The organism is Methanofastidiosum sp. (assembly GCA_020854815.1).
Classification (GTDB): domain Archaea; phylum Methanobacteriota_B; class Thermococci; order Methanofastidiosales; family Methanofastidiosaceae; genus Methanofastidiosum.
Genome location: JAHKLW010000036.1, coordinates 1 through 55,458, shown reverse-complemented (window position 1 = coordinate 55,458; position 55,458 = coordinate 1). Strand labels below are relative to the sequence as shown.

General features: G+C 34.9%; 60 protein-coding genes, 2 tRNA genes and 1 rRNA gene. 15 read left to right on the top strand and 48 right to left on the bottom strand.

Translation table 11 applies throughout. From position 1 onward, the window contains the following. From KO464_05245 to KO464_05215, 7 genes are all read right to left on the bottom strand, one after another. Positions 1-359, bottom strand: a 359-nt coding sequence (locus KO464_05245; GenBank protein MCC7572775.1) for a shikimate kinase, incomplete at its 3' end; no start/stop codon positions are given. After that, positions 356-1,636, bottom strand: coding sequence for a 3-phosphoshikimate 1-carboxyvinyltransferase (gene aroA / locus KO464_05240; GenBank protein MCC7572774.1), 1,281 nt, complete (start codon positions 1,634-1,636; stop codon positions 356-358). The genes aroA and KO464_05245, both read right to left, overlap by 4 nt. Beyond that, a complete protein-coding gene (aroE, locus tag KO464_05235) occupies positions 1,626-3,131 on the bottom strand; it encodes a shikimate dehydrogenase (protein ID MCC7572773.1) in 1,506 nt (501 codons plus the stop codon). Before aroE ends, aroA begins: the two co-directional genes overlap by 11 nt. Then, complete coding sequence (gene aroB, locus KO464_05230) at positions 3,128-4,225, bottom strand: 3-dehydroquinate synthase (GenBank protein ID MCC7572772.1); 1,098 nt, start codon at positions 4,223-4,225, stop codon at positions 3,128-3,130. Before aroB ends, aroE begins: the two co-directional genes overlap by 4 nt. A gap of 1 nt (position 4,226) precedes the next feature. Further along, the gene (gene aroF, locus KO464_05225; protein MCC7572771.1) at positions 4,227-5,249 is read right to left on the bottom strand and encodes a 3-deoxy-7-phosphoheptulonate synthase; all 1,023 of its coding nucleotides are present in this window, start codon (positions 5,247-5,249) and stop codon (positions 4,227-4,229) included. Then, positions 5,249-6,271 (bottom strand): 3-deoxy-7-phosphoheptulonate synthase, encoded by a 1,023-nt coding sequence (aroF, locus tag KO464_05220; GenBank protein MCC7572770.1) that lies wholly within the window; start codon positions 6,269-6,271, stop codon positions 5,249-5,251. The genes aroF (KO464_05225) and aroF (KO464_05220) overlap by 1 nt, the downstream gene beginning before the upstream one ends. Beyond that, complete coding sequence (locus tag KO464_05215; GenBank protein ID MCC7572769.1) at positions 6,268-6,552, bottom strand: chorismate mutase; 285 nt, start codon at positions 6,550-6,552, stop codon at positions 6,268-6,270. Before KO464_05215 ends, aroF (KO464_05220) begins: the two co-directional genes overlap by 4 nt. Positions 6,553-6,800: 248 nt before the next feature. Between KO464_05215 and KO464_05210 the strand changes: the two genes are divergently transcribed. After that, a complete protein-coding gene (locus tag KO464_05210; GenBank protein MCC7572768.1) occupies positions 6,801-7,667 on the top strand; it encodes a PHP domain-containing protein in 867 nt (288 codons plus the stop codon). Here KO464_05210 and KO464_05205 read toward each other — a convergent pair. Continuing rightward, positions 7,662-9,341, bottom strand: a complete 1,680-nt coding sequence (locus tag KO464_05205; protein ID MCC7572767.1) for a methylmalonyl-CoA mutase family protein — start codon at positions 9,339-9,341, stop codon at positions 7,662-7,664. The two genes, KO464_05210 and KO464_05205, sit on opposite strands and share 6 nt — an antisense overlap. A 93-nt stretch (positions 9,342-9,434) precedes the next feature. Here KO464_05205 and KO464_05200 point away from each other — a divergent pair, with 93 nt between their 5' ends. The 7 genes from KO464_05200 to KO464_05170 all read left to right on the top strand — a co-directional run bounded on the left by KO464_05200 (position 9,435) and on the right by KO464_05170 (position 13,313). Further along, on the top strand, positions 9,435-9,797 hold the full coding sequence (locus KO464_05200; GenBank protein MCC7572766.1) for a hypothetical protein: 363 nt from the start codon (positions 9,435-9,437) through the stop codon (positions 9,795-9,797). A gap of 35 nt (positions 9,798-9,832) precedes the next feature. Then, positions 9,833-10,414, top strand: a complete 582-nt coding sequence (locus KO464_05195; protein MCC7572765.1) for a DUF99 family protein — start codon at positions 9,833-9,835, stop codon at positions 10,412-10,414. Continuing rightward, entirely contained in the window at positions 10,392-10,925 is a 534-nt protein-coding gene (locus tag KO464_05190; protein ID MCC7572764.1) for a DUF531 domain-containing protein, read from the top strand. The genes KO464_05195 and KO464_05190 overlap by 23 nt, the downstream gene beginning before the upstream one ends. A 27-nt stretch (positions 10,926-10,952) precedes the next feature. After that, positions 10,953-11,027: transfer RNA gene (locus tag KO464_05185), tRNA-Gly, on the top strand. 90 nt (positions 11,028-11,117) lie between these two features. Next, positions 11,118-12,095, top strand: a complete 978-nt coding sequence (locus KO464_05180) for a M48 family metalloprotease (protein ID MCC7572763.1) — start codon at positions 11,118-11,120, stop codon at positions 12,093-12,095. Between the two features lie 17 nt (positions 12,096-12,112). Then, positions 12,113-12,982, top strand: coding sequence for a DMT family transporter (locus KO464_05175; protein MCC7572762.1), 870 nt, complete (start codon positions 12,113-12,115; stop codon positions 12,980-12,982). Between the two features lie 49 nt (positions 12,983-13,031). Further along, the gene (locus KO464_05170; GenBank protein MCC7572761.1) at positions 13,032-13,313 is read left to right on the top strand and encodes a peptidyl-prolyl cis-trans isomerase; all 282 of its coding nucleotides are present in this window, start codon (positions 13,032-13,034) and stop codon (positions 13,311-13,313) included. A gap of 1 nt (position 13,314) precedes the next feature. Here the strand turns inward: KO464_05170 and KO464_05165 are convergent, their stop codons facing one another. Next, positions 13,315-13,557 carry a hypothetical protein gene (locus KO464_05165; protein MCC7572760.1) on the bottom strand — a complete coding sequence of 81 codons (243 nt, stop codon included), beginning with the start codon at positions 13,555-13,557 and terminating at the stop codon, positions 13,315-13,317. 117 nt (positions 13,558-13,674) lie between these two features. On the opposite strand from KO464_05165, the gene KO464_05160 reads away from it, so the two are divergent. Continuing rightward, the gene (locus KO464_05160) at positions 13,675-14,265 is read left to right on the top strand and encodes an HAD family hydrolase (protein ID MCC7572759.1); all 591 of its coding nucleotides are present in this window, start codon (positions 13,675-13,677) and stop codon (positions 14,263-14,265) included. On the opposite strand, the gene KO464_05155 is transcribed toward KO464_05160, so the two are convergent. Both KO464_05155 and KO464_05150 read right to left on the bottom strand, forming a co-directional pair. Further along, positions 14,254-14,397: a 50S ribosomal protein L40e gene (locus tag KO464_05155; protein MCC7572758.1), complete on the bottom strand. Its 144-nt coding sequence runs from the start codon at positions 14,395-14,397 to the stop codon at positions 14,254-14,256. The genes KO464_05160 and KO464_05155 overlap by 12 nt on opposite strands. Then, positions 14,397-14,945, bottom strand: coding sequence for a DUF367 family protein (locus KO464_05150; GenBank protein ID MCC7572757.1), 549 nt, complete (start codon positions 14,943-14,945; stop codon positions 14,397-14,399). Before KO464_05150 ends, KO464_05155 begins: the two co-directional genes overlap by 1 nt. A gap of 61 nt (positions 14,946-15,006) precedes the next feature. Here KO464_05150 and KO464_05145 point away from each other — a divergent pair, with 61 nt between their 5' ends. Both KO464_05145 and KO464_05140 read left to right on the top strand, forming a co-directional pair. Then, positions 15,007-15,657 carry an HAD-IB family phosphatase gene (locus KO464_05145; GenBank protein MCC7572756.1) on the top strand — a complete coding sequence of 217 codons (651 nt, stop codon included), beginning with the start codon at positions 15,007-15,009 and terminating at the stop codon, positions 15,655-15,657. Continuing rightward, positions 15,654-15,887 carry a CTAG/PCC1 family protein gene (locus KO464_05140; protein ID MCC7572755.1) on the top strand — a complete coding sequence of 78 codons (234 nt, stop codon included), beginning with the start codon at positions 15,654-15,656 and terminating at the stop codon, positions 15,885-15,887. The genes KO464_05145 and KO464_05140 overlap by 4 nt, the downstream gene beginning before the upstream one ends. A 12-nt stretch (positions 15,888-15,899) precedes the next feature. Here KO464_05140 and KO464_05135 read toward each other — a convergent pair whose 3' ends face one another. From KO464_05135 to rrf, 11 genes are all read right to left on the bottom strand, one after another. Then, positions 15,900-17,141: an argininosuccinate synthase gene (locus tag KO464_05135; GenBank protein ID MCC7572754.1), complete on the bottom strand. Its 1,242-nt coding sequence runs from the start codon at positions 17,139-17,141 to the stop codon at positions 15,900-15,902. Between the two features lie 78 nt (positions 17,142-17,219). Continuing rightward, complete coding sequence (locus KO464_05130) at positions 17,220-18,323, bottom strand: 60S ribosomal export protein NMD3 (GenBank protein MCC7572753.1); 1,104 nt, start codon at positions 18,321-18,323, stop codon at positions 17,220-17,222. A gap of 50 nt (positions 18,324-18,373) precedes the next feature. Next, positions 18,374-18,676, bottom strand: coding sequence for a DUF424 family protein (locus KO464_05125; protein ID MCC7572752.1), 303 nt, complete (start codon positions 18,674-18,676; stop codon positions 18,374-18,376). Positions 18,677-18,684: 8 nt separating this feature from the next. Beyond that, positions 18,685-20,610 (bottom strand): beta-CASP ribonuclease aCPSF1, encoded by a 1,926-nt coding sequence (locus tag KO464_05120; GenBank protein MCC7572751.1) that lies wholly within the window; start codon positions 20,608-20,610, stop codon positions 18,685-18,687. Positions 20,611-20,669: 59 nt separating this feature from the next. Continuing rightward, entirely contained in the window at positions 20,670-21,287 is a 618-nt protein-coding gene (gene psmB, locus KO464_05115; GenBank protein MCC7572750.1) for an archaeal proteasome endopeptidase complex subunit beta, read from the bottom strand. An 88-nt stretch (positions 21,288-21,375) separates the two neighbouring features. Beyond that, positions 21,376-23,139, bottom strand: a complete 1,764-nt coding sequence (infB, locus tag KO464_05110) for a translation initiation factor IF-2 (GenBank protein ID MCC7572749.1) — start codon at positions 23,137-23,139, stop codon at positions 21,376-21,378. A gap of 16 nt (positions 23,140-23,155) precedes the next feature. Next, positions 23,156-23,593, bottom strand: coding sequence for a nucleoside-diphosphate kinase (gene ndk / locus KO464_05105; protein ID MCC7572748.1), 438 nt, complete (start codon positions 23,591-23,593; stop codon positions 23,156-23,158). A 33-nt stretch (positions 23,594-23,626) separates the two neighbouring features. Next, positions 23,627-23,830 (bottom strand): 50S ribosomal protein L24e, encoded by a 204-nt coding sequence (locus tag KO464_05100; GenBank protein MCC7572747.1) that lies wholly within the window; start codon positions 23,828-23,830, stop codon positions 23,627-23,629. Positions 23,831-23,834: 4 nt separating this feature from the next. Next, a complete protein-coding gene (locus KO464_05095; GenBank protein MCC7572746.1) occupies positions 23,835-24,053 on the bottom strand; it encodes a 30S ribosomal protein S28e in 219 nt (72 codons plus the stop codon). Positions 24,054-24,057: 4 nt separating this feature from the next. After that, positions 24,058-24,423 (bottom strand): 50S ribosomal protein L7Ae, encoded by a 366-nt coding sequence (gene rpl7ae, locus KO464_05090; protein ID MCC7572745.1) that lies wholly within the window; start codon positions 24,421-24,423, stop codon positions 24,058-24,060. 73 nt (positions 24,424-24,496) lie between these two features. Continuing rightward, positions 24,497-24,610 (bottom strand): 5S ribosomal RNA (rrf, locus tag KO464_05085). A 129-nt stretch (positions 24,611-24,739) separates the two neighbouring features. On the opposite strand from rrf, the gene KO464_05080 reads away from it, so the two are divergent. Genes KO464_05080 through KO464_05070 form a run of 3 tightly spaced genes read left to right on the top strand, consistent with a single transcriptional unit; the run spans position 24,740 to position 27,671 of the window. Continuing rightward, positions 24,740-26,335, top strand: coding sequence for a tetratricopeptide repeat protein (locus KO464_05080; GenBank protein MCC7572744.1), 1,596 nt, complete (start codon positions 24,740-24,742; stop codon positions 26,333-26,335). Between the two features lie 41 nt (positions 26,336-26,376). Next, on the top strand, positions 26,377-27,027 hold the full coding sequence (locus KO464_05075) for a DUF116 domain-containing protein (GenBank protein ID MCC7572743.1): 651 nt from the start codon (positions 26,377-26,379) through the stop codon (positions 27,025-27,027). Next, complete coding sequence (locus KO464_05070; GenBank protein ID MCC7572742.1) at positions 27,027-27,671, top strand: DUF116 domain-containing protein; 645 nt, start codon at positions 27,027-27,029, stop codon at positions 27,669-27,671. The genes KO464_05075 and KO464_05070 overlap by 1 nt, the downstream gene beginning before the upstream one ends. Here KO464_05070 and KO464_05065 read toward each other — a convergent pair. The 14 genes from KO464_05065 to KO464_05000 form a co-directional block, all read right to left on the bottom strand. Then, the gene (locus KO464_05065) at positions 27,668-27,994 is read right to left on the bottom strand and encodes a zinc ribbon domain-containing protein (GenBank protein MCC7572741.1); all 327 of its coding nucleotides are present in this window, start codon (positions 27,992-27,994) and stop codon (positions 27,668-27,670) included. The two genes, KO464_05070 and KO464_05065, sit on opposite strands and share 4 nt — an antisense overlap. Before the next feature lie 29 nt (positions 27,995-28,023). Continuing rightward, positions 28,024-28,938, bottom strand: a complete 915-nt coding sequence (locus tag KO464_05060; GenBank protein MCC7572740.1) for a radical SAM protein — start codon at positions 28,936-28,938, stop codon at positions 28,024-28,026. Positions 28,939-29,099: 161 nt separating this feature from the next. After that, a complete protein-coding gene (locus KO464_05055; protein ID MCC7572739.1) occupies positions 29,100-29,444 on the bottom strand; it encodes a hypothetical protein in 345 nt (114 codons plus the stop codon). Between the two features lie 4 nt (positions 29,445-29,448). Continuing rightward, entirely contained in the window at positions 29,449-30,702 is a 1,254-nt protein-coding gene (locus KO464_05050; protein MCC7572738.1) for a tRNA (N(6)-L-threonylcarbamoyladenosine(37)-C(2))-methylthiotransferase, read from the bottom strand. Between the two features lie 11 nt (positions 30,703-30,713). Next, positions 30,714-30,971, bottom strand: coding sequence for a hypothetical protein (locus KO464_05045; GenBank protein MCC7572737.1), 258 nt, complete (start codon positions 30,969-30,971; stop codon positions 30,714-30,716). Positions 30,972-31,117: 146 nt separating this feature from the next. Further along, on the bottom strand, positions 31,118-31,774 hold the full coding sequence (locus KO464_05040) for a histidinol phosphate phosphatase domain-containing protein (GenBank protein ID MCC7572736.1): 657 nt from the start codon (positions 31,772-31,774) through the stop codon (positions 31,118-31,120). 4 nt (positions 31,775-31,778) lie between these two features. Beyond that, positions 31,779-32,402: a bifunctional phosphoribosyl-AMP cyclohydrolase/phosphoribosyl-ATP diphosphatase HisIE gene (locus KO464_05035; GenBank protein ID MCC7572735.1), complete on the bottom strand. Its 624-nt coding sequence runs from the start codon at positions 32,400-32,402 to the stop codon at positions 31,779-31,781. Then, the gene (gene hisF / locus KO464_05030) at positions 32,399-33,154 is read right to left on the bottom strand and encodes an imidazole glycerol phosphate synthase subunit HisF (protein ID MCC7572734.1); all 756 of its coding nucleotides are present in this window, start codon (positions 33,152-33,154) and stop codon (positions 32,399-32,401) included. Before hisF ends, KO464_05035 begins: the two co-directional genes overlap by 4 nt. Further along, entirely contained in the window at positions 33,154-33,726 is a 573-nt protein-coding gene (gene hisB, locus KO464_05025) for an imidazoleglycerol-phosphate dehydratase HisB (protein MCC7572733.1), read from the bottom strand. The genes hisF and hisB overlap by 1 nt, the downstream gene beginning before the upstream one ends. Positions 33,727-33,732: 6 nt before the next feature. Then, a complete protein-coding gene (hisA, locus tag KO464_05020; GenBank protein MCC7572732.1) occupies positions 33,733-34,443 on the bottom strand; it encodes a 1-(5-phosphoribosyl)-5-[(5-phosphoribosylamino)methylideneamino]imidazole-4-carboxamide isomerase in 711 nt (236 codons plus the stop codon). Then, a complete protein-coding gene (gene hisH / locus KO464_05015) occupies positions 34,440-35,048 on the bottom strand; it encodes an imidazole glycerol phosphate synthase subunit HisH (protein ID MCC7572731.1) in 609 nt (202 codons plus the stop codon). The genes hisA and hisH overlap by 4 nt, the downstream gene beginning before the upstream one ends. Further along, on the bottom strand, positions 35,038-36,087 hold the full coding sequence (gene hisC, locus KO464_05010; GenBank protein MCC7572730.1) for a histidinol-phosphate transaminase: 1,050 nt from the start codon (positions 36,085-36,087) through the stop codon (positions 35,038-35,040). Before hisC ends, hisH begins: the two co-directional genes overlap by 11 nt. Further along, positions 36,077-37,342 carry a histidinol dehydrogenase gene (gene hisD, locus KO464_05005; GenBank protein ID MCC7572729.1) on the bottom strand — a complete coding sequence of 422 codons (1,266 nt, stop codon included), beginning with the start codon at positions 37,340-37,342 and terminating at the stop codon, positions 36,077-36,079. Before hisD ends, hisC begins: the two co-directional genes overlap by 11 nt. Beyond that, positions 37,343-38,200 carry an ATP phosphoribosyltransferase gene (locus tag KO464_05000; protein MCC7572728.1) on the bottom strand — a complete coding sequence of 286 codons (858 nt, stop codon included), beginning with the start codon at positions 38,198-38,200 and terminating at the stop codon, positions 37,343-37,345. It lies immediately after the preceding gene. Between the two features lie 196 nt (positions 38,201-38,396). Here KO464_05000 and KO464_04995 point away from each other — a divergent pair. Beyond that, positions 38,397-38,471, top strand: a tRNA-Gly gene (locus tag KO464_04995). Between the two features lie 83 nt (positions 38,472-38,554). Here the strand turns inward: KO464_04995 and KO464_04990 are convergent. The 12 genes from KO464_04990 to KO464_04935 form a co-directional block, all read right to left on the bottom strand. After that, complete coding sequence (locus KO464_04990; GenBank protein ID MCC7572727.1) at positions 38,555-40,417, bottom strand: PAS domain S-box protein; 1,863 nt, start codon at positions 40,415-40,417, stop codon at positions 38,555-38,557. A 13-nt stretch (positions 40,418-40,430) separates the two neighbouring features. After that, positions 40,431-40,793: a response regulator gene (locus KO464_04985; protein MCC7572726.1), complete on the bottom strand. Its 363-nt coding sequence runs from the start codon at positions 40,791-40,793 to the stop codon at positions 40,431-40,433. Positions 40,794-40,795: 2 nt separating this feature from the next. After that, complete coding sequence (locus KO464_04980; protein ID MCC7572725.1) at positions 40,796-43,306, bottom strand: PAS domain S-box protein; 2,511 nt, start codon at positions 43,304-43,306, stop codon at positions 40,796-40,798. Positions 43,307-43,922: 616 nt separating this feature from the next. Further along, on the bottom strand, positions 43,923-46,691 hold the full coding sequence (locus tag KO464_04975) for a cation-transporting P-type ATPase (GenBank protein ID MCC7572724.1): 2,769 nt from the start codon (positions 46,689-46,691) through the stop codon (positions 43,923-43,925). Between the two features lie 74 nt (positions 46,692-46,765). Next, positions 46,766-48,205: a TrkH family potassium uptake protein gene (locus KO464_04970; GenBank protein ID MCC7572723.1), complete on the bottom strand. Its 1,440-nt coding sequence runs from the start codon at positions 48,203-48,205 to the stop codon at positions 46,766-46,768. A 242-nt stretch (positions 48,206-48,447) separates the two neighbouring features. Further along, positions 48,448-49,302 carry a prenyltransferase gene (locus KO464_04965; GenBank protein MCC7572722.1) on the bottom strand — a complete coding sequence of 285 codons (855 nt, stop codon included), beginning with the start codon at positions 49,300-49,302 and terminating at the stop codon, positions 48,448-48,450. Between the two features lie 101 nt (positions 49,303-49,403). Continuing rightward, the gene (locus KO464_04960; GenBank protein ID MCC7572721.1) at positions 49,404-50,300 is read right to left on the bottom strand and encodes a UbiA family prenyltransferase; all 897 of its coding nucleotides are present in this window, start codon (positions 50,298-50,300) and stop codon (positions 49,404-49,406) included. Between the two features lie 75 nt (positions 50,301-50,375). Further along, on the bottom strand, positions 50,376-53,120 hold the full coding sequence (locus KO464_04955) for a cation-transporting P-type ATPase (protein ID MCC7572720.1): 2,745 nt from the start codon (positions 53,118-53,120) through the stop codon (positions 50,376-50,378). A gap of 7 nt (positions 53,121-53,127) precedes the next feature. Further along, positions 53,128-53,934 carry a universal stress protein gene (locus KO464_04950; GenBank protein ID MCC7572719.1) on the bottom strand — a complete coding sequence of 269 codons (807 nt, stop codon included), beginning with the start codon at positions 53,932-53,934 and terminating at the stop codon, positions 53,128-53,130. A 36-nt stretch (positions 53,935-53,970) separates the two neighbouring features. After that, positions 53,971-54,210, bottom strand: coding sequence for a hypothetical protein (locus tag KO464_04945; GenBank protein ID MCC7572718.1), 240 nt, complete (start codon positions 54,208-54,210; stop codon positions 53,971-53,973). A 31-nt stretch (positions 54,211-54,241) separates the two neighbouring features. Next, the gene (locus KO464_04940; GenBank protein ID MCC7572717.1) at positions 54,242-54,925 is read right to left on the bottom strand and encodes a HAMP domain-containing histidine kinase; all 684 of its coding nucleotides are present in this window, start codon (positions 54,923-54,925) and stop codon (positions 54,242-54,244) included. Then, positions 54,926-55,458 (bottom strand): PAS domain S-box protein (locus KO464_04935; protein ID MCC7572716.1); only part of this gene is annotated, 533 nt, incomplete at its 5' end.

The following is a 55,458-nucleotide window of genomic DNA, read 5'->3' as shown; positions in this document are numbered from 1 at the left end:
TTTGTAAGCGAAGGTCTTGGCGTATCTCTATCCATCCTATCTCTCATTGTTTGAATATCTGCCTTTAGTAAAATAAAGAGAGAGTCCTTCAGCAAATCGACATTTTTTTTGTCCATAAAGGCTCCTCCTCCCAAGGATATAACGGCGTTATTTTCTTTTGAGACATCTTTGATAACTTCTTGCTCTCTTGTTCTGAAATAATCCCAACTTTTTTCATTAATGGTCTCTGGAATACTTTTTGACTCTCTTTTTTCGATTATAGAATCAGTATCAAAAAATACTCTATCTGTTATATCCGACAATTCACGACCAACAGTAGTCTTGCCGACACATCTTAATCCAAAGAGGATTATGTTCAATTAATGCCTCCACATATTTTTGAAAAATCCTCCCAAAAGTTTGGGTATGATTTTGAAACACAATCAGGGTCAATGATTTTTAGGCCTTCAATAAAAAGACCGGCGACTGCAAATGACATTGCCATACGATGATCTTTGTATGTTTCAATTTTGGCCCCGGATAATTTACCAGGAATTATTATAATATTGTCACTCCCTTCTTCAACTTTGCACCCAATCTTTGAAAGCTCATTGGCAACTGCACTTAATCTATCTGTTTCTTTAAATCTTAATGTTTCAATATTATATATTTTTGTGGGTCCTTCTGCAAAAGCAGCAACAACTGCTAGAGTTGGAACAATATCCGGAGATTTATTCATGTCAATCTCTATTCCTCTAAGTTCTCTGCCCTTTAATGTCAGTGAATTATTGATCCAAGAAACTTCACACCCCATCTTCTCAAGTATCTCAACAAATACTTTATCGGCCTGCTTTGAATTTTTATTTAGATTCTCAATGACTACTCTACCGCCACTGATAGCTGCAATCGCCATAAAGTAAGAGCTATTTGAAAAATCCCCTTCAACGATATACTCCTGGCCAGCGTATTTCCCGGGAGAAGTATAAAATTCTGAAAAGTCTTTTCGTTGAACTCGAACACCAAACTTTTCCATTACATCTAGTGTCATCTCTACATAGGGGCTTGATGGAACTTGTCCAGATACTTTGATTTTCATGTAAGGATATGCATATGGTGATGCCATTAGCAAAGCGCTTAGATACTGACTGCTTTCTCTTGATTCAATTACTGTTTCCCCACCAATAGTTCCATTTGAAGAGATTCTAACTGGTGGGCATCCTTTGTTTGAATCAATAGCAATACCAAGTTTATTTAGAGAATCTTCAAGGCCCTTCACAGGCCTCTTTTTTACTTCCTCATTCCCATCAATTGTAACAACTCCTTTTACAAGTGATGATATCGCCATAAGAAATCTAAGGGTCGTCCCAGAATTTCCAATGTATAGGGAGGTGGATGGTTCTTTTAGATTATTCCTTCCACCTTCTATATTGAAAATAATTCTCCCACGGATGGATTCTTTTTTTATTTTTATTCCAAGTTGTTTTAAGCACGTGATTGTATAGTTAGTATCATCTGAGATAAGTGGATCTATAATTTTTGATCTCCCTTCTGCTAGTGCAGATACAAAGAGGGCTCTGTGGGTATAACTTTTTGAAGGCGGGGCCTTTATTTTAACATCTATATCAAAATTAATAGATTTTATTTCTTTAATTTTCATTGTCCTCGCCCCTTATCCCTAAGGCTTCTTTAGAAAATTTCTCCATCTTTTCAAAAGATGGCTTTATCCCAGTCCAGAGTTCAAACTGTGCCATTGCCTGACCAATATACATGTCTAATCCATTTGCAATGTTTGCCCCTTGTTTTTTTGACCTCATCAACAATCTCGTATCAATCGGACTGTAAACAGCATCAAAAACTGTAATTCCTGATAAGTCTTTTTCGAAGAATGAATCTTCCATTGGGCAGTTATTTTCTTCAGGGAGCATCCCAATTCTTGTGGCGTTGATTAAAATGTCAAATTCAACATTATTCCTGTCTTTCCACAGGACTGTTTGAGCGCCCAGTTTTTTTGAAAGCTCAAGCGCTTTTGTGTTATCCCTGTTTGAAATTATTAACTCGCCCTGCCTATTTTTTATACCTAGAGCAATCGCTTTTCCAGCCCCACCTGCACCAAGGATTAATACTCTTTTATTCTTTATTTGAGTCAATTTTTCAATTGAGTATACCGCACCTATCCAATCTGTGTTTGTTCCAAAGAGCCCCTCGTTGTTTTTCTTTATTGTATTAATCGCACCAATATTTTGGGCCGTTGGATCTATCTTATCAACATGGGAGAGGATCTTTTCTTTGAAGGGCATCGTGACACAAAGACCTTTGAATTGACCCTTAAATGAACTCATGAAGTTATCTAGATCATCTACCAAAAAATTTAGGTAGACTGCATCCATATTATAATAAGAAAATAATTTGTTATGAACATAATAGCCTATACTCTCCTTAACAGGATTTCCAATAAGCCCATAAATATCAAAACTATTGGTAATAGAGTTAGCCCTGTAAACATCATTTAGAATTTCTATAGGTATCTGCCCTGGAGCTGTTTTGCCCACCCCTTTTAATGGTGCATAAGAGGTGTAGCCCCCCCAAGATTTACATAGTATCCTGCTTATCTCACCTTTCTCGCCCATGAGAAAAGAAATAATTTGTTTACTTTCACTTGATTTATGAGATAAAAGATCTCTTATGATTAGATTGTCTGAAATATCATTAGCATATGTAACTATCTTGATTATATCTCCGCTTTGATTTTCCATTTGGGATAATATTTCTTTCAAGTTTTTTGGTGTTTGTGCAAAGTTATGATAAGAAATAATTATATTTGTCTTTGAGTTAAACTCACTTTTTTTTGAAATTAGATTATGTAATGAATCAGTTGAAGAATACTCTATATCTATAAATCCAAATTCAAGCTTTAATGCTTCAATTAGTGGGGAACTCCTATCATATTCGTTTCCTTCAAATAAGCCGCCTTCATCTTTTTTTCTGTTAGTTACTATAATTCTTTTTTTATCGAATATATTGCTAATCTCTAAAAGATTTAAATCAGCAATTAAATCCAATCTTATCTCTGCTAGCTCACCTTTAGCCAATGCTTTTTCTAAAAGAATTGTTGCTTCTTTTTGAGATGAAGGCATAACTGAAGCAGTGATCAAGTGAATCCTGCCTCCGCTAAAGAGTCTCTCACAACTCCATCTTCTACCTTGATTCCGTAGACAGCTTTTCCTATTCCTTTTATCAGAGAGTACTCTACGATTCCCTTCCTAGTTTTTTTGTCCAAAATAGTTTTCTTTATTATTTCATCGACTGGTGCTTTGAAAGATATTTCAAGAAGTTTTGATTTTTTAAGAAGTTGAAATATTCTGTCTCTTTCTTCTGATTTTAGAATTCCAATTTTTTCAGAAATCAATGTTTCAACCGCCATTCCGATTCCAACTGCCCTTCCATGGGGTATTCCAAAATCTGAAAGGATTTCAATAGAATGGCCAATTGTATGCCCAAAATTTAAAATCTTTCTAAGCCCTAATTCCTTCTCATCTGCTTGCACAATATTTGCCTTAATTTTTAAGGACGAGATAATCGCAGTATCAATAAATTCTTTCTCAAGTTTAACTACCCTATCAATATTAGATTCTAGATATGTGAAAAGTTCTCCGTTTTTTATAATTGCGGCTTTTACTATTTCTGCCATCCCGTTAATTATTTCTTCGTTTGGTAATGTATTAAGAAAATCTACATCGATATACACTTTATTCGGAGGATAGAATGCCCCTATAAGATTTTTTCCCGAGGGATGATCTATACCCACTTTACCACCTATGCTACTATCAACTTGAGAGAGAAGTGTCGTTGGCATCTGTATGAAAGGAACTCCTCTCATGTATGTTGCTGCTATAAAGCCTGCAAGGTCCCCAGTGACTCCGCCGCCCAAAGCAATAATCAAAGTATCTCTGCCAAATCCAAGTTCAAATAGTCTATCTTCAAGCTCCTCTTTTGTTTTCCTATTTTTTGACTCCTCGCCTGCTTTAAAAGATAGAATAAAAACTCGATCTTTTTTATCGAGTTTTTGAAGAATTTTATTGCCATATATCTTCTCTATATTCGAGTCAGTTATTATGGCAATTTTATGGTCATTATACTCTTGGAATATCTCTTCAAAAGCATTTTGGGCTATATTTCTGCCAACAACAATCGGATAGTGACTCTTGCCTGTGACTACCTTGATTATTTTAGTTTCTGGGTTTTTCATTCTATATTTCCCGTCCAAACATTCTAGATATATATTTTATTTCTCCCATCAATGCATGAAGGTCAGCAGTGCTTATTGTTTGATCTGCATCACTTATAGCTTTCTCTGGATCTGTGTGTGCTTCAATGGCCACACCATCTGCACCACATGCAATTGCAGCAAGGGCCATAGGTTTTACAATATCTCTTCTACCAGTGCCATGACTTGGATCGACAATCACGGGTAGATGGCTTTCAGCCTTCAATACTGGTACTATGCTTAGATCCAAGGTATTTCTTGTGAAATCTGAAAATGTCCTGATACCTCGTTCACAAAGCATGACGTTTTCATTTCCGCCCGCAAGAATATACTCTGCAGCTGATAGAAACTCTTTCAATGTGGCCCACATCCCCCTTTTAAGAAGAACAGGCTTATCGCATTTTCCAAGCTCTTTTAGTAAAGCGTAGTTCTGCATATTTCTAGTTCCAACTTGTAGTATGTCTGCATATTCAGATACAAGTTGTACATCTCGTGTGTCCATGACTTCAGTCACGATTGGAAGTCCAGTTTCATCTTTTGCCTCTAGTAAAAATTTCAAGCCTTTTTCTCCAAGACCCTGGAAATCTTTAGGTGCTGTACGTGGCTTGAATGCACCTCCTCTTAAAATAGTGGCTCCTGAACTTTTTACCTCTCTTGCTATATTAATAATCTGATCTTCGCTTTCTACTGTACATGGGCCCGCCATTACGACAATCTTTTTTCCACCTATTTCGATGCCATCTACTTTTATGACGGTATTTTCTTTGTTGAAATCTCTAGAAACAAGTTTGTAAGGTTTTGATACACGTACAACTTCCTCTATGTAAGGTGTCGCCCTTAATCTTTCAATGTCACTTTCATCAATCGAAGATACATCTCCGATTACACCTATTATGGTTCTATTCTCTCCCTGCGATAGGTGAGTATTAAAACCAAGATCTTTTATTCTTTTGATAGTTTCTTGGACTTGGATTTCTTCTACTCCCATCTTCATTATCACAATCATTATATCTCCCTCCCAACTGCTTTTGCTATCTGTTTTACATCTTCCATAAGTTTCGAAAAAGCACTTAAAGAAATAGTTTGATCTGCATCACTTATTGCCCTATCTGGATCAGGGTGTGTTTCTATTAATAATCCATCTGCTCCACAGGCAACTGATGCTTTTGCCATAGGCAAGACTAAACTTCTTCTGCCAGTACCATGACTTGGATCAGATATTATAGGCAGATGACTTTCATCTTTTATGGCAGGAATTATACTAAGATCTAGAGTATTCCTCGAGTAATCAGAGAAAGTTCGAATACCTCTTTCACACAATATAACATTCTCGTTTCCCCCGTTCATTATGTACTCTGCCGCTCCAAGAAATTCCGACATTGTTGCCCACATCCCCCTTTTAAGAAGAACAGGCTTATCGCATTTTCCAAGTTCTTTTAGTAAAGTGTAATTTTGCATGTTTCTAGTTCCAACTTGCAATATGTCTGCATATTCAGATAAAAGAGCTACATCTCTAGCATCCATAATTTCTGTTACAATTGGGAGACCTGTTTCTTCCTTTGCCTCGTAAAGTATTTTTAATCCTTCTTCTCCAAGCCCCTGGAAATCTTTGGGTGATGTACGTGGTTTGAATGCGCCGCCCCTTATCATGCTAGCGCCTGCTTTTTTTATCTTCTCGGCGACTTCCATTATCTGTTCTCTGTTCTCAACTGAACATGGGCCTGCGAATACAACAATCTTTTTTCCGCCGATCTTTACTCCATCTACATCTATTATGGTCTGCTCTTTTTTGAAGTCTTTTGAAACTAATTTGTAAGGCTTTGAAACAAATACGGTGTTTTCTACACCTTTCATTGCCCTGATCCTGAAGAAGTTATCTTCTCCAATCTTACTAATGTCACCTATTACGGCAACTACCATTCTTTCGGCACCCAAATTCAACTGCGTCCTAAGGCCAAGTGATTGGATTGTATCTATAACTCTATTGACATCCTCCTCCTCAGCCTTTGCTTTCATTATAACAATCATTTTTGTTCCTCCAATATCTTATTTTGAATAAGTTTTGAATGGGAAACAATTGCTCCAAAGACTTCCGAAACGAACTCTTCATCTAGATCATTTCTTCTAGCCTCGATTCCAAGTTTAAGAAAAAGTATTTTCTCTCTATCTCTATCCTCTACTGAAATGCCCCTGATTTTTTTCAGGGCAGCAATCTTTTTTGATACGTCCATTCTTCTTGACAACAGACATATAATATTCTCATCGATCCTGTTAATTTCTTCTCTAAGAGTCTCTAAAGAGCGCTCCATAAAAAACCTCCTTAAAAGGGATTGGAAAGAGAAACTATGGATTCGGCCAGTGAAAGGTATCAATACCTAAAGCTAAAACAATAATATAATTTTCTTGATACCGATTCGGAAGACCTAATCTTTCCCATCATAGAAATTGATCAAAATGAGTATTTAAAACTTTCGGGATAGTTTTTATCAAGAACATTAGATTTATAAGTAATTTTTTCTCTGTTTTTCTAATGGATTATTCTTATTCTATGTCAGGTATGTGCAAAGTTGATACACATGTCCACACAAAATATTCTGGAAATTCTAAAAGAATTCCTGTTATTCCAGATTGTATTTCTAGGCCTGAGAAAATATTAAAATATGCGGATAAGAGAGGGATAGACTTCCTAGCTATAACTGACCACGATACTATAAGGGGGGGTATCGAAACAGAAAAACTCGCACCGTCGAGGATAATAGTCGGCGAAGAAATATCAACATCAGATGGTGAGTTACTTGGACTTTTCTTGAATGAGACTATCCCGCCAAATTTATCTGCAGAAGAATCAATAGATATGATAAGAGATCAAGGAGGTCTTGCTATTGTACCACATCCCTATAGCGTGATATGCCCTTGCTTTAAGGACCTAATACATAAATTAAATATTGATGGAATTGAAGTATTCAATGCTTTTCATAGAGATGGCATATTAAATAGAAAAGCTTCAGAAGAAAACAAGATGATAAAAAATGCCTCAATTGCGGGTAGTGACGCACATACAGAAAGAATGGTCGGTAATGCCTACACTCTGTTTAAAGGTGACACTATAGAAGATTTCTACAAAACTGTAAAAAAGAAAAAGACAATTCCCCAAGGACATGTAACCTCAATGATGCAAACAATATTATGGAGCTGGAATACTGGGTATTATATAATGAAGAGGTCTATGAAAAATATCTTGCAGGGAAATCAAATAAAAAAGAATACAGGACTTTTTATCGGCTCTGGTGTTTCTGTAATCCCTGTTGTTCCAATAATAACGGCATTTGTTCTAAATCGCTACCATGATAAAAAAGTAAAAAAGAACTATCCCTGGGAATCTTTTATGTTTTCTTATATGGAGCATAAAAAAAAGATTTTATAAAATAACTGAAGATTTGTATTCGCCAAATACTTTTCTTAAACTATCGCTTATCTCTCCGAGTGTTGCGTAAGCTTTTACAGCTTCAATTATTAAGGGCACGAGATTTTTATCGCATCTTGCTGCCTCTTCAATTTTCTCCAAAAGTATTTTAACCTTGGCATTATCTCTTCTCGCTTTCAATTCTTTTATTTTTTTAATTTGAATCTTTTCTACTTCAGGATTTAACTTTAGAAGTTCTTCAGGAAGTTTTTCTTCCATAGTAAATTTGTTAAGACCAACAACTATCAAATCCTTTTTTTCAATGGCTTTTTGATATTTGTAAGCACTGTCTTGAATCTCTTTCTGCACGTAGCCTCCTTCGATAGATTTTACCATTCCGCCAAGAGAGTCAATCTTATCAAAGTACTTATTCACTTCCTCTTCTATCTTATTTGTTAGATATTCAACATAGTATGAGCCCGCAAATGGATCTACTGTATCTGCAACTCCAGTTTCATGCGCAATTATGTGTTGAGTTCTAAGGGCAATTGTAACAGCTTTCTCTGAAGGCAGAGCAAGTGCCTCATCCATTGAGTTTGTATGAAGGGATTGTGTTCCACCAAGAACAGCTGCTAATGCCTGCATGGTAACTCGTATAATATTATTTTCAGGTTGCTGTGCTGTGAGTGTACTACCTCCAGTTTGGGTGTGAAACCTAAGCATCATAGCTTTTGGGTCTTTTGCGTCAAATCTTTCCTTCATCAATCTTGCCCATATTCTTCTTGCGGCCCTAAACTTAGCAATTTCCTCTATGAAGTTGTTATGCGAATTAAAAAAGAACGATAGCCTTTTGCCAAATTCATCAATCTGCAATCCTGCTTTTATGGCAGCCTCAACATAAGCAATTCCATCAGCAAGTGTAAATGCAACTTCTTGAGCTGCAGTTGCGCCAGCTTCCCTGATGTGATAGCCACTAATACTAATAGTATTCCATTCTGGTAGATTTTTTGTGCAGTATTCAAAAATATCAGTGATTATCCGCATCGATTCTTTTGGTGGAAAGATATATGTTCCTCTTGCTACATATTCTTTTAGAATATCATTTTGTATAGTTCCTCTAAGTTTATCAGGTGCAACTCCCTGTTTCTCACCAACGGCAATATACATCGCAAGGAGTATTACAGCTGTTGAGTTAATAGTCATTGAAGTAGAAACTTTATCGAGTGGAATTCCATCAAAAAGAGTTTCCATGTCCTCAAGTGAATCGATGGCAACTCCAACCTTACCAACTTCACCATAGCTCATCTCATTATCTGAATCATAGCCTATTTGAGTAGGAAGGTCAAATGCAACTGAAAGCCCAGTTTGCCCTTCTGACAAAAGATACTTGTATCTCCTGTTTGTTTCCTCTGCAGAACCGAATCCCGCGTATTGCCTCATTGTCCAGAGTTTTCCTCTGAACATATTTGGTTGTACACCTCTAGTGTAAGGATACTCTCCGGCATTACCAAGATCTTTTGTATAATCAAAATCAATAATATCAAGAGGCGTGTATTGAACATCAACAGGTATATCAGACAACGTAGAAAATTCTTTTCTTCTTTCTGGAAATCTAGCTATGACCTTTGAATACTTCTCTTTCTTCCAGTAATCAATTTTCTCCTTAAGACTGGCTAAAACAATGATATCAAACATGAAAAATCACTTTCCTATAATATTATAGAATTCACTTATTATAAGTTTTATTATTGGCTGAAGATTTATAAATAGTATAAATGCAGATTTCCCATGGAAGAAATCTCAGAAGATTCAAATTTATCTGCCTTTGGCGATGCTGTTGTGAATTTTATATATTCCGTTGCAAAATCAAAAGTACAAGGAAGATATACTGGTAAAAAAGTCTCAAATATTGCTCTGTCAGATGCTTTGGCAAAATCAAAAATAAAATCACCAAGGAGAAGTGACAAGAAGATGAGGGGGGACTTCGTCGAGGCCTTGATTGGCAAAGGGTATATTGAGAAAGTATTTGATATTGACGAGGCAGTAGCCATACTCTCTGAAAAACTTATTGGGAAAGATTTAAACGATCCTGATGAGGAGAGAAAGGCCATAGCGGAGGCATTCTCATATTTTATTGACCACTATTTCTAGGGCTTAAATATATTAATACTTACATCTATTCTGAGATGATGCGAATAAAGAAGGAGATAAGGATACTTGGAATCGATGACTCAAATTTTACAAGGGATGATCAAGACGTTTTAGTTGTTGGTGCATTACTTAGAGGTGGCTTTTGGATTGATGGTGTTGTTAGCACCCATATTGAAAGAGACGGCCTTAATGCAACAGAAAAAATTACCAATATGGTACTTAAAGCCCGCTATAAAGATGTAAGGGCTATTATGCTGAAAGGTATCACATTGGCAGGTTTTAATCTTGTGGACATTGAAAAGTTAAATCAAGATACAGGCCTGCCCGTTGTAGTTGTTATGAGGAGATTGCCTGATCATAATTCTATAGAAAAGGCACTTACAAATCTGAATCATAAAGAAGAGAGACTTGAGATTATAGAAAAAGCCGGTAAGATCTATGAAGGTAAAGTCCAAGAGGACTCAAATATTTTCTTTCAGTTCAAAGGAATTCAAGAGGAAGATGCAAGAGAATTAATCAGGATTTCATCGATGCACTCAAATATTCCAGAGCCTCTAAGAGTATCCCATATTATCGCAACAGGAGTTGTTAAAGGTGAGTCAACAAAGAAGCCCTAAAGGAAAAGTTACAATCTGTATTGTAAACACTTATGATAAATTGAAATGGCACGATATCCATTCTAGAAATATTGCAAGAGCGGCTCCCTTATGCTATTATACTGGATTTGACCTGTGTCTTTTTGATTTTCCCTTCAAAGAGGATTACAAAGAGTTTCTTTTGAAAGAGGTAAAGGAGAACACCACCATAGGAGATGGTGGGAAGTATATTGAAGAGCTTATCAAACACGGTAAACTGGTAGCTACTGATGACCCTAACAAGCTAAAAGGTGTTTTCATATCTACGACTTCAAAGCCAGAAAAGAGTTGTGATTTGGGTACCGTAGCTAGGAATATTCGGGAAGGCGATGATTCTGTTTTATTTATTGGGCTTGGTAGGCGAGGTCTTCCAAGAGAGATTAGAAAGATGACAACACATCACCTTGATATAACTGGTGAAGGTATATCTCTTGAAACATGCGCTGCAATTGGTTTTATTATCGGGAGACTTTTCGAAAAGATAAATTTATAAATTTGCATTTACAGATTTGTACTTGAAGCGACTGTAGTCTAGTGGTTAGGACTGGAGCTTCCCAAGCTTCAAGCGCGGGTTCGAATCCCGCCAGTCGCACCAATTTTATTATCAATGCGGTATCTTTTTTTCTCAAAACATTATAAGAAATCTTTAAATATATAGTAAGCTTATTTAATCTTGGGAGATACTATGTGGCTTCAGATGAAAATGTATATGTTAATTGGATTAATGTTTGCCATACTATATGGTTTTTTACTTTTTGTAGGGGCTGCCGTTGGTTATTCAGGCCAGAGTTTTATTAATTACTCAGTTATTTTAGCACTGGGAATGATGTTTGTACAGTATATGATTGGCCCAAAGATGGTTGAATCATCAATGAAGGTCAGATATATTACTGAAGGAGAGAATCCAAAGCTTTACAGAATGGTTGAAGAGCAAGCTAGAAAAGCAGGTCTAAAGAAAACACCTAAAGTAGGAATATGTCCAACTCCGATGCCAAACGCATTTGCATTTGGGAGATCAAAAGGTGATGCAAGAGTATGTGTTACAGAAGGTATTACAAATTTACTTTCAGAAGATGAACTTAAGGCTGTGGTGGGGCACGAAATTTCTCATGTTAAGCATAGTGACATGGCAATAATTACTTTACTTAGTGCTGTTCCAATGATAGCCTATTACATGTATATGTCTTCGATGTACAGTGGAAGAACTGGTACAAGTAATGACAGGAATGCCGGGGGAACAGCTATGATTGGAATAATAGCATTAGTTGTCTACTTTATCACAAATCTATTAGTGATGTATGGGTCAAGGATAAGGGAATACTATGCAGACAAAGGAAGCACAGAACTAGGAAATGAACCGCATCAATTAGCATCCGCCCTTTACAAACTTACATACGGTACTGCAAAAACACCAAAAAGAGAAGTACAGAGAATAGAAGGAATCAAAGCGTTCTTCATGAATGATCCAACTAAGGCGATGGGCGATTTTAATGAGCTCACTGAAGTTGACAGAGACATGAGCGGCACTATTGACAGACATGAACTTGAAGCTGTAAGGCATGGTGGAGTTAGAGTAGGTACTTCTGCTAGCATAATGGAGCTAATGAGTACACACCCCAATATGCTTAAAAGAATAAAGCATCTCTCAAAACTTGCAAAATAGAAGGAAAAAGATGCCCAATGAAATTAAAAACATTCCTAGAGTTACTAGCTTTAGTCCTAATTTGGTCTGGATCATGGATTGCTATAAAGTGGGGATTAACAGAAATCCCTCCTTATTCTCTTGCTTTCTTTAGATTTCTTATTGCTTGCCCCGTGATTGTTGCAATTACATACTATCTTGAAGGTAGCAAAAGCCTAAGAATTAATAAAAATGAAATTATTAAATTTTCGATTCTTGGCCTTCTTGGTGTAACACTAGTACATGCAATTCAAGTATACGCTTTAAAATTTACATCTGCAATAAACTCATCGATTCTGATAAATTTCAATGTCCCTTTCATCGCAATCTTTGCTATGATGTTTCTTGGTGAAGCATTTAACAAAAAGACGGCTTTTGGAATATTTGTTTCATTTATTGGTGCAGTCATAATTGTAGTCAACGGTTCACTTTCAGGATTTCAGAAAATCAATATTGGAGATATCCTAATAATATTAACGGGTATTTTCTGGGCAGCATATTCAGTTGCTGGAAAAAGGACAATGGAACAAAGAACACCGCTTGCGATGACTTCATTATCATTTCTATTTGGTACTATTTTTTTGTTTCCAATGGCATTATTTGAATCTAGATTTTCTTTCATTGGTGAGGTCACACTGGTAGGTGTAGGCTCTGTGTTATACCTCTCCCTTTTATGCTCAGTATACGCATACATATGCTGGAACAGATCAATGAAATGTGAAAAAGCCTCCAATGTTGCAATGTTTTTATACTTCGTCCCAGTTGTTACTGCAATAATGGCTTGGTTTCTCCTTGGAGAGGTAATTACAATATTCACAGTGCTTGGTGGAATACTTGTAATCTTTGGGGTGTACCTTGCTGAAAGATAGAAATAATAATCACAGTTACTCTTTTATATAGTATTCAAAAATCAAATTTATGGTAAAAGAAGTACATGCGGCACATATATTAGTCAAATCCGAAGTTTTAGCCAAAGAAATTCTCGAAAAAGTAAACAGAGGAGATAATTTTTCAGAGCTTGCAAAGAAATTCTCCCAATGCCCCTCGGGTAAAAAGGGAGGGGATCTAGGATTTTTCTCAAGACAGAAGATGGTAAAAGAATTTGAGAAGGCGGCCTTTGAAGGAAACGTTGGATCTGTAGTTGGGCCTGTAAAGACACAGTTTGGTTGGCATCTGATTAAAATATTGGAAAAGAAATAATCTATCTCTTCAATTTTGTCATTATTTCTTCCCAATCGTCATATATAACGATCTCGGCCATCTGAGTCTGTTCATTTTCTTTTATTATTAGATCGCCATATCTACTAAAGAATCTCATAAGCTCTTTTAAATCTGGAAAATCTTTAGTCCAACATCTATTTTTTTGATCATATTGTGCACCAATGCAGGGAGAATCTTCAGGATTTGAACTGCTTTTAGTTATTCTAGATATTACAAACTTCATTTATTCTCTCCTTCTGTTTTACAATAATAAATCATAATTCAAATAATAACTATGAATTTCAAATTTTAAATAATTTACTATAAAAAAACTTAAATAACGACTCTTGACCTTAGTTTCATGGATATAAAAGCTATTGTTTTCGATGTTGACGGCGTTCTACTTGACTCTTTTGAAAGCTGGTTTACATCTTTTAATCAGACTTTAGTTGAATTTGGAAAGGATACAGTAGATCGGCAGACTTACAGAAAGATATTCTGGGGCCCTTCAGTTGAAGAAGATCTAAAGAGATATGGTCTTGGAAATGATGCAGTTGAAGCTGCGCTTAGAAATCAAAGAAATAATGTTCATTTAATCAAGCTATGTGAACAAGTTCATGAAACTTTATCTTCCTTGAAAGAATTCAAACTAGGAGTTGCAACTAATACACCGAGAATAAATCTGGATAAAACTTTTAATTATTTCGATCTTTACAAATATTTTGAGATTGTGATGTGTCTTGATGATGTAAAGCGACCAAAACCACACCCAGACATGCTTCTAAAAGCATCAGAAATTCTAAAAGTCCCAATTAATAATGTGTTATTTGTAGGAGATACAAAATCTGATATGGCTGCAGCTAAAGGTGCTGGATGCCAGTTCATAGGGATAAAAATAGGAGATAAAAAAGTTGATGGAATAAAAGATTTAATGCCTATTTTATACTCTTGATTCTTTTGCTTTTCCTCTCAATCCTGCGTATCCACACTTTCTGCAACTTTCAGCTTTCCATGGATTTCTCGCGTTACATTTCATGCAAATTTTTACATGAAAAAGTCTCTTTTCTGCTAACTCGTTCTTCATTACATCTCCCCTATAGAACTTTTTCTGTTCTTAATCCCTTTTAAATATTTCTCTTGGAAATCTAAAACTTCTTCTCCATCCTTAGATTTTGAATAGCCTTCTAGTAATTCCTTATTAATTTTAAAAAACTCTTCCCCCCAATTAAAGGTTGATAGGACCTTTCTGGCCTGTTCTGTCTCCCCTAATATATATAATGCCCCTGAGAACGCTTCGGCCGTAGATAGTTTTCCAGGTTTACCATAGTTTACTGGATTTGAAGGAACTAAAAATGGCAGAATCCTTCCCTGTACTCTTGATTTTATCTTATCAAAGCTTCTCTCTGCATCCACCCAGGAACAGTCAAGCGCCACGATCCCATTCTTTGAGAATTTAACATCCTCAGGAGATAGTACTTCCCTTGAGAAGGGATTTAAGAGGATACAATTATTTGGTAAACTCTTTATGTTTTTTACAAATGTGACTTCTCCGAATTTTAGTAGCCTGTGGGCGGTGCATTTCTTAGGGTTGTCCTGGCCTAGATTATAGACGATGAGTTTCACAACTGTCAAATATTACGCCACAATAAAAGATTTTCTAAAGTTTTAAATAAGATGATTATTTTTTTAATATATGGTCGGTGCTATAGTCTTTGATCTAGACGGGGTGCTTATTGAATCCCATTCCTCGTGGGAAAGGCTCCATGAATATTTCGGTGCAGATGAGGAAAAGAGGAAGGAAAATATGAGCCGATATTTTTCGGAAGAAATAGACTATGGCCAATGGATAAGGGAAGACGTTTCTTTGTGGAAAAGAAATGGGCGCCTCCCTCACAAAAGCGAAGTTGAGAATGCCCTTAAGAATTATGTTTTTATTGATGGGGCTAGAGAATGCATTCAAATCTTAAAGGAAAGTGAATTAAAACTTTTTATTATTTCTGCAGGTATTGATTTGTTAGCCCAAAATGCAGGAAGGGAATTGGGCATACATGATATTTGGGCCAATGGATTTCAGTATAATGAAAAAGGATATCTCACAGGAGAGGATTTCTGGCGAGTTGACCTATTAAGGAAGGATATCGTAATTAACAAGATTATGGAGAAAAATAACTTTAAAAAAGAAGAGATAGTTTCAATTGGGGATTCAAAATATGACATCCCGATGTTTAATTTATCAGGTTTATCAATTGCATTTGATCCAAAAGATGAAGAAGTAAAAAAGAAAGCTGATGTTACTATCTGTGAAAGAAACCTTTTAAGGATTTTAGATTATATTAAGTTATGAAGGATGCCAAGATTGAAATTATTTACCTCCATAAAAAAGCAAAGGATATAGAAAGGCTCCTAAGAATCGAAGAGAATAGCTCACCTTTTTACAAGACTAGATCAGAGATTAAAACAAAAGGCGATACTCTAAAAATTACAATAGAATCAGACGACATGCCCGCATTAAGAGGCTCCTTCAATACTTTCATGAACTGGCTTATGGCTATTGAAGAAGGAATGAAATTATAAAAAAATAAAAAATTATTTTAGTCCAAGTGTTTTCTTGTTCAAAATTACTTTGTGTGCTTTTAGCCTAATAGCGTTTATTCTTATGAATCCCTTAGAATCGGTCTGATCGAATCCACCCTCAACATCCATGCTTGATAGTTCTTTGTTATATAGTGATGTGGGAGACTCTCTTCCAAGCATCATTACATTGCCCTTGTATAAGCCTATTACGACTTTCCCATCAATAAACTCTTGACTTTTGTTAAATGCTGCCATTAAAAAGTCCATCTCAGGAGAGTACCAGAATCCATTGTATATTAGTTCTGCAAACTTAGGTTCTAAAGTCTGTTTTATATGCATGACTTCCCTGTCCATTGCTATTCCTTCAATATCCCTGTGGGCCGCCCATAGTATTGTGGCACCGGGAGTTTCATAAACTCCTCTGCTCTTTATACCGACAAACCTGTTCTCAACGATGTCTATTCTCCCGACACCGTTTTCTTTTGCAAGCTCGTTTAAGTATAAGAAAAGCTCTAAAGGTTTAGTTTTTACAGTTCCATCATTTTTGTTTGTGACCTTCACTGGGAGGCCATTCTTGAAGTCTATCTCTATTACTGTTTGTTTATTTGGAGCGTCCATTGGTGATTTTGTTATCTCAAACATGTCTTCTGTTGGCGTAAGCATTGTATCTTCTAAAATCCCGGCTTCATGACTTAGGTGCATTAAATTACCATCTTCGCTGTAAGGCTTTGAAACTGAGGCCTTTATCGGTATGCCTTTTGTTTCAGCGTATTTTATCAAGTCACTTCTTCCCTGGAATTGTTGCAAATACTTTGGAATCTTCCAAGGTGCTATTACATGAATAGCTGGATTCAATGCATAATAAGTTAGTTCGAATCTAACCTGATCGTTTCCTTTTCCTGTTGCTCCATGTGCAACGTATTTTGCTTTTTCTTTTTGAGCAATTTCGATCTGTTTCTTTGCGATTAAGGGTCTTGCAAGTGACGTACCTAAAAGATACCGGTTCTCATACATTGCATTTCCTTTTAATGCTTGGAAGATGAAGTCTGTGACAAACTCCGCCCTCAAATCTTCAACATAGACCTTCGTTGCTCCACATTTTATGGCCTTTTCTTTAGCAGCCTTGAGATCTTCATCCTGCCCAACATCTGCTATGAAACATATGACATCATATCCTTCATCTATCAACCAAGTCAGGATGACACTGGTATCAAGACCACCAGAATAAGCCAAAACAACTTTATCTTTTACCATTAGAATCGCCGTGCATGAGGTATAAATTTTGCTTAAAAGAATAATGACCAAGTTGAAACTTTTTATACCTTAATTGTTCTAAATAATACTTTCTTGTTCAATAATAATTATCTTGTTATCTATGACTGCAGCTTTGACGCTATCGCCTGTTTTTAATTCTCTTTTTAGATGAACTTGCTCTTTTTGGACATAAAAGGCTTCATAGTCCCCGGAAAGTTTCATCATCTGATATCTTTCAGGAGTGATTTCTGTTACTGAAAGATCTATTATGTCAAGCAAGTCTTTATCGATTATCCTTATCGTCTCTTTTTTGAGTTCCTTTTCAAACTCTTTTGCTTTGATACTAATTAAACTACCATCCTCAAGAGAAGTCAGTTTAAAGTTCTCACCAGCAATATCAAATAAAAATAAATGGCCACGATAATATGCATACCTTTGTGTCAGATTCTTTAATCGCACAGAGACGGTAGTCCTGTAAATCTTTTTCCCAGAATCCTTATCAAGCCCCATAAGTTTATGTGATTCGCTCACAGCCCCACTGAATCTCTTGATTAGCTCATTTGCAATCTTTCTTGCTGCAGATAAAGATCCCATGTATATATCGATTCCTTCTTTTAGCTCTTCAACCCTTGCTATAAATGCCATTCTGTCTTTTGATATAAGTTTGTCTGAAAGGTCATCTATAATTTCCATTATTTCATTTGCTCTTTCTAGCTCAATTTTTTTCTCATCGTTTCTTATCTGGAGTATTGCTTCGTAATATCCGCCATAGAATCTTGAGCATCTCTGGCATTGCTCGCCAGATAGTTGTATTTCAGTTGAAGCTTCTATGTCAAATGACGGATCCTCATCAAAAGGCCTTATAGTAAGTCTTATTTTAGAAATATTGCCTTCTTCAATTAAATCAACTTTTGTCTGGATCTCTTTTTTTGTCTTAGAAAATTCTGTAACAAAGTCGATATCTCGATTTGAAGAAACATTATTCTTCAAGATTTCATTTATGAAGGAACTTTTATCTTCAAGAGTTTTCCACCTGCTTGTATAATAAGAATTACAGCTTTTGCAGTAAGGCACTTTTAACTTTGCAGGAACAGAAAAATGAAAAGACTCTCGTAGATAACACTCCCTACACCTATCATCTGTAAGAGGCCCCTCCTTACCACAAATAAAGCATCTTTCCATAAGTATAAATAGAAAAGATATTGTTTAAATTCCTTTTTATAAATATCTAATTACAATTTAGTCCTCTGTGCATGCAATGTATCCCCTATCGCTAAAACACATTCTTTGCTGATGAGCCCTTCTTCTAAAGCAATTTCAATTATCTCTTTACCAACAAGATTAAGGATTGTCGCATTCTTCATAAGGAGTAATACTTCTTCTTTTTGACCTTTATTCATTCCATAAAAAGATTTTTTTATTTCTATTTTTATCCCCTTTTCATTGCAATAGAAGGTTTTACCAATAGTATCTTCATCACATACTGCGACAATTTGCTCATGTTCATGACGATATACCGCATAACAAAATTCCATGTGCCAACCTAACTCAATCTTATTGTCTCAAGATTTGATGGTGCTTTAGTCTCTATTCTAAACTTTCTATAAATTGTACTTGCAAAGTCGGTGCATTTTGCAGGATCTCCATGGCCCGTTATTATCCTCTCTGGTTTTGGATTTAATCTCTTTATAAATTCCATTAGCTCGTTTCTATCTGAGTGGCCTGAGAAACCATCGACTGTGTAAACCTTCATCCTGATGTGGATCATATCATTCTTACCATTTGATCCCATAAGTGGAAGTTCTGTCATGCCTTTCTGGACCTTTCTTCCAAGAGAACCTTCGCCCTGATAACTTACAAATATTATTGAGTTCCTAACGTCATCTGCTAGTGCCTTGAAATATTCAACTGATGGTCCACCGACGAGCATACCACTAGTTGCAAGGATAATACAAGGCGGTCCTTCGATAATACTCTTTCTTCTATCATTAGTTTTCACGTTTTCGAAAGTTTCAGATAGAAATGGATTCTTACCCTGATGAAATATCATTTCCCTTATATCTTTTGAGAGATATTCTGGATAAGCTGTGTGAATAGCAGTTGCTTCCCAGATCATTCCATCAAGATAAACTGGCATCTTTTCTAAAGCTCCCCCTTCCATAAGCTCTTCTAAGACAAGCATAATTTCCTGAGACCTTCCAACTGAAAGAACTGGGATTAAGACTTTTCCACCCTGTGATGTGGTATCATAGATAATTTTCAATAGATTTTTTTCTGCTTCTCCTCTGGGCATCTGCATATCATGGGATCCACCGTATGTTGATTCAATTATCAATGATTCAAGACGTGGGAACTTAAAGCTGGCTTTTTCTAAAAGCCTGGATGTGTCAAAGTTAAAGTCGCCTGTGTATACTATATTATGAAGTCCATTTCCAATGTGGAGATGTACCATAGCTGAACCTAGTATATGGCCAGAATTATGGAATGTTAGCCTAATATCTGGAGAAATATCTCTTACTTCTTTGTAATCGACAGGGATTGTATGGTGTATTACGCTTTTTACATCTTTTTTTGAGTAAGGTGACGGGTGATTTTCTTTGAATGCTATATCTATATAATCTAGCTGTAGCATGGTCATTAGGTCTCTTGTTGGTGGTGTGCAGTACACGGGACCTTCGTAACCATATTTATACAAATAGGGAACAAAACCACAATGATCAAGATGTGCATGACTTATTATTACTGCATCAAGTTCTTTTGCACCCAAGAGGTATTTAAATTCAGGGGCATCTAAGTGCGGGTATGAAATTTTAGGGTCATTTGTTGCTACATTCACCCCACAATCCAGCAAAACTTTGGATTCTGGAGTCTGAAGTAAAATACACGACCTGCCTACTTCCCTGAAGCCTCCAAGAAAAGAAACTCTAATCCATTCAGAGCGTACATCCTGAGACCTATAAATCCTGTGGCCTATTCTCTTCAATATAGCTTTTCTCTCGTCTGCCTCTTTTTGAAGTGTGGCCCTGACTGCCTTTATGGTATCTGACTGCAAAGGAGGACTTCTTCTTACGATGGGGGCCCATCTTACAACTCGTGTTATGTCTCTCAATGTTTGTCCTGATTTACCAATGACAAGTCCTGGCTTCTTTGCTTCAATTATTACCTCTGATGCAGAAGGATCAAATGTTATATCAGTTATCTCAGACTCGTCTGGGACTATATTCTTAATTTTGTTTACAGCGTCCTCTTCTGTAGTAAGAACTGCAGAATCAGGCTTTACAATGATCCTTTTTCTCAAGTTCTTCGCTAGCTCTTTTACTATTTCACCGTCGTCAACTAGCATCCCGGGATTTCTGGTGTATATAACGACCTCTGGACCTTCGAAGTCAATATTTGTAATGACTGCACCTGGAGGTATATTTTCCGTTACAACGTTTTTAATTTCTTTAAGTATCTCCTCTGAAGACAAGAACTCACCTAATTTTTTAAAAATTATATTTTAATAATAGTTAAAATAAAAATAGAAAATTAATTCTGATTCATTAATCCAATGATTTCATCATCAGAAAGTTCTCTGTAGCCGTCTTTATCAATTACGGCCATTGTAATTCCATTGCCAGTGGCAAGGTCTCGCTCTATTGCAGCCTTAATGGCCTTAATTGCAACAGATGCACCTTCTTCCCAATCCATATCTTCCTTATACATGGACTCTAAGACACCATATGCCACAAGTGACCCTGAACCTGTTGAAATAGCCTTATCTTCATTGACGCCCCCAATGGGGTCAATTGAATATGCAACTGGTTTCTCGTCAAAACCTGCTACAACAAGCCATGCGATTAAAGGATAGTACCTCTGACCGTGTAGTATATGCGAAGTCAATGTTGCAAGTGACCTAGTAGACATCTTTGCACCATTTTTCATCTTGTATAGATTTACTTCGGCCTTAAGAGAACCAATTAAACTTTGAATATCTCCAACGCTGCCTGCTACTGTTGCGCCAATGTAATCATCAATCTTATACACTTTTTTTACATTCTTGTGGGCTACTAAATAACCCATTGAAGCTCTTCTATCTGTTGCTAGTACCACAGCATCCTTACATACAATAGCTACTGTAGTAGTACCTTTTTTAACATCTTTCACTAAATCACCTCAAAATAATTACTTAAATAATAAGAAGTTAACAAATTTTTATAACTTAGAATCATATTTAAATCTTTTGGTAATACAATTATATGCCCCAAAGAGAGTCCTCCTTTCTTTTTATAGTGATAAATTCTTCAAGCACTTCCTTTTCGTCCTCTGTTAGTTCATTATAAATCTCAAACTTCAATTTTTTATATTCTGGGAGCGGTATATTAACGTATAGTATATCCCCTTCCTTTATCTGCCTTCCAACTGTTGGTCCATCAATTGCACATGCAACTTCTTTTCCTTGTAATGCTTCCTTTAAGAAATCGTTTTTATCTTTTAAAGTCTTTACAGTCCCAATATTCTTGCCATCTTCCTTCAGTAGAGATATATCAGTTTTTATTCTTCCACGTAACACCCTGACTCCAACTATTGCTGGTTTAGTAACTCTAAAAACATGGTGGTGCATAATCTCTATCTTCCCAGGTCTTGTAATACCTTCGAATTTCTGTTTCTTTTCCTTTTCAAGTTCTGCTTTCTTCCAATCCTCGTAATCTTCAATTAATTTGTAGATAATGTCACTTTCAAATACTTTAATATCCTCTTTGGTAGCAACTTCTTTGGCATCTGGTAATACCCTAGAGTTAAATGCAAAAACTACTGATGATACCTTATCTTCAATTTTTACAGATTTTGCCTCGATAATGTCCTGTTTTGTTATATCGCCAATATCTGCCCTTCGTATATTGATCCCTAGTTCCCTTAATTCCATGACTATTGCTTCTAAGCTTCCAAGTGTATCGGTCTTTATAACAACGCCAGAACTATTATTTTCAATTTTAATTGATTTAATTTCCTTTGAGATTTCCTTCTTAGTCTTATCAATATTTTTTGCCACATATAGTGGAGAACCTGCTAAAGCTTTCTCTAGATCAGGTGCAGAAATCTTTATTCCTGCTGCAGCATACTGAGATTCAACTGAATCAAACTTCTTCCTTGGATCTCTAATTTCATCAAGTGGTTTTGGTTTAAGTAAAGCTCTTACGCTCGTCGCATATACACCGTCTTTTCCACCAAAAACAATGTTGTCCTTTTTCTTAATGACTCCGTCATAGATTATAACATCGAGAGTCATGCCAAGTCCTTTTTCTTCCTTGACTTCTAATATTGTACCTTTACCTGGATCATTTTCATCGATTTCAAGTTTATTTTTCAAAAATTTCTGAGAAAGTCCTGCTATAAGGAGAAGGAGATCTGGAACTCCCATACCTGTTTTAGCCGATATGGGTACCATTGCAATTTTTTGAGTATAGTCCGGTATCTTATTGTATACGTCACAATCAAATCCTTGTTCGTACATCTTTGCTTGGAAATCCCATATTTTCTGATCAAGTAATGATTTGACATTCTCATTCTGTTGAGATATAACGTTACCAAAGGAAGCTTTTTGAATAATTTTAAATCCATTAATCCTATCAATCTTATTCAAGGCCATTACAAATGGCGTCTTATAATTTTTAAGAATATTAATACTTTCAAGTGTCTGGGGCTGCAATCCCTCATTTATATCTACTATCAAAACAGCCAAATCAGAAAGTGATCCTCCTCTTGACCTCAAGTTAGTGAAGGCTTTGTGACCCGGGGTATCGATAAATAGTAATCCAAGTAGTTTAATACCCCATTTGTCAAAATCTTTTCCACAAATAATTCTAACAGTTTCAATTGGAACTTCTGTAGCGCCTATGTGCTGTGTTATACCCCCCGCCTCTCTTGAAACAACGGCCGTACCTCTAATATAATCTAAAAGAGATGTTTTTCCGTGGTCTACATGTCCCAAAACTGAGATAATTGGCTGTCTTATCATTTAAACAACGATTAATTTATTTATTATAATCAAAAACTTCTTGATCTTTGAAAAATAATGAGATTTCTCTCTTTGCGCTTTCAGGAGAATCTGAAGCATGAATTACATTGAATATATCATTTCCTTTCTTATACCCAAAGTCTCCCCTTATGCTACCTGGGGCAGCTTTGTGAGGATCTGTTGCGCCACATAGTGTTCTGATTACTGTTATAGCGTCTTCTCCCTCAATTACTCCAAGAACAACTGGGCAAGAAGTAATGTAGCTGATAAGACTGTCATAGAATGGCTTTCCCTTGTGCTCTGCGTAATGCGTTCCAGCTTTTTCTTTAGAAATTGATTCCATTTTTAATGCTGATATTTTCAAGCCTTTTGCTTCAATTCTGGACAAAACATTTCCAATGTTTGATCTCAATATAGTATCAGGTTTTAAAATAATTAAAGTTCTTTCGCTCATGCTAAACACCAATTAAAAAAATATATAATAAAGTTATTTTTTAGTTCTAAGGGCCTTTTCTTTTCTGTACTCTTCGGTCCATTTGATTTTTCTTGGCTTTCTATGTAGGCCAATCATATTCTTTTCGCACTTTCGAGTACAAAAGTTATAGATGACTCCATCTTTTCTCACGAACATAAGGCCTGTTCCAGGAGCAATTGGGTCCCCACAAAAAGAGCAGCTAACTTTTCTTGGCATGGTCTCACCTTGGCGTCTTTATCTCCTTTGCTTCTCTCTCAGATTCCTTTAGAACTATAATGTCTCCAATTTTAACCGGGCCTCGTAGATTTCGTGTGATGACTCTGTCTTTGTCCATTCCTTCAAGTACCTTGACTCTTACCTGAAATATATCACCAGTTACGCCAGTACGAACGACAATCTCCAAAACTTCTGCAGGTATTCCTCTATCAATCTCGGCCATTGAATCACTTTCTAAGTTCTTTTATCTTGACAATTATATCGTCAATAAGATCCTTAGCCTTGCCTTCTTTTATTACTGCAACGGCTGCTGTTGATACGTCAATACCTATTGCTGCGCCAAGTTCGTCCTTTCTTGGAACATAGATATAGGGTATTTCCTTTTCATCGCAAATTAATGGTATGTGTGCAATGATTTCTTCAGGGGTTATGTCCTCTGCAAGATATACTAACTTTGCAATACCTCTTTCAACAGCCTTTGTTGTTTCGTTTGCACCTTTCTTTAATTTTCCTGTGTCCCTTACCATCTCAAGAGATTCGTAGGATTTGTTTGCTAACTCTTCAGGGACTTTAAATTTAACATAAACTGCCATTAAAACACCTCATTCCTCCAAACATATAGTTTTTCATCAGTCGGCTAAAATATAATATAGCCAAGAATATAAAGGCCGGCGACGTTGTGATGTTCCCGCCAGTGGCAGTACAAATCACGACGCAGAGAGTCTTAACTTCTGGGTTCGGGATGAGTCCAGGTGTATCACTCCCGCTGTGGTCGCCGTACCATTCCAGAATAAATATAGTTGATATTTAAAGCTTTCGATAGAATTCATATGTTGCAGATGCTCTGCATTAACTAATAACAAATATATTTTTAAATGTTAGTAAATCATGCTGTCTAAGGGTGTCTGCATGAAAAAAATAGTTGTTTTGAGTATAATAGTGTTACTAGTTTTGAGTTTCCCACTTAATGTTAACGCACAGTCAAAAAAAAGAATTCTAATTGATGTGGCTCATGATGAGCCAATAAACTTTACAGCTGGCTACAACATGTTCATTGGCCAGCTTACTAGTAAAGGGTTCACATTAACTGAAAATAAAGTTCCAATTACAGAGAATACTCTAAAAAATTATGATATCCTTCTTATTATTGTTCCTAAATCAAATTTTACTCCCCAAGAGATATTTGCTATTGAGAAATTTGTGAAAGAGGGGGGTAGTCTTTTACTTGTTGGTAGGGGTGGCAGCTCACTTGATATCAAAAAAACTAGAGAAGTGTTAAATCAACTTACTATTAACATGGGCATTACATTTAATGATGATCTAGTTACTGACACGCAAAACTATTATGACAATGATGCCACAAATGTCATTATTGTCAATATGGTTGACGATCCAATAACAAAGGATGTATTTAAGGTCGCTATGAAATTGCCTTGCTCCTTAACTATATCCCAAAACTCAAAATCATTGATGAAGGGATCTCCTCAAAGCCTTAGCAGACCTTATTTAAGTGACCCAGATAAATCCGGCACCCCCCCTAAAGATCCTTTAAATCCTATCTCTGGAACAGAGTTAGTTGTTGCGGCCAGGTCAAATGTTTTGAGCGGAAAAGTAGTAGCAATCGGATCCTCAACTTTTCTTGAAGATAACATGATAACTAAGTATGACCACTTACGATTTATATCAAACATATTTGACTATTTATCCGAAGGTGGAGCTGTTTCACCTCCTGAAGAAGTCGAATTGTCTTACTCCGAACTAGTTTTAGCTGCAGAAGCTTATCTTAAAGATAATAATTATGACGATGCAATAAAAACTAGCGACAACGCTATATCCCTTGACTCGTCAAAGTACGAACCTTACTTTATCAAAGCAAAATCGTTGTGGAACAAAAGAAGATATTCAGATGCCTTAACTGAAATAAACAATACTATCGATAGAGACCCGGGATACGAAGAAAGAATAGACGCACTCATCTTAAAGGGAGATATACTTCTATCTCTTGGAAGATATGACGAAGCTTTGTCCACATATAAGATTGCTAATGGATTAAATAACAAAGTATTTGGGGCATGGTATGGAATGGCAAGATCAGAATATAATCTTGGGAACTACCAGGAAGCCATTGAAGCAATAAACATTGCCCTTGAGATATCCCCCACAGATGAAGATGCAAATACTTTCAAATCAATGCTTGTGTCAATAGGAGACGATGTAAGATTAGAAGAAGCGGCGGGTTATTTCAAGTTAGCCGAAGATAGTTATTTAACAGGTGACTACAAAAAAGCTAGAGAAAATTATATCAAATCAAAAAATCTTTACGCCGAACTCGGTGACCAAGATAAAGTAAGACTTATTGACTCAAAGATCCAAGCCATAGATAGCGTCTCAATAGGAAAGACTTCCATAATAGTCGTCCTTGGAATATTGGCCATCCTAGGTATAGGACTTATCGGTCTTTTGATATACCTCCTAAAGCCTGAAATTTTCAAAAAGATGATGTAATACAATTATATTTTTAAATATATTTTTTTTAGTTTCCTACAATGACTGAACTTTCAAGTTTTTTTTCTGTCCTGGGCGTTGTATTCGTGATAATCATTGTTATTTTAGGAATACTTCTTTTAATGGCCACGATTCTAATTTACAGTATAGTAAAAAAGAAAAAGATAATATTCCCCAGAACAACTCTGTTTCTTTTGGATACGCTCTACTACCCACTTAAACGATTAGTAGTATCCATAAATCTTGATGAGAGTGTAGTTGATAGAATAGAGATTGATATCCGAAATAAAATTTTGAGAAATGAATATTTTTCTTCAAAAATGAAAGATAGGGTAGTTGTTTTTCCATACTGCTTAAGGTCTATGGAATGTAAAGCGCAAGTTAGCCCAGAAGTCGGTGTTAAATGTACCAAATGTGGAAAATGTAAGATAGGCAAATTTAAAGAGATATGCGACAGCAATTCTATCAAGATATTTATTGCCCCAGGTGGGTCTTTTGTAAAAAGAGTTTTGAAAAGACATCCCAACTCATCAGTTTTGTTAGTGGCATGCCACGTTGAGTTAAATGAAATGATGAGAATATTATCTACAAAAAGAATACCCGAATATGGCGTACTTTTAGAGAAAACTGGGTGTATAGAAACTGATGTTGATATGGAACTTGTAAAAGAGATTTTATTTGAGGTACACTAATGATAGGCGTATTTGAAACTCTTGGAATGATACTAACAGTTTTTTTCTTGATTGTAGTATTACTGCTATCTATTGCCATATTGCTAATTTCATATTCTTTTAAAACAAAGAAGGTTTTGTTCCCCGGATTTGTATTATTTGTTCTTGATTTTCTTTACTATCCCTTAAAGATACTAAGTGAAAAAATAGGTTTCAAAAAAGGCTACATTGATATGATCTCAAACGATATGAGAAATTTTATTAATTACAATGCACTTTCTAAGATTTCATTTGAGGATAGGATACTCCTTCTCCCTCAGTGTCTTAGAAAAAGAGATTGTCCTGCAATACTTGATTCAATGAAAGGTTTCCAATGCATAAACTGTAAAAAGTGCGGGATAGGCGGCCTTATTAGTTTTTGTAATGAGAATAACATTAAAGTTTTCATTGTTCCTGGTGGTTCATTTGTCAAGAAGGTAATTAAACTTGCCCGTCCTAAGGCAATAATTGGCGTTGGATGCCATATTGAACTTAGGGAAGCAAGTCTAGTATTAGAGTATCTTAAGATACCTGGAAGGGGCATTAATCTCGAAAAAGATGGTTGTATAGAAACAAAAGTAAGTTATGAAAAGATAAAAAAAGCAGTTATTATCAGTAGAGATTAAGCTAGTTTTTGCCCACAGAATCTGCAAAACTTGACACCGGGTTCAAGTGGCTTTTGACAGCTTGGACAGTTTAAATCAGATGTTGGTTCATCTTCTTCAACTGGAGCAGCTTGTTTTTTTGCATGTACTGGCCCAAAAGGACTTTCTCTAGTATCAAGACCTAATTTTTCCGCCATTATCTCTCTAGCAGCTTTAACAACAGTGTTAGTGACGTCCTTGTCAACTCTTTTCTTTACTTCTTCTAAAATCTGATTTTTTCCGTCCTCACCTAGCAGTTTCACGAAGTCAGGTATCTTAACTTCTAGATTAAATGTATCGTCCATAATATCACAGATTTTTATCACTTAAATATTTAATAAATCTTATGGTTCGAAATTTCATTTTTCATTGTAGATAATGAAACCATTTTAATATCTGGGAAATTGTAGATGGTACCTTTAGGCGATTCATTATAAAAGGGTCTATCACAAGATGGGCATCCTCTTGTGATAAAAATCTCGTTCCTTAAATGGAATAAATCTTCTTTTTCATATACTACTTTTCCCTCATCAAATGAAAAATCTTCTAGTCTTTTGATTTCTGAAGTAATTAAATAATGGGCTAATTGAAGTTTCCTGTAACTCGAGATGTCGGGCGGAGATAAATTTTCATAATATGTTCCTTTAATTGGAGTAAATGCAAATAAAGACGGATAGACCCTAAGATCATAAAGTCTTTGGAATGCTCCCACCATATCCTCTTCTGATTCACCAAGGCCTGCAATCAAATGACATATTACATTAAATTTTCCAAATATTTCTGAAGATGACCTAATACCTTTCCAAGTTTTTTCCCAACTGTAATATGGCTTCGTTTCTTTGAAGGATTCTTTTCTTGCACAATCAAGGCCAATCCCAATTTTATCTACATAACCATATAAATTTTCAATTCCTTCATAATCTTTTAATGAGAGCGATACAGAAATTGGAAGTTTTTTTGAGAATTTGGACACTATTTCTTTTATCTCAAAGATGAATTTATCATGATTAACACTTTGGATGCAGACTCGTTCGAAATTAGATTCTATATGTGGGATGGCCTTTTCCAAATCAAAAGGATACCATGGCAATCTAGAAAGTTTTGATTCTTCCCTTGACCTAATGCAGAAACAACATCCTGCGTTACATTGCCCCTCCATCATCAAATAACAGGTTCTTTGATCTACTAGAGGTGTACCCTTTTTAAAGCCGATTTTTACAGCCGATCCCAAAGACAGTAAAACATTCATGATAATCAATATTATAGTATTGTTAAACAATATTACCGAAAGCTTTATATATTAGTGTAACAATAATAGTATATAATTATGAGCGCCATTATTAAAGATTGATTAATGGTGTTGCTCATCTTTTTCCTCCATTTTCCCTCCAGGGGGGTTGAAAAACCCCCCTAAACAATCTTATCTGTGTATTTCTTCCATTCTTCCTTCCCAAATCTTTTTTGCATAATTTCAAATTCTGACAAAAAGGAAGATTCTAAATCAATATCAAAAGAATTTGCAAGCTGCATTAATAAGGATAATATCTGGCCAAATTCTCTATTTAGATTTTCATAGCCTGCATCTTTATCATTTCCCAGTCCACTTTTTTTATATCCGTCTTTATATAGGATATATTCTCCAACTTCAGATAGCTCCTCATAAAGATGAATTAAAACTAGTGATGGAGGAAATTTATCCCATCCACGCTCTTCACAAAATACTTTATCTTTCTTCTGTATTTCCCTCAAATCCAATAAATCACCTTCTTCCAATAAGATATGTGGAAGTTGCATCTTCGATATCAACTTCTACGAACTTCCCAACTACAGTATTCTCTAAAATAACAGGTTTGTTGTTATATATTCTTCCTGTTAACGTGCCATCCCTATTTTTCTCCGTTACTAATGCTTCAAAGCTTCTCCCAATATAAGATCTATTTATTTCAGAAGAAATCTTTTTCCGTAGAAGATTCAATCTTCTGGATCTCTCCTTAACAATCCATGTTGGTATCTGTTTCATTTTAGATGAATCTGTTCCTGGTCTAGGTGAAAAACGAGTTAGATTAATCTTATCTGGCCTTATCTTTTCGATGAGCTTGTAAGTATTTTCAAAGGCAGACTCATCTTCTGTTGGGAACCCCACAATGATGTCCGTGCACAAATAGAGGTCTTTTATGTTGTTTCTAAAAAGTGAGACAGTCTCTAAAAATTCTTTGATTGTATGGCCTCTATTCATATCTAAAAGAACTTTATCATCTCCTGACTGAACAGGTATGTGTAAAAATCTATACATGTGCGGATTCTTATATAACTCGACCAATTCATTTTCGAAAATTTTTATATGATTTGGATTTGCCATTCCGAGTCTTAACATAAATTTTTCATGTATCTCAAATGTCTTTTTTAGGAGGGATGTAAGAGTTTCTCCTGTGTCCAAGCCGTATGCAGCTGTGTCCTGTGAGGTAAATAAGATCTCTCTATATCCTTCTGAGAGTGCTTCATTTACCTCTCTTACTATTTCTTCAATTGGAAAGCTGTGCACATTGCCTCTTGCGAATCTTGTACAGCAAAAACTACACCTGCCCGCACAACCTTCTGATATCTGAACAATAGCAGATGCAGAATCATCTCTAATTTTTTTAAAAGAAGTCTTTGAACCAAGTCTTCTGTTATCCTCTGAAATAAAAGTCATTTTTTTGTCAGAAAGGACGACTTCAGCGATACGATCTAAATCATTTGTTCCAATAATTCCCGAAACTCTTTCATCAATTGCCTCAAGATTAATTTTTGGTAAACATCCTGATATAATGACTCTTTTATTTTCAAGTAACGAAGAAATTCTTAGACGAATCTTCTTTTCAGTTTGACCTTTAACCCCACAAGTATTAACAATAACGGTATCTGCATCTTCGATTGATTCTACAAGAAAATCTTTCAAGAGATATTTAATTATCTCGCTGTCTCCCTTGTTTTGGGTGCAGCCATAAGTTTCAATAAAAATCTTACGTTGCATTTTTCTTAACGCTACCCTATCGAATTAATAATAGAAGGCAGAAGTTGGATTACTATATATACAATAAAGATTACAATTAATATTTCCAATATCTTCTTGGCGTAGTCAAATCCCAGCCTCAATAAAACTAGAAGGATGAGTATTCCTACTTCGTTCACTGCCCCTTCTGGGAGAAAACCATTAGTTAGAGCAGATATCTCTTCTGCTAGAAACTCACTGAAAGAAAGTATGGCTTCTACAATCTTGATGACAAACTGCCCTATGTCCATAATTTTAAATTAAAAAAAATTACTTATAAAAGTTTTGCAGTGTATAATAATCAGCAGAAAACTCATTAATCAAAAATACAGCAATTGATAACTCTATGAACCTTAAAAAAGAAAAAGTGTAGGCAAATATTTGCCTAATTTATTTTTTATAAAATCTTTTCGAGTAATATTTTTGGATTTTCCTTAATCACATTTATAGCAGATTCTTCCTTAAGTCCTGCACCCAAAGCGACACGATATGCAAATTCCTGGGTGATTAGATTACTTGGCGAGTGTGTATCTGTATCTAAAATGAAGTTTTCACCTAATGAAGCAACTCTTCCATTTCCAATGTTGTGACCACCTCTTGCAGTTATTTCAAGAAATATATCTGATTTGTTTGCAAGCTTTGCATCTTTTTCATCAATTATTCCTGGATGTGCAAGTATATCAACTTCACCGCTCTCAATTGCGCTTCTGTTTGTACCTGGCATGACAGGTTCAACTGGAGTCTCCCCATGGACAACAACTATTTTTGCGCCAAGTTTTTTTGCCTTGACTGCTAGTTTTTTAATTGTCTCGGGAGGTACATGTGTAATCTCAACACCTGGAATTACATTTATATCCCAGTATTGATTCAGTTCCTCAGAAACTCGTGCAAGGTTTGGGACAATGAATTCTATATTTGAAGCATCGACATGATCTGTCAATGCAATTGCTTTGTGATCTAACGCCCCTGCACGCCTCACAAGTTCTGATGGGATAAGTTCGCCATCAGAAAATATTGTATGGGTATGAAAATCATATCTTTTTCCTAAATCCATGTATTCACTTCCTTCTCTTTTTCAATTCTTCTAAAACTGATTCAAGTTTAATATCTCTTTCAACTAATAAAACAAATAAGTGATAGATAAGATCAGAGGCTTCTTCAACGGTTCTTTTTTTCTCCTCTGAATAAGATATAATTACCTCACTTGATTCTTCTCCGATTTTTTTAAGGAGGAGATTCTTATCGGTAAGTAATTTGGTGGTATACGAATCCTTTGGCATCTCTTTCTTTCTTTTTTCTATTAACTTGTAAAGTTCATCTAGAACATAAAGTCCACCTTCAAAGGACTTTTCACCTATTATTTTTCCATCAATTTTTCTAAAGTAACATGTTGGGTATCCTTCGTGACATGCTGCACCGATTTGCTCAACTAGAACTAGAATAGAATCTGCATCGCAGTCATACCTCACTTCTTTTACCTTTTGTACATTACCAGATGATTCTCCCTTAAACCAGAACTTCTTTCTGCTTCTTGACCAAAAACATGTTCTCCCAGTTTCAAGTGTCTTTTTTAATGAATCTTCGTTCATGTAGGCCATCATAAGTACTTCTTTCGTATTGTAATCCTGAACGATGGCAGGAATAAGGCCTTTTTCATCCCACTTCAGATTAAAGTCACTCATAATCTTACCGATACCTTTTTTGATCTAAGGTATTCTTTTACCTTTCTAATTGAATGTTCTTCGTAATGGAATATGGAAGCTGCAAGTGCCGCGTCGGCCTTACCTTTGGTCAATGCTTGGTAGATATGCTCTGCATTTCCAGCTCCGCCTGAAGCAATAACTGGGATATTAACAGCTTCAGAAATTGCTTTCGTCAGAGGGATATCATATCCATCTTTTGTACCGTCTGCATCCATACTTGTAAGTAATATCTCTCCGCAACCAAGATTTTCGGCTCTCTTTGCCCATTCAACTGCATCTATGCCTGTGGGAGTCCTTCCCCCATGAGTATAGACTTCCCAACTTTTACCTTTCCTTTTAGCATCTATTGCAAGAACTATGCACTGGCTTCCGAATATTCTTGAAGATTCTTTTATCAAGTCTGGATTTTGAACTGCGGATGTATTGAGACTAACCTTGTCTGCTCCAGCACGTAATATTGCCTTTATGTCTTCGATATTTCTTAATCCCCCTCCGACTGTAAATGGTATAAAGACAACGTCCCCCGTCCTTTCAACTACATCAACCATGATATTCCTTTTATCAGATGAAGCAGTAATATCAAGAAATACTAATTCATCCGCGCCTTTTTCATCATAAAGCTGTGCCATTTCTACAGGATCGCCAGCATCCCTGATATTTACGAATTTTATACCTTTCACAACTCTCCCCTGGTCAACGTCAAGACATGGTATGATTCTCTTTGCATGCATTATATCACTCCTTTAGTTGAAAGTAGATCAATTCTATCATTAAATGAAGTTGCCATTAAAAGTGCTTTACCAAATGATTTGAAGACTGCCTCTATCTTGTGGTGGTCATCGTCTCCATAGAATTCCTTTATGAATAGATTTAGTGGAACCTTCTGTGCGAAAGAATCAAGGAAATGTAAGAATAAATCGGGTGAAACTTCTTCAATCTTGTCAAACTTGAAGTTTAAATCAAACTTTGTGTAGTGCCTTCCACCTATATCAAGGGAGGTCATGACAAGCGAATCGTCCATTGGGACTGTGGCCGTGCCTACTCTATTGATCCTTTTTTTGTCTCCTATGGCCTCTGAAAATGCCATCCCCATTGCAATACCTATGTCTTCAACAAGGTGGTGAGTTAAATCTCCTTCAGCCTTTATTTCTATATCAAAAAGGCTGTATCTAGAAAAAGTCTCGAGCATGTGATCAAAAAATTTCTTTGATGTAGAAATTTTATATTTGCCCTGGCCATCTATATTCAACTTGATCTTGATATTTGTTTCCTTTGTTTTTCTTTCAATTTTTGATTCTCTCAAAACAAATCACCCAAATACTTTCCTTACCTCATTTAAATCAATCTTATTAGTATAAATTGCCGTTCCGACTACGGCTTTGTTAATGCCTATTTTATCAAGTTTTATTAAATCATCAATTGATGAAATCCCACCTGATGCAATTATCTCTACATCTATGAGGGATAAAATCTTTTTGTATAGCACTGTGTCTGGCCCCGTCATCCTTCCCTCGACACCTATACTTGTGATTAGGAAGGAGGATGTATATTCTTCTAAATTTTTTATTGTTTCATATATCGATAAACCTGAGCCTTGAGTCCAGCCAGAGATTGATACCTCTTCTCCTTTAACATCCAAAGCAATGACTATTCTATCCTTCCCAAATTCATCATTTATATTTTTTAGAAGTTCAAGATTTTTTACTGCTGAGGTGCCCATAATGAGTTTATCCGCACCTGCATTAATTAGCTCTCTAAATATCTCTATACTTCTTATCCCGCCCCCAACTTCGGCGGGAACTTTAATCTCAGATAGTATTTTTTTTATTATATCCCTATTGATACTTGAGTTATATATGGCAGCGTCAAGGTCAATCAGGTGCAAATAATCTGAATACTCTGCCCACTTTTTTGCAATTGTGAGCGGATCTGGATTCTCAAACACCTTGATATCGGGATCTCCTCCAACAAGTTGTACACATTTTCTATTTAAGATATCAACTGCAGGCAAGACTTTCATATCGTGCTCTCCACTATATTTATGTAATTTTTAAGAAGCTTTAGTCCGGACTCGCCACTTTTCTCAGGGTGGAACTGAGTTCCGTAAATAAAGTCTTTTGCAACTATTGAGGGAAATCTTATTCCATACTCTGTTTCACCAAGAGTATAATCAGGCCCACAGAACGGTGCATAAGAATGAACAAAATAGAAATAAGATTCATTTTTTATTCCGATTACTAAAGGATCATCATCTAAGAATCCAATGCTATTCCATCCCATGTGAGGTACTTTGAGTCCTTCGGGTAGTTTCCTTACAGATCCGGGTATAAGATCTAATCCTTTGAAAAATCCGTTTTCTTCACTATCTGAGAAAAGCATTTGCATGCCAAGACAAATTCCGAGAAGAGGCTTTGTTACCGATTCCTTTTTTAATACTTTAATAAAAGGCCCTAAATTCTTCATTCCATCTTCAAATGCCCCAACTCCAGGGAGTATTAAACCATCACAATCGAAATCTTCTTCTTTATCAATGAAAACAGGATCTGCTTTTAAAAATCTAAAAGCTTTGTAAACACTCTTTAAATTCCCCATTCCATAATCAATTATACCTATCTTAACAGACATTTAATATCTCCCTCAAATAAGAAATAAATTTTACACATTGTTCGTAAGTTCCTACAGAGACTCTCATATAATTTTTGCCTTCGAAGTATCTAATTAGAATTCCTCTTTTCAATAGCTCTTCATAGATCATTCTAGGATTTTCTGTTTCAAATAGTATGAAATTAGCATTTGACTGAATTGAATTTATACCCTTTATCTCCTGCATTGCACCATAAAGATATTTTCTGTTTTCCTTTATTTTTTTAACAGAATCTTTCATAAAATCTTCATGCTGGATTGCAAGTTCAACTACCTTCATAGATATTAGATTTAGGTTATATGGGAGCATAACTTTGCTCATTGACTCAATTAATGTTTCTGATGCCACGCAGTATCCTGTTCTAAATCCTGCAAGCCCAAATGCTTTTGAAAATGTCTTCATGACAATCAAATTATCATAATTATTCACCAAGTTTAGTCCTGAATGTCCAGAAAATTCGGCATACGCTTCATCAAGAATTACCAATACCCCTGTGTCAAGTATGGTTTTGATTTCTTCGTCTGGGTATGCTATGCCTGTAGGATTATTTGGACTACAAATGATGGCCATCTTGGCATTTTTTGCTTCAGAAATTATTTTTTCAACAGAGAGAGTAAAATCAGGATTAAGAGGGATTATTATTGGAAGTCCTGAATAAATCTTTGTGGTACTAGCGTAAAGTGAAAAAGTAGGAGAGGGTATTAATACTTTATCAAGTGGAGAAATGAAAGCTTTTCCAATTGTATCAATAATCTCATCACTACCGTTTCCAACTAGTACATTTTCTTTTTCAAATCCGATATACTCTGCAATTTTTTTTCGTGTGTTGGAATTTGTGACTTCCGGATACCTGTTTAAGGGCATTGATAAGATGTTATCGTGTAAACCACAAACTACAGTTTCGTTTTTCCATGGAAGTTCATTTGCGTGTAATCTTATTAAATTACCATCGGATACCGAAACTTCTGAAGAGTATGGATCAAGATTCTCTAAAAGGTCTCTATCGAATTTACTTTTCATCTTCAAACCTCACGTTAACCGCTTTTTCATGCGCAAATAATCCTTCAGACCTAGCAAGTGTTGAAACTGTGCCCCTATAAGTCTTTAGCCCTTCCTTTGTGACATATTGGAATGTATATTTTTTTATGAAATCATCAACTGAAAGACTGGAATAAAATTTTGCAAATCCTGATGTAGGGAGTACGTGATTTGTTCCTGAAACATAATCCCCCATGGCTTCAGGAGAGTATTCTCCCAAAAAAACTGAGCCAGCGTTTTTAATCTTTGTAAGAAGTGAGAATGGTTCTTTAACCATTAGTTCAAGGTGTTCTGGGGCAAAATTGTTTGAAAGTTCTATTGCTTCCTCTAAAGATGATACTATGAATACTCCGCCTCTTTTCAAAGATTCTTTCAGTATCTCGTTTCTTGGCAATACTTTAAGCTCATTTTCTATTTCCCTCACAACTTTTTCAGCAATAGATCTTGATGTAGTCAATAGGTATGCTGAAGCCATAGGATCGTGTTCAGATTGGGCAAGCATGTCTAAGGCAATAAATCTTGGATTTGATTTTTCTTCAGCAATTATCATTACTTCACTAGGGCCCGCTGGAAATTCAGTTGGGGTTTCAACAAGTTTTTTTGCCATTGCAACATATCTATTTCCTGGCCCGACTATTTTTGAAACTTTTTTAATTGATTCTGTCCCATACGATAAGGCCGCTATTGCTTGAGCTCCGCCTACTTTATAAATTTCATCAACACCTGCAATGTCTGATGCTACCAAAACTGCATCATTGCATCTGCCATCCTTGCCTGAAGGGGTTACTACAACTATTCTTGGAACACCACATATTTTTGGAGGGATTGCTGCCATGAGCACTGTAGAAGGATATGATGCCCGACCACTAGGGACATAAATTCCTGCACTTTCTATGGGCAATATCATCTGCCCTGCTGTAATACCTTTTTTTTCGAATAAAAAGGATTGGGGAAGCTCTCTTCTGTGGAAATCCTCTATGTTTTCAGCTGAAGTTTCCAATGCTTCAATTAGTTCGGTATCTACATTATCATAGGCTTCAGCTATCTCATCTTGAGTTACTAAAAAGTCATCTATTTGGACACCGTCAAATTTTAATGTGTAGTCTCTGAGCGCTTCGTCTCCTCTCTTTTCTACATCCAATAAAATTGACTTTACGTAACCATCATCTTCTAATAGGACTTTTCTCTGTTTATCTTTTTCAAATAGAGCTTTTGAGCCTTCATAAATTTCAATCAACTAATTCACCAACCGTTCTATAGGGATAATAAGAATTCCTGTTCCGCCCATCTTTTTAAGTTTTTGAATAGTTTCTGATACCTGTTTTTCATCGACTACAAAGTGAGCTGCAACAAGTGATTCTTTTGATATTACATCCATTACTGTTGGGCCCCCAAGACCATGAAATTCCTTTTCAAATTTACCCAATGATTTGGTAGGAAGATTTACCATAATGTACTTCTTACCCTGTGCATCTAAGACGCTTCTAACTGATGCAGAAAGAAGTTCTATCTCATCTCTCTTCTCTTTAATGCTATTCTTGTTTGCTATTAGCACTGCCTCAGATTCAATAATTTTGGATATGGGTTTTAGATTGTTCATCAATAAAGTTGTTCCAGTGCTAACTATGTCCGATATTAAATCGGACACCCCAAGGTAAGGGGCAATTTCCGTTGAACCTGACACTTCAATCACCTTCAGATTAATGCCTTTATCTTTAAAGTATTTATCTGTACTTTTGGGGAATTCTGTCACAATCTTCATTCCATTCTTAATGTCATCAAACTTTGTTATAGATGAGTTTTTCGGTGCGGCGATTGTAAGTGTGCATTTTCCAAATCCCAGTTTTAGCAAAACTTCAACATCAGCACCTCTTTCCCCAATGATATCAAGACCAGTTATCCCTATATCCACAACTTGATCCTGAACGTATTCGGGTATGTCTTGAGTCCTCACAAATACAGCCTCAATATTTTTTTCTTCGATACGTGAAAATAACTTCCTACCGCTATCTTCAAACTCATAACCTGATTTTTTTAATATTTCAAGACAGGGATTTGATAATCTCCCCTTTTTAGGAATAGCTATTTTTAGCATGAAAATACCTCCGCCAAAAATGACGTAATTAATGATGATGGGCAGCACATGATATTATAATAGAAGAATCAAACTTAACGTTTACGTTAATAATGCCCATATAATCCACATATGTTTTTTAAAATATCAATTTTTAAGCATTGTGGTGGCTAAAAGAGAAAGTTTTAAATATACAATTAATTCGAATAAAAAAGAAGCGGTCATAGTGTAGTGGTTAGCACTTGAGCCTTCCAAGCTCATGACGCGGGTTCGAATCCCGCTGACCGCACCAATTCTTTTTCTAAATAGATTCCAATTCAGAGCCATTTTTCATTTATTTGAAATTATTTAGTATTTAAAAAAAGAAAGAGAATATTACATATATCTTTTCAAGAATTTTCTAGTTTCCTCTGTATCCATCCATCCCTGATCAAGCTCTTTTAATAATTTCTCGATTCTATCTACCTGTCGAATAACAACGTCTTTTGTTTTTTCATCCTCAACATTAACTTGTACGAAACCGCTCAAAATAGCCAGAGGATTTCTTATGTGATCTATCAGGTGGGCAAAGTATTCTAAGTTCTCATCTAATTGCTTTCTAGATTTTTTGTTATCCGTGATATCCATTACTAACGTTATATAACCCTTGGAAAGGTCTTTAATATCCAATGGACTGTTTCTTATGTAAATGTCCTTAGTATCGCCATTTTTTAGCTTATAGTTTGTTTCAACTTCTATAACGTCTTGGTCCCTTACTGGGTCATATAAGATACTTCCAACTCGTTCATACTCTTCATTTGACTCAAAAAGAAATCTCGGAGTTTTTCCAACTAACTCTTCATCAGAATAACCTGTAATCTCTGCCATTTCTCTATTTGACCATTTGAATTTTCTATCTTGTAGATAATTTATGCCAACTGGGGCAGCCGAAAGAATACCCTTTAACGTTTCTTCCCTTTCTTGCAGTTCCTTTTCAGCTAATTTTCGATATGTTATATCCTCTGCTACTTTTACAAAATGTGTTATTATCCCACTTTGCGTTTTAACAGGGGCAATGGATGCCAATTCCCAATAAATATTCCCATTCTTTTTTATATTCTTGAACTCTCCTTGCCATTCATTGCCTTTTGATAAGGTATTCAAAAACTCTCTGTCATTTTCTTCAGAAAAAGGTTCTCCGCCCAAGAAAGAAGCATCTCTTCCTATTACTTCAGATGAAGTGAAACCAGTTACTTCAACAAACTTTGGATTTACATATTCGATCTTTCGATCCTTGTCAGTTATAATGACAATAGCAGGACTTTGGTCTACGGCGTTATGAAGCAATACTATTTCTGCCTCAAGCTTTTTTCTTTCAGTTATATCCGTACCCACGGACAATATCCCGGTATAATTTCCATTACCATCAACTATAAGCCTATTTGCCCAGTATACCCATACTCTTTCTCCATTCTTTTTTATATTTTCATTGATATTTGTAGAGTATCTTTCTATGTCAGAAAAAATATCTTTAAGCAAAAAACTAAGATTTTTTCCAGTAGAGTCGATAGGCGGGGTAACAGTTCCTATAAAATTCTTTCCAATGATCTCTTCCGCCTTATACCCAAAAAACTTTAATCCATATTCATTCATTGATAAGATATTTCCATCCACATCGTACTTCGTTATTATACTGTTTACGTTTTCTACAAGCTCACGGTATCTTTCTTCACTTTGCTTTAATTTTTTCATTAATTCATTATTTTCGGCCATTTTTTTTTCTAGGAGTACTAACTTTTTCTCTAGTTGCCTTGCCAAACGTTCACTGTAAATCTTTTCCATATTGTTTTCTTTTTCGAATAAATACTCTCTTGGCTTTATTTTTCCTTCTTTGAAATTTTCAAAATAGTTATTAATTATTTTGATAAATTCATCAGGTTCAATTGGGGTCTCTACGTAGATATCTGCGCCTAATTTTAATGCAAATTCCTTGTCTTTTTTTTCAGTATAGCTCGCCGAATAAAAAACAAAAGGTAGGTCCTTAGTTTTAGGATCGTTCTTCAATGTTTTACAAAGCTGGAACCCGTCCATTACTGGCATTAGTATATCAGAAATTATCATATCATACTTTTTGTAAGCCAGCAACTCAAGAGCTTGTTGGCCATTTGAAGCTCTAGTAACAAGATAGTTATTTGCAGCTAAGATTTTTTCTTGAAGATATGCAATTTCTTCATTATCTTCTACAATAAGTATCTCCAATATTAACCTCCCATTATTTCAAGTATTCCATAATTTGATTAATAAATTTTTCAGGATCAATGGGTTTCTCAATATAGCCAGAGCATCCTGCTTTAAGTGCTTTATCCCTATCCCCCATCATTGCATATGATGTCAATGCTATTATGGGGATAGAATTGCCTACAGGGGACTCTCTTATCCTTTTTGTTGCTTCAAGCCCGTTGATATCAGGCAACTGTATGTCCATTATGATAAGGTCAGGTTTTTCCTCAATTGCTTTTTTTACACCTTCACAACCGCTACTAGCTGTAATTGTAGTATGTCCATTTTTTTCAAGTATATATTTAGTAAGATAGAGGTTGTTCTCATTGTCCTCAACTATAAGTATTCTTCCCATATTTATTCCTCTCTAATTCTTAATGGCATAGTAATAGTAAACACGCTTCCCGTTCCATATTCACTCTCTAGGAAAATATTACCATTCATAAGGCTCAATAATTTTTTTACAAGATGAAGGCCTAATCCTGTACCCTCAACTTTTTTTGTCAATTTATCATCTAACTGCTGAAATGGTTCAAATATTCTATTAAGGTCCGCTTTTTTAATTCCAACTCCTGTATCAATAATTTTAATTTCAAGCTCTTTATTATCCAAGATTTTGACCATAATTTTAACACTGCCCTCATTTGTGTATTTTATTGCATTGCTTACAAGATTTAGGATTATCTGTTTAAATCTTCTCTTATCATTATAAAGAGTAATATTTTCAGGTATAGATTTCTCAATTTTAAGATTCTTATCCTTGGCCATTGTATCAAATGTCAAAATAACTTCTTCCATCAATTCTTTCAAGTCAAAATATTCACAAGAAAGTTCTATTTTTCCAGCTTCTATTTTTGAAATATCCAAGATATCATTTATAAGGCTTAAAAGATGCTGTGAACTTTTTTTAACAATGCTTAATTGTTTAGTTTGTTCATCATTTAAATTTCCTGCAAGCCCCTGTAACAATATTCCAGTAAAACCTATTATAGAGTTTAATGGTGTTCTAAGTTCGTGGCTCATACTCGATAAGAATATTGATTTAAGTCTATCAGCTTCTTCTAGTTGTTTGTTTACCTTATGCAAATTTTCTTCTGCTTTCTTTCTTTCAGTTATATCTGTGCCAACTGAAAGAATACCAACTAGTTCTCCTTTGTCATATATTGGTTTGTTATTCCAGTATACCCAGATTCTTTTCCCATTTTTCTTTATGTTTTCATTTATACTAATGGAATATTTATCAGGTTCTTTTATTACTTCGGCAGCTAGATTTTCTAAAATCCTACCATTCGATTCTAATTTGGGCAATATTGTTTCGGCCCAAGTTTTGCCTATTAGTTCCTGTTCTTCATAACCAAAGAATTTAAGTCCAAACTCATTCATTGAAATAATTCTTCCGTCCTTGTCAAATTTTGCGATTATGCTGTTGGCATTCTCAACAAGCTCTCTGTATTTCTCTTCACTTTCTTCTAATAGTTCTTCTGCTTGTTTGCGAGAAGTAATATCAACAATGACTCCAATAATTGCTTTGAACTCTCCATTTTGATTTCCTATGGAAGATACGTATAAGTCTCCCCAAAAAATACTTCCGTCTTTTTTCTTGTATCTTTTCTCAAGTGAGTATGAATTCAAATTACCATTAATAAGATTATCTAAATTTTTTATTGTTAGGTCAATATCTTCGGGAAATGTTATATCTAAGATATTTTTACCTATTAATTCTTCTTTAGAATATTCAAACATATCTGCCAATCTATCATTTAAATCGATAATTTTGAGATCCTTATCTAACAGATCTATTCCTACTGCTGCATTATTATATATGGATTCAAATTTTGATTCACTTTCTATTAACAATTTTTCTGTAAGTTCCCTATATTTATCTTGACTTTTTTTAAGAGATTCTTCAGCATCAAGTCTATGGGCAATCTCATTTTGAAGATCGCCTATTGCTTCGTTTAGGTGATTTGTTCTTTTCTTCACCTCCCTAGTTAATAGCATGCTCGCACTAACAAATATTAATAGTGCCAAAAGTATGACTCCTACAACAGTCTTTGCCCATTTTGGGAATATCTGTACTTCTTTTGCAGAATATATTGGCATATATTCATTAATACTGTAGTAGTATATAGAATCATGATCATCTTTTAACATCTTTAGATGATAATCAATTTTTTCTATCAAATATTGATTTTTTGAGCTTCCTTTAGGAAATCCAAAAAGTAGTTTAATTGGAGAATAGATTAAGGAGGATTTTGCTATTTTTGGATTATTCTGTAATTCAGATTCATAAAGTCTTGTTAAAATGCCTGCGTCAACGCTCTCTTCTTCAATTAACTTAATGACCTCATTATACTCATTTACCTCTACAAAAGTACAGTTAAGATCAAAATTATCCATCAGATTTTTGATTCCATTTGGCCCAACATAATAGATATCACCATTAACTACGGCGATTCTTTTATATTCCAAATCAAGGAATGATTCTATTTCTAAACTAGGCATAGAATAAACTTGGGCCCAGTTAGGAAACAGTGTTTCTTTAGAAAAATCGGCATATATTGCACGCTCGGGAGAGTACGCAACAGCAGTTATAATATCAATTTCATTATTTTTGATTCTAGTTAGCCCCTCATTAAGAGTTCCATAAACATATTGAATCTCCCATCCTTCCTTAATGGCAATATAGTTTAGAACATCCGCATATAGCCCCTTAATATTTCCATTATTATCTTGGAATACTAAGGGCTCGTCTTCATAAAATCCAACTTTAACAACAATTTTTGAATCTTCTGCATAGAGTGGAGATATAAAAAGAAATAGACTAATAAAGATTGAAATAGAAATATAATAAGTTCTATTTTTCATTTTGTCTTCTCCTTTTTTTATAAAAAAATTAAATTTATATTTTTTATCCATATACTATGTCTGTTTTTTCTTTAAATAACTATCTAAAATTATCAAGTAATTATCAAATAATGGGCAAATGATTACAAATCTTTGAAGTATTCTTATTCATTTGGTCACCGATTATATGTTTTAATTAGATTAAAGACTACTAAAAACTAGAATATATTAGATATAAATATATTGATATAAATTAAAACTGTCGCAAAAAAAGAATATATCATTCTATCTAGCAAAAATAATAACAGGAATTAAACTAGATAGTGTAATTAAAATCATTGTGCCAAGAATTAGCTTACTAATCTCAGGGTCTTGTTTTTCAAATTTAATTTTAGATAATAGAATAAATGATAAGTATGCGGAACAAATTGGAAGTAACAAATATAAATAATTAAGTTGCCGCAAGCAAAAAACGTAATATAAATAAATTCCAAATATTCAAGTAATCAGAGAACAGATAGAAGAAAAAATTAAAATATTTTAGGCCCAATCGTCGATGTCAATGTTTTTTTTAAACTTTTATTTATTTCTCTCATTTAATTTTTGACAAATTTCTCAAAGTTACGTTCTTATTTGTTTAGATAACTAGATTTTTTCTTTTATTATTAAATTTTTTAAAAAGTTTTAACAATTCATAAACGATTAGGTATAGTCCAGCAGAAAATATTATATAACCCCAATCTAAGATTTCAATGCTTCCAAAAGATAGAAAATCACTAATACCAGGGCCATATATTGCAAATGATACCAATCCTATTGAAAAGACGATTGATCCCAATAGTATTTTATTAGAAAAGAAATTTTTATTAAAAATTGAGGTGTATGCATATCTTCTCTCTAAGGTATTGATAAACTGACAGAACACAATTGTACAGTAGCTAAGTGTAGTTGCTTTGAGATAGAAAATGCTATCAAGATTTTCCATTGTTAACACAATTCCTTCTCGATCCATGAAAAGTAGAAAATTCATAAATGCTAAAAATCCTATTATTACCCCTAAAATCATGACCTCTGCGCCAGAAAATTTGTTAAATATGTGTTCACTTGGCTTTCTAGGTTTTTGGACCATGATGTCCGGATCAGGCGGATCAAAAGTAAGGAATGTTAGAGGCATTATCTGTCCAAGTAGATCTATTGCAAGTATTTGTGCCGCGAGAATTGGTATCGGATAACCCCAAAGAGCTGCTCCCAGAAGACCTACTAAAACTAATGTCAATTCACCACTGTTTGTAGTCATAGATGCAGAAACTGTCTTTCTTAGATTATTATATATTGTTCGGCCTCCTTTTACCGCATCAACTAGCGTAGCAAAGTTATCATCCAGCAATATAAGATTTGAAGCTTCTTTGGCAACCTCAGTTCCTTTTAAACCCATAGCAACCCCAATGTGGGCTCTTTTCAGTGCCGGGGCATCGTTTACTCCGTCCCCTGTAACTGCCACAATTTCTCCTTGGCCCTCCAATATTTTAACAATTCTCAACTTATCTTCAGGATCTACCCTTGAAAAAATAATTGATTCCTTCCCGCCAATATACTCAACTAATTTATCATCAGTTAGTTCTTTCAGTTCTTTTCCAGTTATAATTGGCGTTTTGTTGTCTTCAGAAAGCCCTATCTCTTTTCCTATTGCTTCGGCAGTTAGTGCATGATCACCAGTTAAGATAAATATTCTTATATGTGCTTTTTTAGCATCAGAGATAGCTTCCCTCACCCCTTCTTTTGGAGGATCCATCATTGCCGCAAGGCCCAAGAAAACTACCTCTTTTTCAGTCTCTTCTGCTTGGCATTCTCCTTTATAATCTAGCGACCTATATGCTATGGCCAATACTCTCATTGAGTTTTGAGCATAATGCTCATTTGCTTTTTTTATAGCAGAAATGTTTTCTTCTGTCAGATTTTTTTCCTTTCCATCCAGATAGATGTATTTACTTATCGAGAGTATACTGTCAATGGACCCTTTGATATACAAAAAATGACCAGTTTTTTCTTTTCTTATGGAGCCCATTCTCTTTCTTTCTGATGAGAATGAAAATTCTTGTATTTCGGGACATGATTTATTTTCTTCATTGCAATCAATGCCTATTTTGTTGGCTGCAGTAATAAGTGCACCTTCTGTAGGATCGCCAATGCAATACCACTCTTTATGTTCTTTATCTGGGGGGCGTATTTCTGCATTTGATGCCATAGATGCAGCTTTGAGCATTGTTTTTATCTCATCTCTTTTTTCGTTGGAAATTAATTTATCTTCAACGTCTGAAATATCCCCTTCTGGCTGATAACCAAGGCCAGAAATTTTATACTCTTGACCGTTAAACCAGAGTGACCTTACCGTCATTTCATTTTTTGTTAGAGTACCAGTTTTATCTGTGCAGATTACTGTAGTTGAACCAAGAGTTTCTACTGCAGGTAAAGATTTTACGACTGCTTTTCTATTTGCAAGGTAATTGCTACCATTTGATAATGCTACCGTAACTTCTGCAGGTAAAGCCTGTGGCACGACCGCCATTGCAACTCCTAATGCATATACTAGGCTCATATACACTGAGAAATCTTGTATTAAACCTAAAGTGAAAAGACCTAAGCTTATTATAATGACAATAATCGTCAATTCTCTTGCAAGTAATCTAAGTTCTTTCTGTAAAGGCGTTTGGACATCACTAGTTTCTTCAGTTAAGCTTGCAATTTTTCCAGTTTCTGTTTTCATTCCTGTTGCAACTATTATTCCTATAGCATTTCCTGATGCAACAGTTGTCCCGGTGTAAGCCATATTTTTTCTATCGGCAATTCCAACTTCATCTGCAATAGGCTCGCTACTCTTTCCTTGGGGCAGGGATTCTCCGGTAAGGGTAAATTCATTTGTCTTAAAATCTGAACATTGGATAATTCTTATATCTGCTGGAACTTTATCCCCTTCTTCCAATTTGATGATGTCGCCCGGTACAAGTTCTATCTGGGAAACCTCAGCTAACTCTCCGTTTCTGATAACTTTTGCCCGTGATTTGACAAGACCTTTCAACTTCTCTATAATTTTATTTGCTTTATATTCGTGAACAAACCCTATTATTGCGTTTACAAGGACAATGAGGAATATGATTGTGCCATCCCTATAGCTTCCAATAAAAAATGAGATTAGAGCCCCGATAATTAATATTATAACTAACAGTTCTTTGAATTGAGATAAAAGCAGCAGCCATAAAGGAATCTTAATCTTGGCTTCAATTTCATTATTTCCGTACTGATTTAAACGTTTCTTAACTTCATTTGAAGTTAAACCATCTTCTAATGAAGATGAAAATTCAGAAATTATTTCTTCAGAGGTTTTGTGATAATAGTCATTATTTGGCATTTTTTCAACTATAGCTAGTTATAGGAGATATTATTTAAGTTTAACTTAATACAGCCTTTGAATTAATTCTTTTCTCATTCTTTCCAGTATGCCGGCGAGAGCAAAACTAGCAAAGTAAATATTTCAAGCCTGCCTACGAGCATGCAAAATGAAAGCAATATTTTGGCTCCCGGGCCTAAAACATAGTAAGTCGTTGCAGGTCCGACAAGACCAAGTCCAGGCCCCACACCACCCATGGTAGCAGCAACGGCAGATAGCGACGTTATCATATCCACTCCAAGCCCCGTCATTATAAGGCATGATACGACATAAACGGCCAGATAAGAAGCAAAGAATGTTCCAATATTCACCAAGGTCTCCTGAGGTATAACTTTTCCCCTGAAGTTAATAGGCATTACAGCATGAGGGTGGATAATTTTCTTGAGCTCTCTCACACCTGCTTTTGTTAGGATTGTTATCCTCATTATCTTTATTGCCCCCGCAGTAGAACCGGCGCATCCCCCCATGATCATGAGAAGAACTAATATTAATCGGGAGAAGTCTGGGTATAAATTGAAATCAGCAGTTGCAAAACCAGTTGTTGTGGATATGCTCATAACCTGAAAAGTGGCATATCTAAAGGATTGGCTCAATGAATCATAGATATGCGTTCTAATATCTAAAGTCATGAAAAGAATAGAAAATGCCAATATACCCACATAGAAAATAAACTCTTCGTCTTTGAAATAATCAAACTTTCTCCTGAAGGCGTTATAGTGCAATGTGAAACTTGTGGCCCCTAGGAACATGAACAGCACTATCACACCTTCAATATACGGGCTGTTATAGTAGGCGATGCTAGTATTTTTTGTTGAGAATCCACCTGTCGCAATTGTTCCAAAGGTGTGACACATCGAGTCAAAAATATTCATTCCGCCAAACAAAAGCAGGATGATCTGCGCCCCCGTAAAAAGAAGATAGATCCCATACAGGCTCTTTGCAACGTCCCTTAACCTTGGCTTTATTTTCTCAAGTTGGGTCACTGAGGATTCTGGAGATATAAGTTCCCTTCCGCCGACAGAGAGAGCGGGAAGCAGTATGAAGGCTAAAAATATAATCCCCATTCCTCCAATCCAGTGGCTTAGCGATCTCCAGAACAGTATGCAGTGGGGAAGCGCTTCTACATCATTTATAATGGACGCCCCTGTTGTAGTGAAACCAGATATGATCTCAAAAAATGAATCTACAAAGCTAAAATTTCCAGAAAGATAAAAAGGCAGTGCTCCGAATACAGACGTTATTATCCAGCCAAACGAGACTATCCCTATCCCTTCAACGACCCGGAGTTTATCATTCTCTTCTTTTAATAATTTGTTCAAGGCTAGCCCAGTGGCAAATGTAATAATTGCGCATATAACAAATAGATAGGTTTCTTCTTCATGGTAGTAAAGCCCCCACGGGATTGGGAGAAGCATTGCAACTCCAATAAGCTGAAGGATGTAACCAACCACATGGAAAACTGGCCCAAATCTCATATGCACCACGAATTTAAATCGTCTAATCGGAATATCGATGCATTGCTTTCTTTTTCTCTTCAAACTTCATTTTTAAATATGACAAAAAAACAAAAAAGGCCAGGAATATAAGAGTTATTGTGATAATTTCAAGATATTCTATCAAAATCCTTTGAATTATACCCGTACACTCACCTTCAGAATAAAGATTTTATTCATTTTCTTTTATAACAGTTTCCCAATTATTCTGGCAAAATCTAAACTTATGTCAAAAAAATAAATAAAGGCACAAATACAGAAAAAGCAATTAAAATCATTATTTTCATAATCAATGTGTCAATTTTAAAATCAAATTTATTAATTGAATTTATTATAATAGCTGATAAAATTATTGAATAAAAAGTAATGAAATAATAAAGATAACTATATTTCGCAGAAACTAAGTAAAATTTCAAATAAATGCTAAGAATTCCAGTAATAATAACACAACACAGAGAAAAAATTAAGTTATTTTTATATCCAAGTATCGATATCAAAGTTTTCTTTGAAACTAATCTATCGGATTCTAAATCTGGAATACCCGCTAAAGCAACACCTGCCAATGACGAAAAGAAAATGGGTATAGAGATAATCCAAATAATTTTAGTATCAAGTACCCCCCCTTGAAAAACGTAACCGCAAATAATAACATAAAATCCATGTATTAGTGCAACGTTAACTTCTCCTAAACCCCTATAGGACAATTTTATTGGAGGGGCAGTATAAGAAATGCCAAGTACAAAACCCAAAATTAATAAAAATAATACTTGATTAGAAAATAAAGTTATTTTTAATAAGTAAAGAGAAGCTATCAAAAATGATAAAGTTACAAAAATCAAAGCTAACTTAATCTCGTTGATTGAAATTTTATTTTCAACTAAAATTCTTGAACCGCCAGTTAATCTACCAAAGTTTTTATTGAGTTTATCTCCTTCAAAATCATAATATTCATTTATTAGAACAGTTGCTAATTCAATTAAAAATATAATAAAATATCCAATAAGATAATTTGTCGGATAAAATAAAAATTTTAACTTATATGAAATCAAAGCCCCTAAAGAATAAGCGACAAATGGCATGGAATAGAATTCCAATCGCATTATTTTAATCCAAGAACTAATTTTTGTCTTTGATATCATCAAATCCTATATAAGTATTACGATTCTCCTTTTATTATTTGTTATATTGTTGTGCCTATAATTATAGAAATGGAGTATACTAACATTGATATATGGTATAAAGGAAGGATTTTAAGACTCTTATCGGGACTTGGATCTTTTACTAATAAATAGATTCCAACAAATAATAGTGCAAACGGTATTAAGAATCCATAAAAAGTAAATCGAGGAAGAATTGAGAGAAACAAAATTGCTGCTAAAAAATGGATTAAATTGAATAATCCAATCCATCTTACAGTTCCTTTGATACCATAAAGAACTGTTATTGTATTCATCTTTCGGGCAATATCATTTTTAATATCAATTAGATCGTTTAAGCCTAGATGAGATAACGCAAGTGGATAAAAGAAAAGAAAAAATAACAATGCTACTTTGTCCGGAGCTCCAACGCATAAATACCCTGCAACTGGAAATATGGCAAAATCAGTTCTGCCAAGAAGCTGTGCAAACGGGAACTTCTGATTCCTTTTTTTGATTTGATAAAAGTATTCCATAAAATAACAGTAAAAATAAATTAACATGACATAAAGAGAGTTGGGAAAGGGTAGGGTAAGGATTAAGGAGATAGTAATAATAATAAATAATAAGAATAGTCTTAATGCATTTTTTGGAGATATTTCTCCAAAAGGCAAAGGCCTACTTTTATAGGGCCTCCAATAGAAAGTTAGTTTATCGTATTCTACATCGCTTTTGTCAATATCTCTATCAATATAGTCATTTAGTATCATTCCACCTTCAAATCCAAATAGGCCTATAAGTGCGGCTTTAATTACTAAAGCCCAGGAAAATCCTCCGTAGTTATATAAAGCTAAAAATAAACCGGAGCAAAATATCAAAGGCCATGCAAACATGAAATGAGCCCTTGTTAGATCACTATAAGATTTGAAAGTTTGCTTCACTAAATCTCCTTATTTAAAGAAAGATGTGGGGCAGTTTAAATTATTAATTGTCAAAAAATGACAAATAATTAAAAATTATATTTCATTAAATCCTAGCTTCGGCATCAGGTATTTTCTTAATTCATCTACGACGAATATCAATAATGCAAAAGGTAAAATCAGCAAAATTAATTCGGGTTCTATTGAAGCAGTTCCAAGAAAAGTCTTAAAGACTTGAAGGTTAGTGAAAGCGATAATTAAAATTATCTCACTAATTATCCCCAAAAATATGTATTTATTTTTAAAAAAGCCCATTTTGAATATAGAATTTCTAAGGCTTCTGCAACCAATAACATTCACAATTTGACACACTATTATGGCGACGAGACACATCGTTGTAGCTTTAAGATAAAGTGGATCTGTGAATGCTAACTGCGTTCCCAAAATCCAGCCACCTTGTTTTAATACCCACCAGAACCCATACAATCCTGCAGCAGCTTCGATTGGCCCTATAAGTCCATATGATTTTATTATAAGAGGTATAGTTAGAAGTCTGTCTTTTCTAGAACGAGGTGGCCTTTCCATCACATCTATTTCAGCAGGCTCTGTTCCAAGTGCAATTGCAGGAAGCATATCCGTACCTAAATCTATTGCCAATATTTGAATAACTGTTAGAGGAAGGGGAACTCTAAACAAAACATATACTATAAAAGGAACTATCTCAGGTACATTACTAACTAGTATATAAGAAATAAACTTCTTAATATTATCATAAACAGCTCTGCCTTCAAGTACCGCTTCCACTATACTCTTAAAATTGTCATCTATTAGTATAACATCAGCAGCTTCTTTTGCCACATCCGTCCCACTCCCCATTGATATCCCTATATCGGCCTCTTTTAAGGCGGGTGCATCATTTACGCCGTCGCCTGTGACTGCTACAACTTCTCCCATCTGTTTTAAAGCCATTACTATATCAAGTTTATTTTTTGGGGATGCCCGCGCAAAAATAATTTCTTGATTCTTTAATATATTTTTCAGATCTTCTAGTCCCATATTATTGACATCTGTTCCTTCTACTACTGTAGGAGTGTCACTTTCAATTATACCTACGCCCCTTCCAATAGCTTCAGCCGTAAGTTTATTGTCACCCGTTATCATTACGACCTTGATTCCTGCACCCTTGCATTTATTAACTGCCTCTTTAACCCCTAATCTGGGAGGGTCTATCATCCCAACTAATCCTATAAATACAAGGTCTTTTTCGACATTCTCTGCAGTATATTTTTCTTTTTCATCTACAAGTCTATATGCAAGTGCCAAAGTCCTCAAAGCATTCTTTTGAAAATTTTCTGCTTTTTCTTGGAGGTTCTGTTTGCCATCCGAAGTTAAATCAATTTCTTTTCCATTTATTAATATCTTATTTGACAACGATATGACTGACTCCGGCGATCCTTTAACATAAGCGACAGTTGTTTTTCCTTTGTATATTGTACTCATCATTTTTCTATCCGAGGTAAAGGGTATTTCAAAGATTCTTTCCTCAAATTGGCAACTTGTATCTGTATCTATAATTTTTTTTGCTAAAACTAAAAGTGCACCTTCTGTTGGGTCCCCAATTATAGAATACTTGTCTTCCTCAAAAGTTAATTTTGAATTGTTACAAAAGAAGGAAGTTTTTAGAAAAGGGATTATAGGTTCAATCTCTTTTTCATCTAAATCTTTTTCCCCCATCTGAAGTTTTCCTTCAGGTTTATACCCAACTCCAGAAACATCATACTCTTTACCATTGACAAATATCTTCTTAACAGTCATCTCATTTTGTGTGAGAGTTCCAGTTTTATCCGTACATATCACAGTTGTAGATCCGAGAGTTTCAACAGAGTTTAGACTCTTTATTAAAGCATTTTTCTTAGCCATTTTCTGGGCTGCAATCGATAGAGTCAATGTGACAGTTGGGAGAAGGCCTTCTGGAACATTTGCAACAATTATTCCTATTCCAAAAATAAAATTTGCAGTGAAGGTGTTTCCTAAAGACCACCCTATTAAAAAGAATGTTATTCCAAGAAAGATGGCAATTATCGAAATGTATTTAATAAAATAGGATATCTCTTTTTGTAAAGGTGTCGGATCTTCGTTTATTTCCTGGGTAAGGCCAGCTATTTTTCCAAATTCTGTTCCCATTCCTGTGGCAAAAACGATAGCTTTCCCAGAGCCTGAAACTACAGTAGTTCCAGAGAATACTACATTTTGCGAATCCAGTATATTTCCGCTAAAAGGATCTACACTTCGCTTTAGAGATTTTGATTCACCCGTTAAAGGTGCATTATTTACCTTCAACTCATACTGCTCAATTAATCTTGCATCTGATGGAACTTTATCTCCTTCAGATAGAATAATAATGTCCCCAACTACAACTTGATTTGAAGGTATTTCTTGTTCTATATTTTCTCTTAATACTACTGCCAAAGGTGCCAATAGTTTTTTTAGAGCTTCGGCCGCTCTTTCGGCCTTATATTCTTGGTAAAAAGTAAAAAATGCATTTATAAAGATTACAGCAACTAATGCGATACCAAGATTAATATTTCCTTCTCCTGGTGACAGATATTCACCTAAAAATGAAAGACCGCTCGCAACCCATAGTAAAATAGCAAAGAAATTAAAAAATTGTTTCAGTAGTTTAACGTATAAAGGAGTAGCCCTTTTTTCCTGAATCTCATTTGGACCAAATGAAGAAAATCTTTTTTCAACTTCATCTTTAGAAAGTCCTTCTTTAGACGATTGAAGATTTAAAATAGCTTCTTCTACTGAGAGCTCATGAATATCTTTTATTTGCTCCATCTATGCACTACTCCCTTGACCTCCAAAATAATAAGTTAGATGGAGTCCTCCTAAGTATATCTTCAACTTCATTTCCCATAAGAAACTCTTTTAGAGTATTCTGAGCTTTAGCTTTAACAAAAAGGAGATCGTAGTTTGAAGCCATTGTTTCATCAAGTATTCCATCAGTTGCATGCTCACATTCTCGAATTATAAGATCTGTATGAATTCCATTTTCTTTAAGTTTATTAATAAATGGCGAATAATAATTTTGAGTTTCGGTGAAAGCTTTTTGCATCTCTTCTTTATCCATTTTTTCGTTAGGATTTTTAATACATCTCAATACAGATACATTTAAATCTAATGATTTTGAAAGTGCTTCGATTAAAAAAATTCTTTCTTTAGGATAATAATCTTTATCATAAAGCGGAACTAGTAATTTTTTATGTTGTTTTAATGGCCTTGCCTTAACAATCCTAATACCTATAACAGAAGACAAAGCGTATTTCATTAATCTTTGTGAAAAGCTACCTATAAAAAATAGACCATTTTCCTGTCTTTTTAAAGGAGTGATAACTAAATCGAGATCTTTGTCTCTAATAATTTTGTTTAACTCGTAGAGTATGTCGCCCTTGATATCTAGGATTTCTGCTTCTAATCCTTCTTCTTTTGTTATCTTTTTAATGAAGTCAATGTTTTCTAAAACTCCCTTGTTATCAGTATAAGGTACTAAGAATAAAGATGCATTCGAACATTTTGAGATTAAAGTTGCATACATTGCCACTATTCTTACTTCTAGACCTACATCAACAATTAAAAAGATGCGTTTGAACATTCATAATAAATAAGAAAAATTACTTTAAATAAGTTCTTATTTTCTAGAATAAATCATATAAGAAAATACCAATATAACAGCAACTATGACTCCGCCGATAAAAATGCTAGAACTTAAGAACAAGGAGTATACGGGGTCTGAAGACCCGGTAGACGGTAACCTGATTGAGCCAATGAATGAAGTAAAAAGGATATAACCTATCACTAACAAGGGCAAAAATCTTCCCCAGCCTGTTGCTTTGGGTCGTTTCTTAGGAATCTGATCAAAATCTTCCATGATTATTATTATATTTATAAGTTTATAAATGTTATAGTGTATTATTTTCGAGATTGCAATACGGAGAGTTTAGAGTAATTACAAAAATAGCTCCTTGTGGTTTATTGTCTTCAACTGAAATTGTGCCACCGTATCTATCAATTGTTTTTTTAACAATGTAAAGACCTAGACCACTGCCTTTACTATCCCCAAAGCTTAAACCTTCTTCAAAAACATTATCTTTGATATCATTGGGAATGCCTTTTCCATAATCTTTTATTCGTATTTCGCATATATTATTCTTAGAAGAGATATCTATATCAATTTTATCTGATTTGCCGTGAATAATTGCATTTCTCATAATATTTTCAAACACAGAAAATAATGCCTGGTCAGTTAATGCGGTTGCTTCACCATTTATATTGATTTGTGGAATGTGTAAATTAGTAGAAACTTCTTCAGCTATCTTCCTTATATTCATCGGAGTTAATTCTCCCTTATTAATTACAAAAGATTCAAGTTCTCGAATTCTTTCAATTAATTCTATTCCACCATCAACAGAACGATCCAACTTACTGAGTAAGGCTTTATCTTTTTTTTCCTCATAAAGCCATAGTGAAGATTTCATTACGGCTAATTTATTTAGAAGATCATGTCTAAGAATTTTATTTATTACCTGTAGAGTTTCGTTTAAATCCTCAATTTGTTTATTTGATTTTATTAATTTGTCTTCCATTTATTTACGATTAGTTATGTCATGCAGAGCAATGAGGTATCCAATAAAAAAATTATTAGAATCATATATATTTGAGAGGTCCATTTCAAAAATCTTAGTTCCTTTAACTAAATTAGTTTTATTGGTATGATTTTTAGAAGATAAATTAAGATATTCTTTGTTAAGTTCAGGCCACATATCTGAAATCTGTTCTAACTTTTTTCCACAGACCTTGCTACTTTCTAATCCAAGAGTTTTTTCCATGGCAGGGTTTATTTCAACAATTTGATTAAGTCTGCTTAAAACTATAAAAGAATCGTTCATATTTTTAAAAACATTTTGGTAAGCTATGGGCACTATGTCCAACAATTGGTACTTTGTTATTCCAATTAGCAAGACAGCCCCCATTAGGGAAAAAGAAACTGAAGTAAAGTCTACGGGCGAGATAATTATTCTGGACAGATGTATCAAATTTGCTATCCAAGTTATGAATATTGCAATTATAAATGTTATTTTTTGCTTTCTATTGATTGAGTTAGATAAATTGAAGGATT

Coding starts and splice junctions, on each gene's coding strand:
- aroA (MCC7572774.1), bottom strand. CDS start 1,636: ATGAAAATTAAAGAAATAAAATCTATTAATTTTGATATAGATGTTAAA.
- aroB (MCC7572772.1), bottom strand. CDS start 4,225: ATGAAAAACCCAGAAACTAAAATAATCAAGGTAGTCACAGGCAAGAGT.
- aroF (MCC7572771.1), bottom strand. CDS start 5,249: ATGATTGTGATAATGAAGATGGGAGTAGAAGAAATCCAAGTCCAAGAA.
- aroF (MCC7572770.1), bottom strand. CDS start 6,271: ATGATTGTTATAATGAAAGCAAAGGCTGAGGAGGAGGATGTCAATAGA.
- KO464_05215 (MCC7572769.1), bottom strand. CDS start 6,552: ATGGAGCGCTCTTTAGAGACTCTTAGAGAAGAAATTAACAGGATCGAT.
- KO464_05210 (MCC7572768.1), top strand. CDS start 6,801: ATGTGCAAAGTTGATACACATGTCCACACAAAATATTCTGGAAATTCT.
- KO464_05205 (MCC7572767.1), bottom strand. CDS start 9,341: ATGTTTGATATCATTGTTTTAGCCAGTCTTAAGGAGAAAATTGATTAC.
- KO464_05200 (MCC7572766.1), top strand. CDS start 9,435: ATGGAAGAAATCTCAGAAGATTCAAATTTATCTGCCTTTGGCGATGCT.
- KO464_05195 (MCC7572765.1), top strand. CDS start 9,833: ATGATGCGAATAAAGAAGGAGATAAGGATACTTGGAATCGATGACTCA.
- KO464_05180 (MCC7572763.1), top strand. CDS start 11,118: ATGTGGCTTCAGATGAAAATGTATATGTTAATTGGATTAATGTTTGCC.
- KO464_05175 (MCC7572762.1), top strand. CDS start 12,113: ATGAAATTAAAAACATTCCTAGAGTTACTAGCTTTAGTCCTAATTTGG.
- KO464_05170 (MCC7572761.1), top strand. CDS start 13,032: ATGGTAAAAGAAGTACATGCGGCACATATATTAGTCAAATCCGAAGTT.
- KO464_05165 (MCC7572760.1), bottom strand. CDS start 13,557: ATGAAGTTTGTAATATCTAGAATAACTAAAAGCAGTTCAAATCCTGAA.
- KO464_05160 (MCC7572759.1), top strand. CDS start 13,675: ATGGATATAAAAGCTATTGTTTTCGATGTTGACGGCGTTCTACTTGAC.
- KO464_05155 (MCC7572758.1), bottom strand. CDS start 14,397: ATGAAGAACGAGTTAGCAGAAAAGAGACTTTTTCATGTAAAAATTTGC.
- KO464_05145 (MCC7572756.1), top strand. CDS start 15,007: ATGGTCGGTGCTATAGTCTTTGATCTAGACGGGGTGCTTATTGAATCC.
- KO464_05140 (MCC7572755.1), top strand. CDS start 15,654: ATGAAGGATGCCAAGATTGAAATTATTTACCTCCATAAAAAAGCAAAG.
- KO464_05135 (MCC7572754.1), bottom strand. CDS start 17,141: ATGGTAAAAGATAAAGTTGTTTTGGCTTATTCTGGTGGTCTTGATACC.
- KO464_05130 (MCC7572753.1), bottom strand. CDS start 18,323: ATGGAAAGATGCTTTATTTGTGGTAAGGAGGGGCCTCTTACAGATGAT.
- KO464_05125 (MCC7572752.1), bottom strand. CDS start 18,676: ATGGAATTTTGTTATGCGGTATATCGTCATGAACATGAGCAAATTGTC.
- infB (MCC7572749.1), bottom strand. CDS start 23,139: ATGATAAGACAGCCAATTATCTCAGTTTTGGGACATGTAGACCACGGA.
- ndk (MCC7572748.1), bottom strand. CDS start 23,593: ATGAGCGAAAGAACTTTAATTATTTTAAAACCTGATACTATATTGAGA.
- KO464_05100 (MCC7572747.1), bottom strand. CDS start 23,830: ATGCCAAGAAAAGTTAGCTGCTCTTTTTGTGGGGACCCAATTGCTCCT.
- KO464_05095 (MCC7572746.1), bottom strand. CDS start 24,053: ATGGCCGAGATTGATAGAGGAATACCTGCAGAAGTTTTGGAGATTGTC.
- rpl7ae (MCC7572745.1), bottom strand. CDS start 24,423: ATGGCAGTTTATGTTAAATTTAAAGTCCCTGAAGAGTTAGCAAACAAA.
- KO464_05080 (MCC7572744.1), top strand. CDS start 24,740: ATGAAAAAAATAGTTGTTTTGAGTATAATAGTGTTACTAGTTTTGAGT.
- KO464_05075 (MCC7572743.1), top strand. CDS start 26,377: ATGACTGAACTTTCAAGTTTTTTTTCTGTCCTGGGCGTTGTATTCGTG.
- KO464_05070 (MCC7572742.1), top strand. CDS start 27,027: ATGATAGGCGTATTTGAAACTCTTGGAATGATACTAACAGTTTTTTTC.
- KO464_05065 (MCC7572741.1), bottom strand. CDS start 27,994: ATGGACGATACATTTAATCTAGAAGTTAAGATACCTGACTTCGTGAAA.
- KO464_05060 (MCC7572740.1), bottom strand. CDS start 28,938: ATGAATGTTTTACTGTCTTTGGGATCGGCTGTAAAAATCGGCTTTAAA.
- KO464_05050 (MCC7572738.1), bottom strand. CDS start 30,702: ATGCAACGTAAGATTTTTATTGAAACTTATGGCTGCACCCAAAACAAG.
- KO464_05045 (MCC7572737.1), bottom strand. CDS start 30,971: ATGGACATAGGGCAGTTTGTCATCAAGATTGTAGAAGCCATACTTTCT.
- KO464_05040 (MCC7572736.1), bottom strand. CDS start 31,774: ATGGATTTAGGAAAAAGATATGATTTTCATACCCATACAATATTTTCT.
- KO464_05035 (MCC7572735.1), bottom strand. CDS start 32,402: ATGAGTGACTTTAATCTGAAGTGGGATGAAAAAGGCCTTATTCCTGCC.
- hisF (MCC7572734.1), bottom strand. CDS start 33,154: ATGCATGCAAAGAGAATCATACCATGTCTTGACGTTGACCAGGGGAGA.
- hisA (MCC7572732.1), bottom strand. CDS start 34,443: ATGAAAGTCTTGCCTGCAGTTGATATCTTAAATAGAAAATGTGTACAA.
- hisH (MCC7572731.1), bottom strand. CDS start 35,048: ATGTCTGTTAAGATAGGTATAATTGATTATGGAATGGGGAATTTAAAG.
- hisC (MCC7572730.1), bottom strand. CDS start 36,087: ATGAAAAGTAAATTCGATAGAGACCTTTTAGAGAATCTTGATCCATAC.
- KO464_05000 (MCC7572728.1), bottom strand. CDS start 38,200: ATGCTAAAAATAGCTATTCCTAAAAAGGGGAGATTATCAAATCCCTGT.
- KO464_04985 (MCC7572726.1), bottom strand. CDS start 40,793: ATGGGAAGAATACTTATAGTTGAGGACAATGAGAACAACCTCTATCTT.
- KO464_04980 (MCC7572725.1), bottom strand. CDS start 43,306: ATGAAAAATAGAACTTATTATATTTCTATTTCAATCTTTATTAGTCTA.
- KO464_04975 (MCC7572724.1), bottom strand. CDS start 46,691: ATGCCAAATAATGACTATTATCACAAAACCTCTGAAGAAATAATTTCT.
- KO464_04970 (MCC7572723.1), bottom strand. CDS start 48,205: ATGAGATTTGGGCCAGTTTTCCATGTGGTTGGTTACATCCTTCAGCTT.
- KO464_04965 (MCC7572722.1), bottom strand. CDS start 49,302: ATGCCATTTGTCGCTTATTCTTTAGGGGCTTTGATTTCATATAAGTTA.
- KO464_04955 (MCC7572720.1), bottom strand. CDS start 53,120: ATGGAGCAAATAAAAGATATTCATGAGCTCTCAGTAGAAGAAGCTATT.
- KO464_04950 (MCC7572719.1), bottom strand. CDS start 53,934: ATGTTCAAACGCATCTTTTTAATTGTTGATGTAGGTCTAGAAGTAAGA.
- KO464_04945 (MCC7572718.1), bottom strand. CDS start 54,210: ATGGAAGATTTTGATCAGATTCCTAAGAAACGACCCAAAGCAACAGGC.
- KO464_04940 (MCC7572717.1), bottom strand. CDS start 54,925: ATGGAAGACAAATTAATAAAATCAAATAAACAAATTGAGGATTTAAAC.